This window comes from Pseudomonas sp. LS-2 (assembly GCF_003605735.1).
GTDB lineage: Bacteria > Pseudomonadota > Gammaproteobacteria > Pseudomonadales > Pseudomonadaceae > Aquipseudomonas.
The window spans coordinates 1-57671 of the sequence record NZ_QXTJ01000026.1 but is presented as its reverse complement, the minus strand read 5'-3'; the positions used below and the strand labels follow the sequence as shown (position 1 = coordinate 57671).

Sequence of the window (57671 nt, the reverse complement as noted above, 5' to 3'; positions counted from 1 at the left end):
AACACCCCACCCAACCAGAACAAGAGAGCACTGCCATGAGCAATCAATGGGTAGCGGTTTGTCACGTCGACGAAATCGATGAAGAGGACGTCATTCGCTTCGATCATCAACAGAAAACCTATGCGGTCTATCGCTCGCAGAACAGCGAATACTTCGCCACCGACGGGCTCTGCACCCACGAAAAGATCCACCTGGCGGACGGACTGGTGATGGATTTCGTCATCGAGTGCCCCAAGCACAACGGGCGTTTCGATTACCGAAATGGCAAGGCACTGAACGCACCGGCGTGCATCAATCTCAAGACCTATCCAGTCAAGGTCGAAGGCGGCATGGTCCTGCTGGACACCCAGGGAAGCGGCGTATGAGCCAGCACGAGGCAATGGTGATCGTTGGCGCCGGACACGCCGGAGGGCGTGCCGCGTTGACCTTGCGCGAGTCGGGTTTCACGGGGCCCATCGTGCTGGTCGGCGAGGAGTCGCATCTGCCCTACGAACGCCCGCCGCTGTCCAAGGCGTTGCTCAAGGGCGAGTCGTCCCTGGAGGAGTGCAGCCTGTTCAGCGAGGCGAGTTTCATGGCCTCAGGGATCGAACATCGCAGCGGCGTTCGCGTGATCGGCATTGATGCCGAGCGCCATCAAGTGGCTCTGGACAGCGGCGTGACGCTGGGTTACCGCCGGTTGCTGCTGGCCATGGGCGGCACGTCCCGCAGTCTGGATTTTAGCGGACGGCGCTTCAGCAATGTGCATCATCTGCGCACGTTCGATGAGGCGATCGCACTGCAGCAACGCCTCAAGCCCGGCACCCGTTTGCTGGTGGTGGGCGGCGGGTTCATCGGCCTGGAAGTCGCGTCCACTGCGCGGGATCGCGGCTGCGAAGTGACGGTGCTGGAAGCCGGCCCGCGGCTGGCGGCAAGAGCGTTGCCCGAGCGCCTGTCCGACGCACTGCTGACCCTGCATCGACGCAAGGGCGTGGCGATTCACCTTGGCGCGCAGATCGACGGGATCCAGGGCGAGGGGCGGGTGGACTCGGTGCGCCTGCTCAGCGGTGAGCGCGTGATGTGCGATGAGCTGCTGGTCGGCATCGGCATGCAGCCCAATCTCGAACTGGCGCAAGAGGCGGGTCTGGCAACCGGCAGCGGGATCAGGGTCGACCGCTTTCTGCAAACCAGCGCGCCGGATATCTACGCCGCTGGGGATGTGTGCGAATTCCAGCGCGCCGACGGTGAATTTCATCGGCAGGAAACCTGGCGCAACGCCGAGGCGCAGGGGCGTCTGGCGGCGCTGAACATGCTCGGTCAGCAGCAGGCGTTCAGCGCGGTGCCGGGCTTCTGGTCCGATCACTACGAGTTCGGTTTGCAGACGGTCGGGACCCTGGCGCCCAACGCGTACGTGATCGAACGGGAACTGGCCGACGCAGGCTTTCTGCTGTTGTACCTCGATTCGGCCGCACGTCTGCAAGGCGCCAGTGGCTGGGGTATCGGCAACAGCATCGCCAAGGACATCAAGTTGTGTGAGCGGTTGATCGAGAGTCAGGTGGTCTTGCCGTGGGACTCGCTGGCGGACGTCAGCGTGTCACTCAAGAGCCTGCTGCGAGGTGCTCATGCCTGAGGCCCAGACTTCCCTTGGCACGCCTTGTGCTGTCCTGAATAAAAGCGGGTTGTTGAACCGTGTGCGGAGTACTCTGCCTCGACGATTCCGAACACCAGGCGCTGGAATTGCTGATCCACACCCGCCCGAACTCGCCTCTGTAGCAGCATGGCTTGCCAGCGGCGGCGTTTGCGAAATCGCCACCGCCGGCAAGCCGTTCAATTACGGGATTATCAAGACGTCAGGAGATTGCCATGTACAAAGATTATCCGGCCGCTTACCAGGTCAGCAAAGGCGCTGCCCTGCAGGTCGATACCGCGTTCTATGAGCGCATTCGCGAGGGCCAGGATCGCCGCACACTGGTCGAGCAATTCGAAGTGCCGATTCGCACCGGGCGCGCATGGAAGGTCAAGGCCGGGCAGGTGTTCCGTGTCACCACACCGGTCGGCCCGCAGGTCGGTGACTTCAACGTATGGAACGCCAACGACCCGCGCGAACGCATGTGGGCGGCGCGGACCCGTCAACTACAGGGCGCTCACGTCACCACCCACGATCGCCTGTGGTCCAACCTGCCGTTCCTGCGGCCGATGGTCACCATCACCGACGACAGCCTCGCCAGCTACGGCATCGATGAGCATGGCGGCCGCCTGCACGACTTGCTCGGCACTCGCTGCGACCCTTACGTGAACAAGATGCTGACCGGCGAAGACTTCCATCATCATTGCCACTCCAACCTGACCCGCGCGGTGCTGCCCCACGGCCTGACGGAGTTCGACGTGCATGATGTGCTGAACATTTTCCAGTGCACGGGCCTGAATCACGACGACATGTACTTCATGAAAGCCTGCCCGGCGCAGAAGGGCGATTATCTGGAGTTCTTCGCGGAAATCGACCTGCTGTGTGCGTTGTCGACCTGTCCGGGCGGCGACCTGTCATTGCCGATGTGGGGACCCGAGGCGCAGGACCCGCTGAGCGTGTGCCGGCCGCTGGGTGTTGAAATCTACGACCTTGACCCAACGCTGCTGCAAGGCTGGGAACAGCCTGAACGCGCCCGCTACAACGGCTTGCATGGTTTGAAGATCGCCAAAGCGGATTGGGAGAAGTAACGACTCGGACGAGCTCGGTTCTTCGCTGTCGGACAGCAGCCGCCCGGTTTGCTGTTCGATGGAATCGAACACTCCATCGGGCACCGCATACCCATACTGTTTGCGACGATTCTTCGAGACCACGCCCTGGTTCTCCAGGCACATCATCGCCAGGTTCGAGGTCAACCGGCGCTGATTTTTTTCAAATCGACAGGTCGGGAAAGAAAATCTCACACACGGCAGGCAGCGCTGAGCAGGCCGGCGATTCACGCATCGCGCAACAAGTCGTGGGCGTTGAGCAGGCTGTAGGCGATTTCCGGGTTTTTCTCCAGGCCCCGGCGGATCGCAGCCGGGATTGCCGAGCGGGTCTTGCGGCACATGCCGGGGAGTTCGGCGATGTCGATGGCAATGCCGCGCATGCTGCGCACTTCGTTGAAGCCGGGGGCGATTGCCAGTCGAATGCCCAGTTGATCGAACATGCGCCGCTGCAGGTGCTCCAGATCGGCCAGGCTGGCGATATTTTCCAGTCGTTCGAGCAGGCGTTTTTCTTCCTGACGGGTCAGGCAGAGGATGCGCGTGTCCGTGCCGGGCGTTTCCAGCAGGCGGTCTCGGTCGCAGATGCAGGCGCCGGGCGGGCAGGGTGAGCGAATCGGCAGTGTGGGCGTCATGGGGTCCGATCATAGCGATGCCCATCGAGGATTTACAGCCGGCTGTCGGCAGGTGACCTGCATTTGTCGGCGAGTGATTCGGTAAGGCCAATCCCTAAAACTGTTTAATTGGTCTTGCCAATTACGCAATCGCTGTGTAGCTTTTTTCCAGCGGCGCCGCACCTGATCAGGTCGGCTCTTCCAGCCTCACAACAACAATGGATCACGCCCGGTACGCAATGACCGGGGCATCTGGTCTGGAGAGAAAGCATGCTTACAGTCGTCTGTGAAAAGCCAGGTTCCTTGCGGGTTCAGGATCGTCGCAAGCCCGAACGCGCGCCGGGGGAGACACTGGTGCGGATCAAGCGCGTCGGTGTGTGTGGCACCGATCTGCACATCTTCAACGGCAATCAGCCATTTCTGGAATACCCCCGGGTCATGGGCCACGAGTTCTCCGGCGTCGTCGAGCAAAGCGAGGCGGGCAGCGGGCTGGAAGCGGGCGACGTGGTGTACGTGATGCCCTATCTGTCCTGCGGCGACTGCATCGCCTGTCGTCAGGGCAAGACCAACTGCTGTGTGCGCATTCAGGTACTGGGCGTGCACCGCGACGGCGCCTTCACCGAATACCTGAGTTTGCCCCACGCCTTTGTGCTCAAGGCCAATGGCGTCTCGCTGGATCAGGCGGCGATGATCGAATTTCTGTCCATTGGCGCCCATGCCGTGCGCCGCTCCGATATTCAAAAAGGGCAACGCGCGCTGGTGGTCGGCACCGGTCCGATCGGCATGGCGGTGGCGATCTTTTCCCGACTGCGCGGGGCACAGGTCACGGTGCTGGACACCCGCGAGGATCGGCTGGCGTTTTGTCGGGCGCATTTGCAGGTGGACTCGGCGGTGCTGATCGGCGACAGCGACAAGTCGGAACTGGAGCGCATCACCCACGGCGAATTCTTCGATGTGGTATTCGACGCGACCGGTAATGCCAGGGCCATGGAGCGCGGTTTCGAGTTCATCGCCCACGGCGGCAAGTACGTGCTGGTGTCCATCGTGCGCGACACCATCAGCTTCTCCGATCCGGAATTCCACAAGCGCGAAGCGACGTTGATGGGCAGCCGCAACGCCACGGTCGACGATTTTCGGTATGTCGAGCAATGCCTGCGCGAAGGGTTGATTCCTGATGCGGCGCTCAACACGCATCGCATGAAGCTGGATGAAGTGACCGAGCGCTTTCAGACGTTGCTTGATCCGGCTCAAGGCGTGGTCAAGGCGATTATCGAGTGCTGAAACCTGCCGCGTTCGATTGTTCGAGGCGGCCTTTGTAGCAGCACTGCTTGCCGGCGGTGGCGTTCTTGGGATTGCCACCGCCGGCGAGCCGGACGGCTACAGGAAAGCGGTGGGTCTGATTCAGGTTTTGATCAGAAGGATCTTTGTGTGAGCGATGCAATGTTTACCCCTATTCTGCAATTCGGTACCAGCCGGTTCCTTCAGGCCCATGCCGATCTGTTCATCTCCCAGGCGCTGTCCAAGGGCGAGGCGCTGGGCAAGGTCACTGTGGTGCAGACCACCGGCAGCGCCGACAGCACGCAACGGGTTCAGGCGCTGGCGAGCGGGGCGGGTTATCCGGTGCGGATCCAGGGCATGGACAACGGCCATGTGATCGACCAAGAGTGCTGGTCTTCATCGATCCAGACGGCGGTTCACGCGGCGCAGGACTGGCAACGGATTCGGCAGGCCATGGTCAAGGACGTCCAGGTGGTGATCTCCAACACCGGCGACAAAGGCTATGCGCTGGACGCTTCGGACAACGCCTCGCTGCTGGCCGCGAACGCCACGGCGCCAGTGAGTTTTCCTGCCAAGTTGCTGGTGTTGCTGCATGATCGCTGGCTGTTGAATCCTCGCGCGCCCTTGTCCCTGTTCCCCTGCGAGCTGGTATCGCGCAACGGCGATGTGTTGCGCGATCTCATTATCGAGCTAGCGGCCGATTGGCATATCGAAGCGGCGTTCATCCAGTACCTTCGCAACACCTGTCGCTGGGCCAACTCGCTGGTCGATCGCATCGTCTCCCAGCCCATTCGGCCGGTGGGCGCCGTCGCCGAACCCTACGCGATCTGGGCCATCGAGCGGCAGGAAGGGCTGTTGCTGCCTTGCACCCATCCCTGCATTGTCGTGACGGACCAGCTCGAGCAGTACGAGCAGTTCAAGTTGTTCATGCTCAACCTGGGGCACACTTGGCTCGCCGAGCGCTGGCGGGTCGATGAGCGTTCGAACGATGAGACGGTGTATCAAGCGATGCAGGACCCCGTATTGCGACAGAGCCTTGAAGGGGTGTGGGAACAAGAGGTGCTGCCGGTGTTTGCGGCCAGGGGGCAGGGGGCGCAGGCACGGGATTACCTGGCCAGCGTGCGTGATCGCTTTCTCTATCCGTTTCTTGCGCATCGCATCGCTGATATCGCGCAGAACCACGAGGAGAAGAAGCGTCGGCGATTTTTGCCGGTGGTGGAGATGGGGCGTGCGGTCGCTGGATTGCAGCAGCCCAGGCTCAAGTCCGCACTGCAACGCTGACTGACACACCACCAAACTTCGTGGGAGCCGGCTTGCTGGCGAATGCAGAGTGTCAGTCGCCATAGAAAGGGCTGACCCACCGCATTCGCCAGCCAGCCGGCTTGTATGTTTAGACATGAAAAGCTCGAACCACACCGCAATCCCGCTTCTGCCGAAGGCGTGGGAGGTCGCCGGGGTGGCGCACCACCTTGTCGGCGATCTGCCGGGCACCGGCAGTAGGATCAGCCAGCTCGGTGCATCAGGCACACCGCATGCGCAGGTTTTGCTGCCGCTGCGCGCCAGATCGCCGACAAGGTGGAGCGCCACCCCGGTGGCTCCCACGCCCTCCGGGCAGAAGCCGTTCGGCGTCTCCTGCAATACCGCAGCTTTGTGGCCTACCGGGCTTTTGAATTGAGCCAAAACATCGTAGGAGCGCGCTTGCCCGCGATTGCGGTTGGGGCAGTCGACGTCAATGTGACAGACCCTGCGCCTTCGCCAGCAAGCCGGTTCCCACGGCCTTCCGCCAGAATCAAAGCTCGAGCCACACCGCGATCCCGCTTCTGCCCGGAGGGCGTAGGAGCCACCGGGGTGGCGCTCCACCTTGTCGGCGATCTGCCGGGCACCGGCAGTAGGATCAGCCAGCTCGGTGCATCAGGCACACCGCATGCGCAGGTTTTGCTGCCGCTGCGCGCCAGATCGCCGACAAGTCTGGCTCCCACGCCCTCCGGGCAGAAGCCGTTCGGCGTCTCCTGCAATACCGCAGCTTTGTGGCCTACCGGGCTTTTGAATTGAGCCAAAACATCGTAGGAGCGCGCTTGCCCGCGATTGCGGTGGGTCAGTCGACGTGAATGTGACAGACCTTACGCATTCGCCCGCAATCTCCCACAGACTTCGGCCAGAATCAAAAGCTCGAACCACACCGCAATCCCGCTTCTGCCCGGAGGGCGTGGGAGCCCGACTTGTCGGCGATCTGCCGGGCACCGGCAGTAGGATCAGCCAGCTCGGTGCATCAGGCACACCGCATGCGCAGGTTTTGCTGCCGCCACAGGTCTGCGCAACGGCTGTGATATGCTCCGGCGCAGACTGACGGAACCCGATTCATGACCGCGCCAAGCCTTCCTACCGAACGCCGCCTCTACCAGATCACTGCCGACCGCCTGCGCGAACATATTCGCAAGAATGGCATCAAGCCGGGTTCCCGCTTGCCGCCTGAGCGGGACCTGGCGCAGTTGCTCGGCGTGTCCCGACCCTCCCTGCGTGAGGCGCTGATCGCGCTGGAGATCGAGGGCAGTGTCGAGATCCGAATGGGCTCGGGGATCTACGTCTGCGAACACCTGCTGGGGGTCAAAGGCAAGACCCGCACCCTGGGCGAAAGCCCGTCGGAACTGATGCAGGCCCGGGCGCTGATCGAAGGCGAGAGTGTGATGCTCGCCTGCCTGCACGGCACCAAGGCCGACTACCGTTATCTACAGACCTGCATCGACAAGATGCGCGAAGGTGCGATCAAGGGCATTCCAGCGCTGGGCGACGACCGCAAGTTTCATCAGCGGCTGGCGAAGATGAGCGGCAACTCGACCTTGGTGCGGATCATCACTTCGCTGTTCGAAGAACGCTACAGCCCGCTCACCGCCCATGTCAGCGAGCAGTCCGAGAACAGCGAAACCTGGGCGACGGCCGTGGCCGAGCACGAGGCGATCCTGCAAGCGGTGCAGGCTCGCGATCTGATCGGCGCGCAGACCGCCATGCGCGAGCACCTGCGCAAGTCCGAGTCTCGCTGGCTGGACGGGATGGATGCCGAGCAGGGGTGACTTCCTCTTGCTTCAACTGCACTCCCCTGTAGCAGCCCGGCTTGCCGGCGGTGAGGATTTCAAAGACGCCACCGTCGGCAAGCCGCGCTGCTACAGGAGGTTGATCACTGCGTCGGCATGCTTTTGCGAATCCCTTCCCACAACCCGTTCAGGTACACAGCCCCCAACGCCCGGTCATACAGGCCATACCCCGGTTTGCCGGTTTCGCCCCAGATCATCCTGCCATGGTCGGGGCGGTAGTAACCTTCGAAGCCGGTCTCCACGTAGGCCTTGACGATCTCGGCCATGTCCAGCGAGCCGTCCGCCGAGCGGTGAGCCGTCTCGTAGAAATCGCCAGCCTCATTGACCTTCACATTGCGCAGGTGAGCGAAATGGATGCGTCCCTGGCCGCCGAACTCCCTGACCAGTGACGGGATATCGTTGCCCAGGTCCGCGCCCAGCGACCCGGAGCACAGGGTCAGGCCGTTGGCCGGGTCCTCGACCATCGCCATGATCTGCGCCAGGTCCTCGCGATTTTTCACCACCCGTGGCATGCCGAACATCGAGCGCGGCGGATCGTCCGGGTGCAGGGCCATCTTGATACCGGCTTCGCGAGCGACGGGAATGATGCGCTCCAGAAAATACGCCAGTCGCTCGCGCAACGTCTGCTCGCTGACCTGCGCGTATTCAGTGATCAGCGCACGCAGGGTTTCAGGCTCATAGCTCACGTCCCAGCCCGGCAGGCTGATGCCGTCATCCAGATTGGCCTGCTCAATGACCGCCACATCGAACCCCAGGGTGGTCGAGCCATCGGGCAATTCCATCGCCAGTGTCGAACGAGTCCAGTCGAACACGGGCATGAAGTTGTAGCAGACCACTTTGATCCCGCAGGCTGCGAGGTTGCGCAGGGTCTGGCCGTAGTTGTCGATCAGGCGGTCACGACTGGGCAGTCCGCGCTTGATGTCTTCGTGCACCGGCACGCTCTCGATGACCTCCAGTTCCAGGCCATGGCTGTTCACCGTGGCCTTGAGTTCGGCGATTTTTTCCAGCGGCCAGACATCGCCGACGGGGATGTCGTAAATCGCTGACACCACACCGGTCATGCCCGGGATCTGGCGGATGTACTGCAGGGTCACGGGGTCGCTTTGCCCGTACCAACGGAAGGTCATCTTCATCGCTGAGTCCTTGTTGTTATGAGTGTCGTGGCGGTTTGGGCACCGCGAGCGGCCTCGTCCGGTGCGTTCCGGCAGGCAGCGAAACGGAGCATAGATTGGTCAGGCCAAATTATGCAAATTCCGACCGATCAGCAGAAAAGTGGCGAAAAAATCGTGCTCTTGATCTCCATAACCTGCTTTTCGGGTCTAGTATCGGCTGCATCCGGATATTTGGTCAGGCCAATTGCGATTTCGTGAAGGGGCGTAGAGTCCCCGGAACCGTCACTCGCCTATCGGGTTCCTGCCCCTGTCCGAACCGTGCACGAAGTCTTACTCATAAAAATAATCAGGAGGACTCGCTATGCAGAAAGGTCGTTGGTTGGTCATTTTTCTGTGCTTTCTCGCCGTTGCCATCAATTACATCGACAGGGCCAACCTGGCGGTGGCCGCCCCTTACATCCAGAAAGAACTCGGCCTGGGCTCAGGGCAAATGGGCCTGTTGCTCAGTGGTTTCTTCTGGACCTACGCACTGATGCAAATGCCCTTTGGCTGGTTCGTCGACAAGGTCGGCGCCAGGATCGCGCTGCCGTTGGCGGTGGCCTGGTGGTCGCTGTTCACGGCTGCGACCGCCGCTGCCGGCAGCCTGGCGGCAATGTTCGGCTGCCGCTTGATGTTGGGCGTGGGGGAGGCCGGGGCGTATCCGTCCTGCGCCAAGATCGTGAGCCAGTGGTTCGACGTGAAGGAGCGCGGCTTCGCCACCAGCATCTTCGACAGCGGCTCACGGGTCGGCTCCGCGCTGTCGATTCCGGTCGTGGCGTTGATCATCGAACTGTGGGGCTGGCGCGCTTCGTTCGTCATCACCGGTGCCGTCGGGGTGATCTGGGTGATCGGCTGGTTCCTGATCTACAGGGAGCCCCAAGCGGTCGCCGCCATCGAGCAGCATGAAGCGGGCAAGGTGGCTGCCGTCGCGGCCCGGCCCAAGGTCAAATGGGCCTCGCTGTTCCGCCACCGCACCCTGTGGGGCATGATGCTCGGCTTCTTCTGCCTGAACTTCGTGATCTACTTCTTCATTACCTGGTTCCCGACGTATCTGGTGACCGAGCGCGGTTTTTCGCTGAAGTCCCTGGGCACGCTGGGAACGATTCCGGCCATCGCCTCTATCGTCGGCGGCTGGATCGGCGGGCTGACCTCCGATGCGTTATATCGGCGCGGCTGGAGCCTGACTGCCGCGCGCAAGACCTGCATCGTCGGCGGCATGCTGATGTCGTCGAGCATCTCGCTCTCGGTGTTCACCGACAACACTTATGCGATGCTGGGGTTCTTCAGCCTGGCTTACGCGAGTCTGGCGTTTGCCGGGGCGAGCATCTGGTGCCTGCCGGCGGACGTGGCGCCGACCCCGGCACACGTGGCGTCGATTGGCGGCATCCAGAACTTCGCCTCTAACACGGCGGGGATTTTCATCACCACCTTCACCGGTTTCATGCTGGTCATGGGCAATGGGTCGTTCACCGCACCGTTGATGACCGCAGGTGCTTTCGCCCTGCTCGGCGCGTTCAGTTACCTGTTCATCGTCGGCAAGATCGAGCCGTTGTCGACCACGCCGGATCAGCCCGCAGCCACCGATGCGGCGACCGTCGCGCAGCGCATGTAATGGTTGAAGGGGGCGGCGTGCAAGCGCCGCACCCTTCAAGCGCTCTCTGCATTCACTGCCGCCCGTATCGCCTCCAGCAGCATCCTGCACGCCGGGTTGTCATTGTCCGAACGCCAGACCAGATGCAGCTCGCTCTGCACCCCGTCGCCCAGATCGATGTCGCGAAAAACAACATCCTTGAACACCACATTGGCCGCGCAACGAGGCACCAGCGCCAGGCCCAGTCCCGCATTGACCAACGCCAGAATGGTCAGCGACGAGCCCAGCCACTGTACGTATTCGGGCGTGACTTGAGCCGATCGCAGGGTGCCGGTCAGCAACTCGTTGAACGGCGGATACGCGGAATGGGAGTACATCAGGAACGGTTGCGCATCCAGGTCCTGCACGCTCACCGTCTCGGCGGTGGCCAGCGGGTGACTGCTCGGCACTGCCAGCACGAAGGGCTCGCGGACCAGGCATTCAGTCTCATACCCCGGCTGCAGCAGCGGCGCACGAACGATCCCCAGATCGATGCGTCGCGCGCGCAACGCTTCGTGCTGTGAGTAGGTGTTCATCTCGGTCAGGGAAATTTTCACGTGAGGCTGTTTGAGCCGCGCTTCGGCGATGACCTTGGGCAGAAACTCGTACACCGCGCTGCCGACGAAACTGATGGTCACCGAACCGATGTCACCTTCGGCAAAGCGCCGAGCGGCAATCGCGGCCTGATGCGCATGTTCCAGCAGGGTCTGGGCTTCGATGAAAAACGCGCGGCCAGCGGCGGTCAGCGCCACGCTCCGCGTGCTGCGGGTAAACAACGACACGCCCAGATGATGTTCCAGTAACTGTATCTGCCGACTGAGCGGCGGCTGGGTCATGTTCAGGCGCTCGGCGGCACGGCGAAAGTTGAGTTCCGTGGCCACCGTGGTGAAGCAGCGCAATTGAGCCAGTTCAAACATTGATATATTCCGGGTATCAATCAACAGTCAATCTAGATTAGACGGGAACAATACCAGCGTCCATCATCGGCTCATCCCCAAAAAAACAATGAACGGGAGTTGCCTCTTGAATACCCTGAATCCCACGGCGGATCCCTCCGTGCTGGCCCGTGCGGCCGTCAAGGTCAAGCGCCACGTGTTGCCGCTGTTCGTCATCATGTTCATCGTCAACTACATCGACCGGGTCAACATCGGCTTCGTGCGCAGCCACCTGGAGACCGATCTGGGCATCGGCGCAGCGGCCTATGGTCTGGGCGCCGGCCTGTTCTTCGTCGGTTACGCGATCTTCGAAGTCCCGTCCAACATGCTCCTGCAACGCTTCGGTGCCCGCGCCTGGCTGACGCGGATCATGTTCACCTGGGGCGCGGCGGCAATGGCCATGGCCTTCGTGAGGGGCGAGACCAGCTTTTATGTGCTGCGCTTCATCCTCGGCGCCGCAGAAGCGGGGTTCTTTCCCGGCATCATTTATTACTTCACCCAATGGTTGCCCTCGAGCGAGCGCGGCAAGGCGATGGCGATTTTTCTCAGCGGTTCTGCGGTGGCCTCGGTGATTTCCGGCCCTGTTTCCGGCGCCTTGCTCGGTATCAACGGACTGAGCCTGCACGGCTGGCAGTGGATGTTCCTGATCGAAGGATTTGCGTCGATTGCTCTTTGCGGTTTCGTCTGGTTCTGGCTGCAATCCCATCCTCGGGAGGCCAAATGGTTGACTGAAGAAGAGAAGAGCGCGCTGATCAGCGCTGTTGAGGCGGAACAGCGGGCCCGTGAAGCGGCTCAGATCGTCAAGCCGTCGATCTTCAAGCTGCTCGCCGACCGCCAGATCCTGTTGTTCTGCTTCATCTATTTCTCGGTGGCACTGACCATCTACGGCGCGACCTTCTGGCTGCCGAGCATGATCAAGAAAATGGGCAGCCTGAGCGACTTTCAGGTCGGCCTGTTCAACTCGATCCCATGGATCATTTCCATCGTCGCCATGTATGGCTTCGCAGCGCTGGCGGCGCGCTTCAAGCACCAGCAAGCGTGGGTAGCGGTGACGTTAGTGATCGCCGCCTGCGGGATGTTCATGTCGACCATTGGCGGGCCGGTATTCGCGTTCGTTGCCATCTGTTTTGCCGCGATCGGTTTCAAGGCAGCCTCGGCGCTGTTCTGGCCGATTCCTCAAGGCTATCTGGATGCGCGTATCGCGGCTGCGGTCATCGCGTTGATCAACTCGGTGGGGAACCTCGGTGGCTTCGTCGCCCCCACGGCGTTCGGCTTTCTGGAGCAGACCACCGGTTCGATTCAGGGCGGCATGTACGGCCTGGCCATCACCTCGCTGGTGGCGGCCGTGGTGATTTTCTTCGCCCGTACCACGCCTAAGGGGGAGTCACCGGGAAAGCCCCTTGATACACGCGGCCAGGAGGCGGCCAACGAGCCAGTCGCACTGCACACCGCCAAGTAAGTCAGCTTCAAGCCAAGCCTCAAACCCTGATTGACCGGGAGAAGTCTTTTGAAAATCACACGTGTCACTGTCACCCCGATTGCTTTTCGTGATCCGCCATTGCTCAACGCCAGCGGTATTCACGAGCCCTTTGCCCTGCGCTCGATCATCGAGGTCGAAAGCGACAACGGATACATCGGCCTGGGTGAAAGCTACGGCGACGCCCCGGCGCTGGCGATCCAGCAACAGTTGCAGAGCCAATTGATTGGTATGGACCCCTTCAACCTTGCGCAGCTCAAGGCGATGGTCAAGGCCACGGTCGCAGCCAACAAGCCTGCCAGTGTCGCCGGTGCCGAGCTGGCGCCGGGTTCCCATGCCAGCAAGGCGGTAAGCAATGCCTATTCGGCATTTGAAGTGGCGTTCCTGGATCTGCAGGCGCGTTCGATGAATCTGCCGCTGGTAGACCTGTTGGGTGGCGCGGCGCGTGATCAGGTGCCGTTCAGTGCTTACCTGTTCTTCAAATACGCACAGCATGTCGACTCGCCTTACGCCCCGGACAGTTGGGGCGAGGCGTTGAGCGAAGTGCAGATCGTCGCTCAGGCCAGACGCATGATCGAGGCCTACGGTTTCAAGAGCATCAAGCTCAAGGCCGGCGCTCTGGAGCCGGAGCACGAAGTGTCTTGCATCAAGGCGCTAAAAAAAGCATTTCCCGGCTATCCGCTGCGCATCGACCCAAACGGCAACTGGTCGCTTGAAACCTCGATCCGCATGGCCGAGCTGCTCGGCGACGACCTTCAATATTACGAAGACCCGACGCCGGGTCTGGAAGGCATGGCCGAGCTGCATAAACGCACGGGGCTGCCGTTGGCAACCAACATGGTGGTGACCGATTTTGACGAGTTCCGTCGCAGCGTGGCGCAGAACAGCGTACAGATCGTCCTCGCCGACCACCATTACTGGGGCGGCCTGCGCGACACTCAGGCGCTGGCGAAGATGTGCGAGACGTTCGGGCTTGGCGTATCCATGCACTCCAACTCGCATCTGGGCATCAGCCTCATGGCGATGGCGCATGTCGCCGCTGCGGTGCCGAATCTGGACTTTGCCTGCGACACCCACTACCCGTGGCAGGAGCCCGACGAGGAAGTGATCAAGGGCGGCAAATTGCCTATCGTTGACGGTTGCGTGAAGATCACCCGCGAACCGGGCCTGGGTCTTGAGCTCGACTACGATCAACTTGGCAAGCTCAACGACCAGTTCCTGACCTGCGGCATCCGTTCCCGTGATGACGTGAAGCAGATGCAGAAGTACAAGCCGGAGTGGAAGGCCGTCAAGCCGCGGTATTGAAAGCAGTGACCTGCGGAATGGCGTAGGCAGTCGGGCTGATCGCTCGAGGTGCCACCGCCGGCAAGCCGGACTGCTACGGGGTCGTGTTGCATCCACTGATCGTTCCCGTGCGCCGCGAATGCAGTGATCGACGCTCTGCGTCGGCTGGCGCTGTGACGCGGAGCGTCACGGGATGCATTCCCACGCAGTGCGGGGGAACAATCCGTATCGACTTCGCAGGCAGCCCACAATCGCCAGCACGCCGGATCCCGCAAGCACTGCCCTCGGCAATGCAGAACCCGCCCGTCTGGAAATAATTCGTATTACTTGCTGCACGCACAAACCGGCCATTCGAAGCACGTCTGTTCAATACCTCGATAACCCACCGCGACACTATGGCTTCATCGTTCTTCACCGATGCTGCACGTCCGTGACGAGCCCTCATGAACCCGTTGGTGTGCGATGCGCTATTCGACTTTCAATGACTGTCTGCCCGATCTGGGGCTGCTGTTCCTGCGGGGCAGCGGGGCGCTGTTCCTGTTGTTCGTACACGGATTGCCCAAGCTGCTGGACTTCAAGGCGCAGCTGTCGCTGATCGAAGACCCCTTTCATATGGGCGCAGGCCTGACCCTGAGCATGGCGATCTTCGCCGAGGTGCTGTGTCCGCTGCTGATTCTGACCGGCGTACTGGCGCGATTGGCGTGCCTGCCTATTCTCTTTTTGCTGCTGGTTGCGCTGGTCGTGGTGCATGGGGACTGGAGCGTGGAGCAGGGGCAGTTCGGCTGGTTGCTGATCATCATTTTTACCAGTGTGCTGATCGCCGGGCCTGGCCGCCTGGCGCTCAATATTCGTTTGCCCGGAGCGTTACGCTATGCCTGATTCCGCCCTGTCCGTCGAGACTTTCCCGACCGCGAAACTGTCCCCTGACGAGATCGTCACCCTGGTGGTCAAGCACCGCGCCAAACTCGGGATGGAGGCTCAATACGAAGCCTGGCTGCGCCGCGTCGTGGCGATTGCCGGGACCTATCCGGGGCATCTGGGCGTCGACGTGATCCGCGGCAAGTCCGACGGCCTGCACATGTTCACCTGCGTGCTGCGATTCTGCTCCACCGACGCCATGCAAAGTTGGCTGAACTCGGCCGAGCGCCGCGAACTGGTTGCCGAAGCGTCGCCGATGCTGGCCGATGGTGACTTCACCGAGGTCAACCCGCACAACGAATTCTGGTTCGTGCCCGCCAGCGAAAACCCGCCGCCGCCGCGCTGGAAACAGGCCTGCGTGACGTTTCTGGTGATCTGCCCGCTGACCTTGATGATTCCGTTGGTCTGGGGGCCGGTGTTCCGGATGTTCCCCCTGCTGGCCAACTACGTGATCAGTACTGCGCTGGTCACCGTGACCATCGTCCTGCTGGTGGTCTATCTGCTGATGCCGCTGGCCACTCGACTGTTTGCGCCATGGCTCAACGCTCGTGCGCAACCCGTTTCCCAGGACCTTACGGATGAAGGATGACCCCAACGATCCGGATCGCCGCAGCTTCGTGGCCAAAGGGTCACTGCTCAGCGCGGCCGCCGCGATCCTGACTTCACTACCTGTCACCGGCTTTGCCGTCGGTGCTTCGAAAACTTCTGCCCTCGGAGGCGCGATGAACGTCGATCTGATTCTCTACAACGGTAACTTTCACACGGTTGACAAGGAAAACCCCACCGCCAGCGCCGTGGCGATCGGCGGTGGCAAATTCGTCGCGGTCGGCACCGATGCTCAGATCATGTCCCTGCGCGGCAGCGCGACCCAAGTCATCGACATGCACAAGCGCACGGTGATTCCGGGGCTTAACGACTCGCACCTGCACCTGATCCGTGGCGGTCTGAACTACAACCTGGAACTGCGCTGGGAAGGCGTGCCTTCACTGGCTGACGCGCTGCGCATGCTTAAAGCCCAGGCCGATCGCACGCCGACGCCGCAGTGGGTGAGGGTGGTGGGTGGCTGGAACGAATTCCAGTTCGCCGAGAAGCGCATGCCGACCCTGGAAGAACTCAACCAGGCCGCTCCCGATACCCCGGTGTTCGTGCTGCACTTGTATGACCGTGCACTGCTCAACCGTGCGGCACTGCGCGTTGCCGGCTACACCCGTGATACGCCGAACCCGCCGGGTGGCGAGATCGTGCGTGACAGCAATGGCGACCCGACCGGCATGCTGGTGGCCAAGCCCAACGCGATGATTCTGTATTCGACCCTGGCCAAGGGACCGAAGCTGCCGCTGGAGTACCAGGTCAACTCGACCCGTCAGTTCATGCGCGAGCTGAACCGTCTGGGCCTGACCAGCGCCATCGACGCTGGCGGCGGTTTCCAGAACTACCCGGACGACTACGAAGTGATCACTCAGCTGGCAGAAGCCAAACAGCTGACCGTGCGCATCGCCTACAACCTGTTCACCCAGAAGCCCAAAGAAGAACTCAACGACTTCAAGCACTGGACCAGCACCGTCAAGCTGCACCAGGGCGACGATTTCCTGCGCCACAACGGCGCGGGGGAGATGCTGACCTTCTCGGCGGCCGACTTCGAAGACTTCCTGGAACCACGTCCGGACCTGCCGCCAGGCATGGAGCAGGACCTTGAACCGGTGGTGCGCCATCTGGTCGAGCATCGCTGGCCGTTCCGCTTGCACGCCACCTACGACGAGTCGATTTCCCGCATGCTGGACGTGTTCGAGAAAGTCAATCGCGAGATCCCGTTCAATGGCATTCCGTGGTTCTTCGACCACTGCGAAACCATCACGCCGAAGAACATCGAGCGGGTGAAGGCGCTGGGCGGCGGTATCGCGATTCAGGACCGCATGGCGTTCCAGGGCGAGTATTTCGTCGAGCGTTACGGCGCCAAGGCCGGCGAGCACACGCCACCGATCAAACGCATGCTGGCCGAGGGCGTGCCCGTCGGCGCCGGCACCGACGCCACCCGCGTTTCCAGCTACAACCCGTGGACCTCGCTGTACTGGATGGTCAGCGGTCGCACCGTGGGCGGTCTGGAACTGTATCCCGAAGGCCTGTCTCGCGAGACCGCGCTGGAGCTGTTCACCCGTGGCAGCGCCTGGTTCTCCTCCGAGCAGGGCAAGAAGGGCCAGATCAAGGTCGGCCAACTGGCGGACGTGGTGGCCCTGTCCCAGGACTTCTTCAGCGTGCCGGAAGAGTCGATCAAGTGGATCGAGTCGGTCTTGACCATCGTCGACGGCAAGGTCGTCTACGGCGCTGGTGAGTTTGACGATCTGGCGCCGCCAAGCGTGCCGGTGCTGCCGGACTGGTCGCCGGTGGCGAAGGTGCCGGGTCACTGGCGTCAGGGTGCGCCGATGGCGGCAGCCGTCCACCAGTGCAGCGGCCCGTGTGGCGTCCATGCCCACAGCCATGACAAGGCGCGGATGTCGAAAGTGCCGGTCAGTGACTTCCAGGGTTTCTGGGGCGCGTTCGGCTGTTCCTGCTTCGCGTTCTGACAGCTGCGGCCCAAAGAGCATGAAACGCCTCGCCGGCCATGGTCGGCGAGGCACGCCGTCAGCCCCGTTGGCTGACACACGCACACACCTGTCACACACTCAATGGAGTCAATCATGACCGTTCCCTACAAGCGTTTGGACATCAACGATGCCGTGGTTCTGCTGGTCGATCACCAGACCGGTCTGATCTCGCTGGTGCAGGACTTCTCGCCGAACGAGTTCAAGAACAACGTGCTGGCCCTGGCCGACTGTGCCAAGTTCTTCAAGCTGCCGACCATCCTGACCACCAGCTTCGAATCCGGCCCGAACGGCCCGCTGGTACCCGAGCTCAAAGAGATGTTCCCGGACGCGCCGTACATCGCGCGCCCTGGTCAGATCAACGCCTGGGACAACGAAGACTTCGTCAAGGCGATCAAGGCCACCGGCCGCAAGCAACTGATCATCGCCGGTGTCGTGACAGACGTCTGCGTGGCGTTCCCGACCCTGTGCGCGCTGGAAGAAGGCTTTGACGTGTTCGTGGTAACCGATGCGTCCGGCACCTTCAACGACGTCGTTCAGAAAGCCGCCTGGGCACGCATGACCGCTGCCGGTGCGCAGTTGATGAACTGGTTCTCGGTCGCTTGCGAGCTGCAGCGCGACTGGCGCAACGACATGGAAGGCCTGGCCAACCTGCTGTCCCAGCGCATCCCGAACTACCGCAACCTGATGAACAGCTACTCGGCGTTCAACAAGTAAGCCGGCCCGACGCCAGGGACGGCGTCACCGTATTGCTTTGCAGCCGTGCGGCTTGTCGGCGGTGACCTGTTCGCAACCGCCATCACCGAGTCCCGTCCCGGTGCTCAAGAAGAAGCCGATCACATCGTCCGTCGTGCCCGGCCTTGGTCTATCATCCAGCGCGCACCGGAGGTCCATGCGGTAGCCAATCGGATCGCCTGTCTCGCCTCTCCATTGTCTTGCCCGACCACCGGTGCCGCCTTGCGCCCGATCGCGGCGTGGCCGACAGCATGGCTGTCTGAACCATTCTCTGGAGAAACATCATGGCTAAAGCCTCTGCAACCGTTCGCATCCCGGTCTCGGCGGACAAAATCTGGCAACTGGCGGGCGGTTTTCTTTCGCTGCCGGACTGGTTGCCGTTCATTGCCAAAAGCGTCCCGGACGAAGGCGGGCGCATTCGCCACCTGACGACTCAGGACGGCGCGCAAATCAGCGAACGCCTGGAGACCTACGACAACCAGGCGCGTACCTACAGCTATTCGATCACCCAGGGGCCGTTCCCGGTGACGGGCTATCTGGCCACACTCAAAGTGAACGCAGATGGCGATGACGCGTCAGTGGTGCAGTGGTCGGGTGTTTTCACTCCGAACGGCATCACCGATACAGAAGCCGAAACGCTGTTTCAGGGTATTTATGACGGTGGCCTCGAGGCATTGAAAGGCAATTTCTGATTAGCGTGCTGATTTTTGTAGAACGGCCGGGCGGCGGTGGCGTGGTTGAATCGCCACCGCCGGCAAGGAGAAGCCGCCCGGCCGCGCTGCTACAGATTTCTGTGTGCCCACCACCGGGCCAGATTAATTGTCACTTAATCCGCAACGCTGAAACTCCGATCCTGAGGTTTATCCGGAATGCCCCGGACGTCAGACTTGCCCCATCGTTTATCGCAGGAGAGGATGATGCTCGTTTCGGCCATCAACACCGTGGAAATACACGCCAGTCAAGGTCGTTCCAATGAGGTGGGCATGCGGGTACCGCGCATGCTCGAGGTGTTGAACAGTACGACCCCGTGTGTCGCCTACACGCTGACCCCCGGAAAAAACGACGATGCCTCATGGATCGTCAGCGGCTACTGGCAGTCAGAGAGCCAGATGCAAGCCCATTTCTCCCACCCTGAACTGACCGGCTTCATGGAACTGCTCCACAGCGGCGCCATCTGCCATTTGCAGTTCAACAGTTTTGTCGTCGATTCGAACACGGTGACCTGATATGTCTCTGAATGAAGATATCCTGCTGAGCATGGACCTGAACCTGCTCCTGACCTTCCTCGTGGTGTTCCGCGAGCGCAGTGTGAGTGAAGCGGCGCGCCACCTGCGGGTGACTCAGCCCGCGGTCAGTGGTTCGCTGGTACGCCTGCGCCAGTGCTTCGACGACCCGCTGTTCCTGCGCCGCAACCGCAAAATGCAGCCGACCCCCAAGGCCGAGGAAATCGCCGAAGCGTTGCTGCCGGCGATGCTGCGGATCGAGTCGGTGATTCGTCATCCCTGATCGGGCACTCGGTCATTGAGCTCTTCCCTGAACGTACACGGCTCGAACGCCCTTCCTCTTTTTCACTCCGATTGCACGAAGTCGCGCCCGGCGTTCGCGGCTTTTTCTGACGGTATGGAACCGTGCGCCACGAGGCGCCACACAGGGTAATCCCGCCTTCAGGACCTACCCGCCATGCCGCCCGTCATTACCGCATCGCTTGGCTTGTCGACCTTAACGCGTCCGCTGCGCATCGGTTCGCTTGGCATTGCTCTGGTGTGTGCCGGTTGCCAGTCGTTTGAACATCCGCCCGCTGTGAGTGCAGAGCGCACGCCCAGGCTCGTGGCGGGCCTCAGGCCTGCGGCCGCTGCGCAGCCCGCTGGCGTGGAAATGCCCTATGACGGCAGCGATATCTGGGGACGATTGGGCCAGGGCTTCAACCTGGTCGATGCCAACGGGGTCAATCAACGGATCGTGCGCCAGCGCGACTGGCTACTGAGCCATCCCGGTTTTCTGCGCAACGCCAGCCAGCGCGCGGGTCCTTACCTGCACTTCATCGCCGAGTCGCTGGATAAGCGCAATCTCCCTTCCGAGCTGGCCCTGTTGCCGATTGTCGAAAGCGCCTACAACCCTAAAGCCAGCTCTGTCCGTGATGCTGCCGGGTTGTGGCAGTTCATGGCCGCCACGGGACGAGATTTCAATTTGCGCCAGACCGCCTGGTACGACGGTCGGCGGGATGTGGTCGCGTCCAGCAAGGCGGCGATGGACTACCTGACGCGGCTGCAAGATCAATTCAACGGTGACTGGTTGCTGGCGATGGCGGCTTATAACGCCGGCGAGGGGACAGTGGCCCACGCGATCGAGGCCAATCAACGCAGCGGGCTGCCGACCGATTACTGGCACCTGAAGCTGCCACGGGAAACCCAGGATTACGTCCCCCGGTTGCTGGCGTTGTCGCAGTTGGTGCGCGAGCCCGACAGGTACGGCGTGCAATTGAGTCCGGTGGCCAATGCGCCTTACTTCACGGCCGTCGAGCTGGCAAGCCCCGTCGACCTCGCTCAACTGGCAGCCTGTGCGGGTATCGATGAAGCCGTCCTGGTGAGCCTCAACCCTGCATTTCTGCGCAAGAAAACCATTGATGGCCCGAATCACCTGCTGGTGCCCCGTGAACAGCTTCGTCAGGTGTCGGCCAGCCTGGCGAACTTGCAGGGCGAATCCATTGACCCACCCACCGAGACGCTGGCCAGCAGCGCAGCGCCGGTTGCACCGTCCGTCGGGTTACGGCCCTGATCGGCTCCCGACCACTCGATCCCGCCACGACGCGATGCCCCAGTTGAGGGCGTAATATTCTCGGAATTCTCTGTAACGTAAGCGGTACAGATCGGCGTGGACGCATGTCCATGAGGGCGCGCATGGCTAGTTGGCATTTGCCAGTCGGGCTGCCGGGCCTGAAGGCGTAACTCAGTTGAACTTATCCCGACGCCTGTAACCCCTCTGATACACAGGCGGTGATTATGACTGCTGACATATCTTGAAACATCGAGTGGATATTCGTCAGGCGAATGCACACTCATTAGCGAGAGAAGGCAGATGCTGGCGCCCGGTCGCGCTTAGTTGGATCCCTTTTTCCTGCAATCGGCAAAATTGCGCAAACCTTTGCGCGTTGTTCCTGTCGGGCCGACCCGGACGACATCGCCGCAAGCCCCGGAAAACACAGGCTTGCGCCAATCGCTGCTGAAAGGATAAAGCCTTGTTCGGAAACCCGAATGTAATTAGTTGGGATTCCGAACGCGCTAATGCCCAGTTTTATTTAAAGATTCGCTGCATGATTAGTGGGTGCGTAAGAGCAGTTGTTAATAACGCGCTGTTAAGGGTATTTAGGGTGGATGAATGAAAGTAAGTTGTGCGGAATATTGAGTGATGATCGCCGGGTGGAGGGCATTGCAAAGCAGAGAAGATAAATAAAGAAAACGGTAATTAAGTGAGATAACAGAGCATCCTTATAAAAGCGTGCGCGTAGAGTGATGGGTTTCTGGCGCTGTCGAAACGCTCTGGAACAGGCGCTCAAACACCGAGCATAACCCCATGATTGTTAACGTATTGTGACCTTGTGTGCGGTGATTGCGGCATCGCTTGCGGCCATTAAGACATTGCCGCAGCACAAGCAAGAGTTAATTTTAAATAATCGTTTGAAAGCCGCGGTGCAAATATTAGTTGCGACGAGAAGTGGGATCATATTGATATCACTGCGGGAACTCTGTGACCCTGTTCTCATCAGGCTCGGGAACTAAAATTAAAGATTGCTGCCTGTGTATTGCGTGGTACTAATAAATCGCTTGCACCCACTTTGAGAGGTATCGATGAAGGAAGAAATCGATGTAAGCGGCTGGGCGTCTTCAGGGGAAAATCCAACGCTGGATATTCATCAGATTGCAGCGAATACCGCGAGTTTGAACATGGATTTGCTGCTGTGCGGGGAGACAGGCACCGGTAAGGATACATTGGCCAAACGCATTCATGAGTTGTCCGGTCGGACAGGTTCATTCGTCGGCATGAATTGCGCCGCCATTCCCGAGTCTTTAGCGGAAAGTCAGCTGTTCGGCGTGGTCAATGGGGCGTACACCGGTGTCAGTCGGTCCCGTCAGGGGTACATCGAGGCCGCAGGGGGCGGAACGTTGTACCTGGACGAAATCGACAGCATGCCGCTGAGCCTTCAGGCCAAACTCCTGCGGATTCTGGAAACCCGAGGCATCGAACGACTGGGTTCGACAGCTTTCATTCCGGTCGACCTTCGGGTCATCGCTTCGGCGCAACGGCCGCTGGATGAACTCGTGGAACAAGGGCTGTTTCGTCGCGACCTGTTTTTTCGCCTCAATGTGCTGACGATCCAGATGCCAGCCTTGCGTGAGCGTCGCGAGCAGATCCTGCCGTTGTTCGACCAGTTCACCCAGAGCGTCGCCCGCGACTTCGACCGCGCCGTTCCTGCGCTGAGCAACGGGCTGGTGCAAGTGCTGCTCAGCCACGCGTGGCCTGGCAATATCCGCGAATTGAAATCCGCCGCCAAGCGCTTTGTGCTGGGGTTTGGGTTGCTCGGCGCCGATCCTGTGCCGGACCGCGATCCTGAGACGGGGCTGAAAACCCAGCTGCGGGTCATCGAGAAAATGCTCATCGAAGACGCGCTCAAGCGCCACAAACACAGCCTCGACGCAGTGGTGCAGGAGCTGGAAATTCCCAGACGCACGCTTTATCACCGCATGAAAGAGCTGGGCCTGACGTGTCTGGGGGCATCCGACGCGCTGTTGTCGTAACGCCTGATGGCCTGTCATCCGGTGCATTGCTTGACGGGCAGATGCACCGGGCTGCCGCGGGCGCGTGAAGTATCAGAGGTCGTGGATGAGCCTGTACGATTATTTTGATGAGCAACTGGAAGACAATCACCAGGTGCCGAACCTGACGGTCGTCGCCCAGAGCATTTCGCAGTTGGGCATCGACCTTTTGCTGTCGGGTGAAACCGGCACCGGCAAGGACACGGTGGCGCAACGGATTCATGGGTTGTCCGGGCGCAAGGGGCGTCTGGTGGCGATGAATTGCGCGGCGATTCCCGAATCGCTGGCCGAAAGCGAGTTGTTCGGTGTGGTCAGCGGCGCCTACACCGGCGCCGACAGGTCGCGGGTGGGCTATATCGAGGCCGCGCAGGGCGGGACGTTGTATCTGGATGAAATCGACAGCATGCCGCTGAGTCTTCAGGCCAAGTTGTTGCGTGTGCTCGAAACCCGCTCGCTGGAGCGGTTGGGTTCGACCACGCCCATTGCGCTGGATGTCTGCGTGATTGCCTCGGCGCAGCATGCGCTGGACGAGTGGGTGGAGCAGGGCCGCTTTCGCCGCGACCTGTATTTCCGGCTCAACGTGCTGACCCTCAAGTTGCCACCGTTACGGGCTCAACGAGAACGGATCCTGCCGCTGTTTCGGCGCTTTGCCCTGGCATCGGCGCGGGAGTCCGGGCGGGTGATGCCGGAGATCAGCGCAGTGTTGCGGCATGTGCTGTTGAATCATGACTGGCCGGGAAACATTCGTGAGCTGAAATCGGCAGCCAAGCGATTCGTGCTCGGATTTCCATTGCTCGGCGGCGAGCAGGCCGAGGAACGGGGGGCGTCTACGGGGTTGAAAACGCAGTTGCGGGTGATTGAGAAGGTATTGATTCAGGCGGCGTTGAAACGGCACAACAACAGCATCGATGCGGTCAGCCAGGAGCTGAATATTCCCCGGCGTACGCTTTATCACCGCATGAAAGAGCTGGATGTCTAAGGGGGTTGGTCGTGGTTCGGCCTTGTCACCAACACCGCCATTGCTGCAGCGGTCAGGGCTGGCGGGCGTTAGCAATTGTGCTTAGGCCGCCAGCAAACCCCTCGGTGCCAGGTCCTGGCGCTTAGCGCTTCTGCAACCACCCCAGAAAGTTGTTTTTCTTGATTGCCACAGGTTTGCGCAGCAGCACGTGCTGGCTGCTTTGCTGACGAATCGCCTGGAGCTTGTTCAGCGCGGTGGTGATGTCGACGCGTTGCTCCATGCACTTGCGCGTAGCGGCTTTGTCGATGCGATAAATGACACAGGAGGTCAGGGCGGTGAAGCGCGCTTCGGACGGGGTGTCGGCAAGGATGCTCTGTTCGCCCATCACTTCTCCCGGGCCCATGCGTCCGGCTTCGACCATGGTGTTGCCGTCCGGAACGTTCGCCGAGACCACGCCCGTCGCAATCACCAACAAACCGTCGGTGACATCCCCCAGCTCGATAATGGTCTGCCCGGCGGCGTATTCGCGGGACACCATGCTCTGGGCCAGTTCGCTCTTTTCTTCGGGCGTGGTGGTGCGGAAGATTTTCACCTCGTCCAGCAGCGCCCTGGGTCGGGAAACGGTCTCGGCGGCGGTTTCCGATTGCCAGGTGATCCCCGCCGCTTCCAGATGCCGGTAGGCCAGATCGAACAGCAGATTGCGCACGTCGCTCTTGTTCGCCAGGTCGCTGATGAATCCGGTCACGGAGTATTCGATGGTCGTCGGGCTGGTGTCCTTGACCACTGCGCGTGGACGGGGTGTCGGCAACAGCGCGCTGCACCCCTGCAGCGTGCGCTCCAGTGCATCCAGTACGCGCCGAGGCCGGATGTGCGGCGACATCATGATGTTGATCGACACCCCATGAATGTTGACCGGTCGGCTCAGGTTGACGATCTTCGCCTTGGCCGCGACCGAATTGGGAATCACCACCATGGTGCCGACCCCGGTCAGCAGGTGCGTGGCCCGCCAGTCAATGTCCATGACCTTGCCTTCCATGCCGTCGATGGAGATCGAATCGTCCACCTGATAAGGCTTGGTGGTGTTGAGAATGATCCCGGAAAACACGTCGCTCAATGTGCTCTGCAGGGCCAGACCGACGATGATCGCCATCGCGCCGGACGTCGCCAGCAAGCCCTTGACCGGTAACTGCAAGACGTAACCGGCGGCGGCAACGATGGCGATCAGAAAGATCACGGCACCGATCACTTCCTGCAGCAGTCGACCGCTGTGTCCGACGCGGCCCGTCAGCAGCAGACCCAGTAGCACGGTCAGGGTCCGCGCGGCGTACATCCACCAGACGATGGCCAGCGCGGTCGCGCCGAATTGCAATGCGCTGTTGTCCGGCCAGGCGGGCGCTTCCAGCGGGCTGATGCCGGCGTTGATGATCACCAGGCTGTAGGCGACGAATCCACCGAGGCGAATGGCGATCCGCGTCAATCGGTTGCGGTCGGCCAGCAGGTGCCAGGCGATGACATCGGCCAATAACAGAAGCAGGCTCCAGGCCAGCGAGTAGTGGGGGACGGCTGTCGACATTGAGGGATATCCGCTAGAAAGACACAGGTCGCTGTGGCACGCGCGGATGTTAGGGACACAGATGTCGGGATGTCTATAACCGATGGTGCGTGATGTGGGCGCCGCCCCTGTGTTGGGCAACACTCATCCGCCGAAATGCTGGAATCAGCACGACTGTACAAGTTCTTCCCATCCCGGTCTGGGTAGATTTCATGCTCGATGAACCGTGATTCCAACGAGGCCCGACCATGAAGCGAAAATCGCTCTGGGCGTTACTGCTGGTCGTACTGATCGGCCTGGCAGTGTGCGCGACCCTGATGTGGCGCCCTGCCATTCCCCTGCTCGACAAACCGCTGATCGCCGATGCAGCGAGTGTCGAACGGGGGGCGAAAGTCGTCGAGCAGGGCGACTGTGCGGTCTGCCACACCCGGCCCGGGGGTGCCTACATGGCTGGGGGGCTGCCACTGGTGACACCTTTCGGCACGCTCTACACCACCAATATCACGCCTGATCGTGAAACCGGAATCGGCGGATGGTCCCAGGAAGCATTCGTGCGAGCCATGCGCAAAGGGGTTGCCCGGGATGGGCATTTCCTCTATCCGGCCTTTCCCTACGTGCATTACAGCCGGATGACTGACACTGACATCGTCGATGCCTATCACTACCTGACGAGCGTCGATCCGGTGCAGGCGCGAGCACCGGACAACCACATGATGTTCCCCATGAACTTCCGTGCGCTGGTGTCGTTCTGGAACCTGCTGTTCCTGCGCAACGATCCGTTGACGGATGTGCCGGGCCAATCGGCGAAATGGAATCGCGGCCGTTATCTGGTCGAAGGGGCGGGACATTGCTCGTCCTGCCATACGCCTCTGAACTTCATTGGCGGCGAGAAGGGTAGCGAGCACCTGGGCGGCGGCCTGGTAGACGGCTGGCATGCGCCGGCACTCACCGGGTTGGCGCAGGCTGCCAATCCGTGGTCGACAGAACAACTGGTCGCATACCTTCGTGCGCAGGTGGCAACAGACCATGGTGGCGCCGCCGGCCCGATGCTGCCGGTCAGCCTGAGTATCGCGCAGCTTCCTGTCGAAGATGCGCAAGCCATCGCCGAATATATCCTGAGCCTCCCCGCGACCACGTCGAAAGCCGGGCCTGCCTGCGCCGCCACGCCCCCTCCAGCTGCCGACAATGCAGAAGGCGCAGCGCTTTTCGCTGGCGCCTGCGCCGGTTGCCACGGCGCGGGAGCGCCGATGCGCACCGTTGACGGGCGCCCTGCGCTGAGCGTCGTTTCGGCCGCGACGTCCGACAGCCCGCGCAACCTGATCAAGACCATTCTCGAAGGCATTCCGATGTCCACCCGCCAGCCGAGTCACTACATGCCGGCCTTTGCCGACGCGCTGGACGACTCGCACATCGCCGCGCTAGCCGGCTATCTGCGCAATCAGGCCTGTGCCGCGCAACCCTGGACCGACCTGGAAAAAACCGTCACCACTCTCCGTCACGAAGGGGCGTCGAAATGATCACCTTGAACGTCAATGGCAAGGATCATCAACTGGACATCGATCCCGACATGCCGCTGCTGTATGCCTTGCGCAATCATCTGCAACTCAACGGCGCCAAATACGGCTGCGGCCTTGGACAATGTGGCGCCTGTACCGTCATGGTCGCCGACAAGCCTGTGTTCTCCTGCCTGTTGCCAGCAGAAGCCGCCGCCGGAAAATCCGTCCGAACGGTTGAGGGACTGGGCACGACGGAGCAACCTGGCGCCTTGCAGCGGGCGTTCATCGATGCACAGGCCGCGCAATGCGGGTATTGCATCGCCGGCATGATCATGCGCGCCCAGGCACTGATCGAAGCGGTGCCCCAGCCCAGCGATGAGCAGATTCGCGAGCACATGGCCCCCAACCTGTGCCGATGCGGCACCCATCTGCGTATTTTTTCAGCGATCAAGGCTGTCATCGGCAGCGGGGTGAAAGCATGAGGCGCCGCGACCAGGATGTGGACCAGGGGCGGCGTGCGTTTCTCGTCAATGGCGCGCTGGTGATTGGCTTTGCCTTGGTGCCTGGCGCCGGTCGTGCCTTTGCCGACACGGAAGTCGATACGCTCGGCACCCAGGTGCTGGCGCCCGATCTGGCCGGCAGTCTGCGCACCAACCCGTTTCTCGATGCCTGGATACGCATCGACGAAAAAGACGGCATCACGGTGTACACCGGCAAGGTGGAGCTGGGAACCGGCGTCAAAACCGCGTTGTTGCAAGTGGCGGCCGAACGGCTGGAAGTCGCGCCGCAGGCGATTCGATTCATCACCGCCGACACCGCGCTCACGCCCAACGAAGGCTACACCGCAGGCAGTCACACCATGTTCGACAGCGGCACCGCGCTGTTCAATGCTGCCGCTCAGGTGAGGCAACTGCTGCTTGAGTCCGCTGCCCGGCAGTGGGCTCAGCCGGTTGAAGGCCTGACCACCCGTGACGCAGTCGTTCATGGCCGCGATGGGCGAAGCATGACCTACGCGCAGGCGGTGGCGGGGGTTCAGCTACACCGCTACGCGAGCAAGGATTCACCGCTCAAACCCGCCGAACGCTTCACCCTGATCGGCCATTCACTGCCAAGGCTGGACATCCCCGCCAAAGTCACTGGCGGCGCCAGCTACGTGCAAGACATGCGTCTGCCGGGGATGCTGCATGCGCGAGTCATTCGCCCACCCAGACGCGGGAGTCGGTTGCTGGACATAGACCAGCCCGCCATCGAACGCATGAGCGGCGTCATCAAGCTGGTTCGCGATGGCAGCTATCTGGCCGTGATCGCAAAGGATGAATGGCAGGCGATCAAAGCGATGCGCAAGGGTTACGAGCTGGCGCGCTGGACAGAGGGCGACCCATTGCCCGAGTCGCAGAACATTCATCGGTTGCTCACCGAGTTGCCTGCTCGGCGCTATCCCATCACCCATAAGGGCACACCGGATGCGCCTGCTGCGCGGCGCTGGAAATCCACTGTGACCAAGCAGTACCTGATGCACGGCTCCATCGGACCGTCGTGTTCGGTGGCCTGGTTCAAGGACGGGTTGTTGACGGTCTGGACCCACACCCAGGGCGTTTATCCTTTGCGGGCCGGGATTGCGGAAATGCTCAGGCTGACGCCAGAGCAGGTGCGCTGCATTCATGTGGAGGGCTCGGGTTGCTACGGCCATAACGGCGCCGATGACGCGGCCGCCGACGCCGCGTTGATCGCCATGGCAGTGCCCGGCCAGCCAGTGCGCCTGCAATGGATGCGCGAGCAAGAGAATATTTGGGAACCCTACAGTTCGGCCATGCGTGTCGAACTGGATGCCGGGCTGGACGACAGCGGGCGTCTGCAGCACTGGAACACTGAGCTGTGGACCACGCCGCACAACGAGCGCATCGTCAACGCCGGGCGTCTGATGCCTTCCTGGTTGCTGGCCAGGCCGTTCATTCCGGCGCCATCCGTGCCCATCGCTCAGCCTGAAGGTGACGGTGATCGAAATGTCGTTCCGCTGTATGACGTTGACAGCAGCCGGATTAACATGACCTTCGTGACGCAAATGCCGTTTCGGACTTCGGCGATGCGTTCGCTGGGGGCGCACATCAATGTCTTCGGTATCGAAAGCGCGATGGATGAGTTGGCGATCCAGACCAATGTCGATCCGGTGCAGTTCCGGCTGCAGCATCTGAGCGATCCCCGGGCGCGTGCGGTGATCGAGCAGGCGGCCAAGGCGTTCGGCTGGCCGCACGCGGCTGCGGGACCGGGCAGCGGCATCGGATTCGCTTTTGCCCGGTACAAGAACATCATGGGTTATTGCGCGATAGCGGTGCAGGTTCATGTGCAGCGTCAGACCGGGGAGGTGGTCATTGATCGGGTGGTCACGGCGGTGGACGTAGGCCAGGTGGTGTCGCCAGACGGGCTGCGCAATCAGGTGGAGGGCGGGATCGTTCAGTCGGCGAGCTGGACGCTCTATGAACAGGTGGAATATGGGCCTGAAGGCGTGCGCAGTTATGACTGGAGCGGCTATCCGATCATCCGGTTTCCAGCGTTGCCTCGGCAAGTGGAAGTGCATTTGATTGATCAGCCGGGTGAGGCGTTTCTCGGCGCGGCGGAAATCGTACAGGGCCCGATGGCGGCGGCCTTGGGCAATGCGATGAGTCAGGCGATGGGCAGACGATTGGTGTCCCTGCCTTTGGCCAGGAAGGGCTGGCAGCAAAGCGCAGGCGTTTGACCCGATGGCTCAGGGCAGGCTGGCGAGCATGGACTGATGCGTTCGCCAACCAGCCCGCTCCTGCAGGGGGATGATAAACGCATGAACCTGTGGCCGGCTTGCTGGCGAAGGCAATCGACCAGACGCTGCGTCAGGTGAGTCGCCCCCGACTAGACTGACCTCTCCACTCCCGACTCCGGAGAACCGAAATGGTCAGCAAGAACACAATCTGCCTCTGGTACGAAGGCACCGCTGAGGACGCTGCGAGCTTTTATGCCAGGACTTTCCCGGACAGTGCGGTGACCGCTGTGCACCTGGCCCCTGACGATTATCCCTCGGGCAAGGCGGGCGATGTGATCACGGTGGAGTTCACCGTCATGGGCATCCCCTGTATCGGCCTGAACGGCGGCCCGGTGTTCAAACACAACGAGTCGTTCTCCTTCCAGGTCGCCACCGACGATCAGGTCGAAACCGACCAGCTGTGGGACGCGATCATCGGCAACGGTGGTGAAGCCAGTGTCTGCGGTTGGTGCAAGGACAAGTGGGGTGTTTCATGGCAGATCACCCCGCGAGTGCTTACGGCGGCGATCGCCAACCCGGATCGAGCCGCAGCCAGGCGCGCCTTCAATGCCATGATGGGCATGACCAAAATCGACATCGCACAGATCGAGGCGGCAGTGAGGGGTTAGGCACGCTTCCTGTCACGCGCCATCACTTTGCGATAATCTCGGCGCGTACGCTCCGGGAAGGGCTGTGCGCGGCTCGTTCCTTTACCTTCTGGAAGGATCTGGAACGGAATTCACTAAATGCCGTCGCTCAAAGCGCTGAAGTCATTGGCTCCATCCCGGTTTTTTGAATTTGATTGGCAGAGGCGCGCGTGAAAGTGTTCAGCAGTTTGGTCGTTGAAACAACAGGGCGAGGCGCGCGTTGAGCGAAAGACGAGAGTTCAGCGGTGGGATGAAGGGCAAGAATCTCCGCTACCTGGAAGAGAACAGAAAAATACCCTGCTCACACACGCGGACAGGCTTTCTGTTACTGGAAAACTTCTCCTTGCCAGCCTTCACCCAGGCGCTGGACACGATTGTTACGGCGAATCTATTGCGGCCAAAGCTGTTCACCTCCAAGACCTTCGGCTTGCAGGACGGGGAGGTCATCAGCGATCTGGGGCTGGTGATTCGGCCCGACGCGCGCCTTGAGGTGCCTTCTCTCAAAGACCTTGATCTGCTGGTGATCTGCGGCGGGTATCGGACTGAACTCAAGGCCGACGAGGATTTGATCAATCTGCTGGTCACCGCCTCCGAGCTGGGGATCACGCTGGCCGGATTGTGGAACGGCGCATGGTTCCTCGGCGCCGCCGGACTGCTCGAAGGCTACCGTTGCGCAATCCATCCCGAACACCGCCCGGCGCTGGCCGAGATCTGCAAAGTCACTCACGTCACCAGCGAGCCGTTCGTGGTGGACCGCGACCGGCTCACGGCGTCCAGTCCTTCCGGTGCGTTTCATATGGCGCTGGAATGGATCAAGGAGCTGCACGACAAGGCGTTGGTGGAAGGCATCGAAGACATTCTGTCGTTCGAGGAATCGCGCTATCGCCGGATCAAGCCCAGCCGCCACATCAGCGTCAGCGCGCCACTCAAGGAAGTCGTCAAACTGATGGACGCCAACCTTGAAGAACCGCTGGAGATGGAGCAATTGGCGGTCTACGCCGGGCGTTCACGTCGGCAAATCGAACGCCTGTTCAAGGAACAGCTCGGCACCACGCCCCAGCGGTATTACCTGGAGCTGCGCATCACCGAAGCCCGGCGATTGTTGCAGCACACCGAGCTGTCTCAGGTCGAAGTGCTGGTCGCTTGCGGTTTCGTTTCTCCCAGCCACTTCAGCAAGTGCTACAGCTCGTACTTCGGCTACCGGCCTTCGAAGGAAAAGCGGTTGGTGAAGTAGGGATTCACCGCGTCAGTCCAGACGCTGCAATGCGCCAGACCCACCGGCATCGCGAGCAAGCTCACTCCTACAGGTCCCGCGTTGGTCACGAAGCGTCGGCGTCCTATTGTTTTGCATGTACCAGAGACCTTCCGGCCACCGCGATCCCCTGCAGGAGCAATCGGAGGTAACGACGGTCGCGAAGCGGAGGGTCAGTCAACACTTGCGCCATTGGTTCGCAACGCTCTTGTAGCAGTCCGGCTTGCCGGCGGTGGCGCCCGCGTGTTCGCCACCGCCGGCAAGCCGTGCTGCTACACAGGCTGCATCCCCGCTGCATCACGAGGTGTAGATGACCGCACCGCCGCGCTGTGGCTACCTTAGCCGCGAGTGCGCGACACGATGCTCAGAAAACGCGCTGGCTGGGTCACGCCATAGTAAGCATGAGGCATGGAAGCATCGAAGTAGACGCTGTCGCCTTTGCTCATCTGCAGCGGCGCGTAGTCCTGCATGAAAAACACGATGCTTCCCTCCAGCACCAACAGAAACTCTTCCCCTTCATGGCCTTCCAGCTTGCGCAGGCCGGTATCAGGGATCGCCTCGACGATGGTGGGCTCCATGCTCTTGGTTGCCAGGTCTGCGCCCAGCCATTCATAGACGCCACGGGCAGTGTTGTGCATGACGCCGCTGCCTGCGCGGTTGACCACCCGACAGCCTTTGGCGAAACGCTGCTCTTCAGTGCCGAGCATGTCCGCCCAGCGGATCTCCAGCGCCTCGCAGAGGCGGGCGAGCACCGCGTAGGTCGGAGAGATCAGGCCGTTCTCGATCCGGGAGATGGTCGAAATCGATACGTTCGACTTCTCCGCCAGCTTGGTCAGCGACCACTTCAGCCGTTTGCGCTGCATGGCGATCATCGGGCCAGGCTCGTGCATCGGCTCAGGCGGTTCTTCCGTGCTCTCAAGCGGTGCCTCGGCGCGTGGCAGGGCTCGCTTGGGGGTCGTCGCTTTGGCGGGAGGTTTGTCGCTCATGGGGAAGTGTCCGGATTCAACGGGCTGCAGGGCATCTGCGGGTCAGGCAGGGATTTTGCATTTTCTCGCAAAAGTTCTCAACAAAGAAAAATATTTGCATTTATGCAAAATCACTTATAGATTCGATTTCGCCAACACAAAAACAGATCAGCTCCACAGCGTCACCATTCAGTCTGCCCAACCTGTTGTTCGAAGTTTGCCGCCGTCACGGACGGGGCAAGCCAGTCCATCAATTTTCCGCGGTAGGTGACTCATGACTACAGATTCAAAACGCTTCCAGCGTGGTCTTTCCCGTCGTGCCTTGCTCAAGGCTTCCGGCTACGGCGCTGTTGCATGCATGGCCGGTGGAATGTTGGGGCGCATGCCGTCGGCGTTTGCTGCAGGTGCCCCGATCAAGACCATCCGCCCCGGTTACCTCACCGCCGCCTGCATGGGCGACATGCCATTGGGTGCCGTGCGCGACGGGCAACCGGTGGGGACTGACCTGGAGATGCTCAAGCTGATCGCCGACCGTCTCGAACTGAAGCTGGATATCCTGCCGATGGGTTTCCCGGCCGTGATCGAGGCGGTACGTTCCGGCCGCGCGGACTGGTTCGGCGGCAACTTCGCCTGGAACCCGATGCGTTCCAAGATCCTGCTGCTGACAGACCCTGTGTTCTACACCGGTGCGTACATCATCATGCGCGACAGCGAGCCCTTCGGCACCAGCATCACCGCCGATGACCTGAAAGGCCGCACGCTGGGCAGCAACACCGGCTATTCCGTGGTGCCGGACATGAAGAAAATCCCCGGCGTCAAAGAGGTGAAGCTCTACGACAACTCCGACGCATGCATTCGTGACGTGGTGGCCGGACGACTGGATTTCGCGGTCCTGGATGCGCCGACCATCGACTACATGATCCTGCAAAACCCGAACATGAAGCTCAAACAGATCCCTATCGGATTCGACGAACGCTACCCGAACCTGACCGGCAAGTTCCAGGCGATCTGGGGCGTCTACCCACAGAATCAGGACCTGTTCGATGCCATCAATCAGGGCGTTCGCTGGCTCAAGTCCACCGGGCAGATTGCGCCCATCCTCGCCAAGTACGGCATCAAGAACCCTGACTACCTCGTGCCGATGCCCGTTGATCCGCGCCTGGGCGTCGACCGTGACGCGCAGGGCGATGTGCTGGGCCCGTTCAAACACCCGGCGCGGGATTTCAGCCAGTCATTCGCCTGATCGTTCGGGCCTGACGGTCGCTTTCTGATTTTCGCAAAAGGGTTTTCCTATGTCGTACACACCACCTACCGCGTCGGCGGGGCAGCCGCTCGTGCGCATCGAGGCCCTGCACAAGTCGTTCGGCGGGATCGAGGTGCTCAAGGGCATCGATCTGAGCGTCATGCCGGGGCAAAAAGTCTCGCTGATCGGCCCCAGCGGTTCCGGCAAGACGACCTTGCTGCGCTGCATCAACTATCTGGAGGAGCCCACGGCGGGAGACATCTATGTCGATAACCAATTAATGGGCCAGCGCCAGGTTGGAGGCCGCAGGGTTCCTTTGCGTGATGCGGAACTGGCGCGGATGCGCGGCAGCATCGGCATGGTGTTCCAGCGATTCAATCTGTTCGCTCACCTCACCGTGTTGCAGAACATTATGTTGGGGCCGCTCAAAGTCCAGGGCCGTCAGGCGGCCGGGGTGGCCGAACAGGCGCGGGCGCTGCTGGCCAAGGTGGGTCTGCATGGCAAGGAGCAGGCGTATCCGGATCAGCTTTCCGGCGGGCAGCAACAGCGCGTGGCTATCGCCCGTGCGCTGGCGATGAAACCCAAATTGATGCTGTTCGATGAGGCCACTTCCGCGCTCGACCCGGAACTGGTGGGGGAGGTGCTCGGGGTCATGCATCAGTTGGCCGAGGAGGGCATGACGATGATCATCGTCACCCACGAAATGCGCTTTGCCGAGCAGGTTTCCGATCAGGTGGTGTTCATGGCAGACGGTCGCATCGTCGAGCAGGGATCCCCGTCGCAAGTGTTTCGCGACAGCCAGGTGGAGCGCACCCGTGCGTTTCTGCGCGCTGTTCAGGAGCGCTGATCAATGGCGTTCATCAGTGAACTGGAACATGCCGCTCAGCTGTTTCCGTATTTTCTCAAGGTGTTGGGGTTCGGTGCGCTCAGTACCGTCGGCCTGACCGTCGCCTCGTTCGTGGTGGCGGTCGCGCTGGGATTCGTGCTCGCCTTGATGCGCCTTTCGCGACGCTTCTGGTTGCGCTCTCTGGCCAGCCTGTACCTGGAGTTGTTCAGAAACGTACCGATCCTGACGCAGCTGTTCATCCTGTATTTCGGGTTGACGCATCTGGGGTTGACGCTACCGGCCACGGTGGCCGCGATCATCGGATTCGGCCTCAATGGCGCGGCGATTCTCTGTGAAGTGTTTCGCTCGGCCATCAACAACGTGGATCGCGGACAGGGTGAGGCGGCGTCTGCCATCGGCATGACCCGGCGCATGGCGCTGCGCATCATCGTCCTGCCTCAGGCGATCAAGGTGGCGTTGCCGGGCATGGCCAACTTCGCCATCGGCTTGCTCAAGGACACCTCGCTGGCGTCCGCTGCGGCGGTGCCGGAGCTTGCCTTCAAGGCGCGAATGCTGGTCAGCGAAACCTATCAGACCAACCAGATCTACCTGATGGTCGCAGTCATCTACCTGGTCTTGAGTCTGGTGCTGGCGCGGCTGGGACATCGCGCCGAATCACGACTGCGCAGAGGGCATTGAGATGACCTATTACGAACTCTGGCAAGCCTGCCGCGAAGAGCTGCTCGCGGCCGCAGGTTCGACCCTGCAACTGGCCTTCGGTGCGCTGGCCATCGGATTGGTGGTGGGGCTGGTGGTGGCGTTGCTGCGCATGAGCCGCGCGCAGCGTGTGCGGCGTCTGGCAACCGCTTACGTCGAGTTGTTCCGTGGCACGCCAGCGCTGGTTCAACTGTTCATTCTGTACTTCGGCCTGACCGCCGTGGGCATCGAGTTCAGCTCGTTTCAGGCAGCGATGATCGGCTTGGGCCTGAACGCTTCGGCGTACCTGAGCGAGGTGTATCGCGCCGGGATCGAAGCGGTGCCCAAGGGCCAATACGAAGCCGCGCAGACCATCGGCATGACGCGCTACAAAACCATGCGCTGGGTGGTGCTGCCGCAAGCGATGCGAGTGGTGCTGGCCCCGATCGGCAACGTCGCGATCTCGCTGCTCAAGGACACCTCCGTCGCTTCGCTGATCGCCACGCCGGACCTGATGCTGCGCGCACAGGACCTGAGCTCCGTGTACTTCATGCCGCTGGAAACCTATCTGATCGTGGGCGCCATGTACTTCGTACTGTGCTTCCCGCTGTCCCTCGCTGTTCGAATGCTGGAGCGCAAGACCTCCAGATGATTCATCCAGGCAATGCCTCAACCTCAACAGGAGTCAACATGCGTAAAGTCATCAAAACCGGTCTGCCAGACGGATCCGCCCCCGTGGAATGGGCAACCGTGGGCGGTAAGACCCTCTACACCGCCAGCATCCCGATCCACGCCGATGGCAGCATCGAAACCGGCGACATCGCCACTCAGACCGAGCTGACGTTGCAGAACCTCAAACAGACCATCGAAGCCGCTGGCGGCAGCATGGACGACTACACCCAGCTGCAGGTGATCCTCACCGACAAGCAGTATTTCGAGGGGATGAACGCGGTCTATCGCCAGTTTTTCAATGCGCCTTTTCCTAACCGCGCGACGATCATTGCCGACCTTATGGTGCCTGGCGCCAAGATCGAGATCATCGCCAACGCCTACCTGGAACAGTAAAGCCATGACCGCCACGATCATCATCGGTGCTGGCGTCATTGGCGCCACGACTGCGTACTTCCTCGCTCGCGAAGGTTTGTCGGTCACCGTTCTGGACAGCCAGCCTGAGCCGGGGATGGAAACCAGTTTTGCCAATGGTGGTCTGCTGGCGGCCAATAGCGCGCTGCCCTGGTCATCCCCGGGCACGCCGCTGCAAATGCTCAAGTGGCTGGGGCGCGAAGACGCACCTCTGCTGCTGCGCCCCTCGGCGATCCCTGCATTGGGCAGCTGGGGGCTGAAGTTTCTCGCCAATTGTCGTGACAGCAAATACCGCGACACGGCCAATACACTCACCCGTTTCGCACAACACAGCCTGGGTCTGATGAATACGCTGCTCGAACGCGAGTCGTTGAAATTCGACCTGGGGCGGGGCGGGTTTCTGGAAATTTTCAAGGGGCCCGGCGCACGGGCGAGCGCCGAAGCCTTCGCCACCCTGCTCGAACGCATGGGCGCCCGTGTCAGTCGGCTTGACCGCCTGGGCTGCGTAACGCTGGAGCCGTCTCTGAGGCCCATTGAATCGAGCATCGAAATCGGCCTCTGGCTGGAAAACGACTGCTGGGGGGACGCCCACAAGTTCACCCGTGAAATCGCCAGGGTGGCGGCCGGTGAGGGCGTGCGCTTCGAATATGGCGCCGAGGTGAAAGGGCTTGAGGTGCGCAACGCAAAGATCACCGGCGTGAAGCTCGCCAATGGCCGCCTTGAGGCCGAACGGGTCATCGTCTGCGGCGGCGCGGCGTCTGCGAAGCTGCTGGCGCCCTGGGGCGTGAAAATCCCCGTGGCACCGGTAAAGGGCTATTCCCTGACGCTCGATCGTGACGAAGTGGGCATCGCTCCGACACGGCCTATCGTCGATGATCACGAGCACATCTGCGTGACGCCGCTGGGGGACCGCTTACGCGTGGCCGGCACCGTGGAGTTCGCCGGCAACGACCGCACATTGCGCGAGTCAAGGGTGGCGAATCTCAAGCAGGCGTTGCGCAATCTGTATCCGCAGATACGCATGCCGCCCGAGGTCAACGCCTGGTGCGGCATGCGCCCCATGACCGTCGACGGTCTGCCGTACATCGACGCCACACCGGTGGAGAATCTGTTGGTCAACACCGGCCACGGCGCATTGGGCTGGACGCTGGCCTGTGCCAGTGCCGAACGCATCACCCAGTTGGTCACGGGCAGCTACGCGCCGAATGTCGGGGCGTTCAAGCTCTACCGCCGAGTGATTTGAAACCCGGATGTCGATGCCGGGCCGCGCGGTCAGGTCTGCCCCGGCAACCGCGCCAGCGGCGGCTCGTTAATCTTTCCAGGCACCGTTTCCAGGTGTGGCTATGCTTGACCGGACGAATGGGTCCGCCTCATTCGCCACCCCGGTCTCGACAAGGAAAGTTGTCATGAATCTGCATTCGCTCGCCAAAGCCGTTGCTGTCATGGCTCAAGGAGATGGCGCATGAAACATTCGAATGAGTGGAGAGGCCTGGCAGCATCCGGGTTGTTCATCACGGTCGGGTTCGTCCCTGCTGTCCATGCAGAGGATTCAGCGGAACTTGCGAAAAAGGCGCTGAACCCTGTCGCCGCGATGTACAGCTTGCCGGTGCAGTACAACTGGGACCAGGAAATCGGGCCGACGGGCAATGGCATGCACAGCGTGACCAATATCCAGCCGGTGTTGCCGTTCACTCTGAATAAGGACTGGAATCTGATTTCCCGCACCATTTTGCCGGTCATCGATCAACACGGTCTGGCACCTGACGGCGCGGCGGACAAATCCGGAATTGGCGACATCACCCAGAGCTTTTTCTTCTCACCGAAAAAACCGACCGACAACGGCTGGATACTCGGCGCAGGTCCCGCCATTCTGATCCCGACTAGCAGCGATGAGCTGTTGGGTAACGAACAGTGGGGGCTGGGGCCCACCGCTGTTGCATTGAAACAGTCGAACGGCTGGACCCGAGGCATCCTCGCCAATCACATCTGGGGCATCGACAGCCAGCCGGGCCATGACAAGGACAAGGTCAATCAGACGTTCCTGCAACCCTTTCTTTCCTACACCACCAGCACCCTGACCACCTATGGCGTGAACACCGAGTCGACGTTCAACTGGCAATCCCGTGAATGGTCGGTGCCGGTCAACCTGACGGTGACTCAACTGCTTAAGATCAGCGGGCAGCCGCTGACGATCCAGGCCGGGCCACGATACTGGTTCGACCAGGACGGGGACGGCGCTCAGGGCTGGGGATTTCGGGCGGCAGTGACGTTGCTGTTCCCGCGCTGACGGCGATTGTCAGTGCTCATGACTGGGTACCAAGGCGCGAATCCGTCGCGTTGCCTCGGGCGTCGCGGGGTTGCAGACAATCATTCCCAGATCCGGAAGGGCGTGGGCAGCCTGAAACTTCGCTGATGTCATGGGCAACCCACCACAAAAAACGGGTCAGGCAGACCGCTGAATCGCGCTTTCGATAGTGCTTCAGGATATGAAGCCAGTACCCGGACAAGCTGGTTTCGGAACATCCTGCTGAAAACGACGTCAACCCCCCAGAGTTCGAACGCATCCACTCCTGGAGACCGCGCACATGTCAGACACAACCCCCCTCACCATCGCCGTGCTCCTGGGCTCCGTGCGCGTTGATCGACAAGGCATAAAGGCGGCTCGATTGCTCGTATCGGCGCTTGAAAAACGGGGGCACGAGGCGGTGCTGGTCGACCCGATGGACATTCGCCTCCCGCTGCTCGACCGCATGTACAAGGAATACCCCAAAGGTGGTGCGCCGGTGGAGCTCGAGCGGCTGGCCAGTCTGTATCGACGCGCTGACGGCTTTCTGCTGGTCAGCGCCGAATACAACCATGGGGTGCCTCCGGCGTTGAAGAACCTGCTCGATCATTTCCTTGAAGAGTACTTCTGGCGTCCTTCGGCGATTGCCTGTTATTCGGCAGGCGGATTCGGCGGCGTGCGCGCTGCCATGCAACTGCGAATGATCCTCGGGGAACTGGGCATGCCGAGCATTCCCAGCCTGTTTTCCATTCCGCGTATCGGTGAGGCGCTGGCCGATGACGGGCAGCCCAGGGACGAACGCACCAGCCAACAAATGGCGGGTTTTCTGGACGAGTTCGAGTGGTACGCGCAAGCGTTGAGGCAGCAACGGGTGGGCGGCACGCCTTATTGAGCGCCTGGGTGCCAAATGGCGGGTCAACCCATCCGCTGCATCTGGTCGACGAACACCATGATCGTCCCGCCGACCATCAGCAGGACGATCACCGCCGTGAACAGGATGAGTCCGAGTTCATCGCGCCCGGAGCGCTTTGTGCCGATGTGCAGGAAGCAATAGAGGTGGACGACGATCTGTGCCAGCACCAGCACGAGCACCCACGTCAGGGTCGAAGACCTGGACAGGCCGGCCCACTGCACCAGGGCGGTCGGAACGGCGGTCAGGATGATCGCCAGCAGCAATCCCGACCGATAAAGCCGTAGCGTTCGCCGATAACCGTCGTGTCTTTCCATCAGACCAGCCCCTGCAAATAGACGATTCCGTAAATGGCGACCCAGATGACGTCGAGGAAGTGCCAGAACAGCGCCAGGCAGTTGAGGCGCAGCCTGACTCTGGCGTCCAGCCCGAAGACTTTCAGTTGTACCAGCATCACCACGAGCCACAGGCAGCCCGCCGTGACATGCAGGCCGTGGGTGGAAACCAGTGCGTAGAACGCCGAAAGAAAACCGCTGCGTTGCGCAGTGGCTCCGTCGCCGATCATCAGGCGGAAGTCGTTGAGCTCCATGCCGATAAAGGCCAAGCCCAGGATCAGCGTCGTGCATAGCCACGTGACGAGTACACCGAGCCTTTCAGGGCGGTAAGTGAGGTTCAACGAGGCCATGGCGAAGGTAAAACTGCTGATCAGCAACAGCAGGGTTTCGATGAGGCTCGTCTTGAGGTCGAACAACGCCTTGCCGGCCGGCCCGCCGTCGGTGGCATGAACCATCGTGGCGTAAACGGCAAACAGCAGCGCGAAGATCAGCGCGTCGCTCATCAGGAATACCCAGAAGCCGAGCAGCCTGGGTTGCGCTTCCCGTTCATGGTCGTGCGCACGGCTGGGCCTCATCGGCAGGGGAACCACGGGATGGCTGCTGTTCATGTCCTCACCTGCGCCAGACCGGCATTACGCTGGCTGTGTTCTTGCTCGCGGGGCACGGCAGTGGCGCATCGTATCCGTTGGGCGCGCTGCTCTTGAGCCTCGCGTAACGCCTGGGCGGTAATCACCCGTTCGGTCTCTGGCACGAAACTGCGAGCTATTACCGCGCCCCAGGCGATCAGCAAACCTCCTGCCGCCGCCCAGCCGATGTGCCACACCAGACCAAATGCGCAGACGAACGATGCTGCGCCAATTATCACGGGCGTCGCGCTGTTCTTCGGCAGACGGATGTCTTCGAACAGTAGAACCGGTGCCTGTGCCAGGCCATGCTCCTTGAGCCAGGTGAACGGGTCGCGATCGTGGATCGTGGGCACCACGGCGAAGTTGTACTCGGGCGGCGGGGCAGAGGTGGTCCACTCAAGCGTGCGCCCATCCCATGGGTCGCCCAGCGGCACGGCGTTTCGCTGGCGATCCCGAATGCTGACCCACAGCTGCACGTACAGCCCGACCAGCGCCAGGCTCAACAGTACCGCGCCCAGTTCGGCGGCCCACAATAGCGGTGCGAACTCAGGGTTGAAGATCGCCTGGGATCGTCTCGGCATGCCCGAAACCCCGAGCACGTAAAGCGGCATGAATGCCAACAGAAAACCCGCCCCGAAACATAGCGCAGTAAAGCGTCCCCAGCGTTCATCGAGCCGGAAACCGAAGGCCTTGGGAAACCAGTAACTGTACCCGGCGAGCATGCCGAACAGCGTGCCGGGTATCAGCATGTTGTGAAAATGGGCGACCAGATACACCGTGTTGTGCACCTGATAATCCACCGGTGGCGTCGCAAGCGTGATGCCGGTCAGGCCGCCGATCACGAACATCATCAGGAACATCGCCGAATAGATGATCGGCACCGAAAAGCGTACCCGGCCGCGGTACAGGGTGAGCATCCAGTCGTAGATCTTGACCCCCGTCGGAATGCCGATGAGCATGGTGGCGATGCCGAAAGCAGCGTTGACCGCTGCGCTCTGGCCCATGGTGAAAAAGTGGTGCAGCCAGACCGTGAACGACAGCACCGTGATGCCGATGGAGGCCCAGACCAGTGACCGGTAGCCATAAAGTCGCTTGCCGCTGAAGGTGGCGAAGACCTCCGAAAAAACCCCGAACGCCGGGAGAATCAGGATGTACACCTCCGGATGGCCGAACAACCAGAACAGGTTGACGAAGTTCATCAGGTTGCCGCCGTGGGTATTGGTGAAGAAGTGAAAATCCAGGTAGCGGTCCAGTGCCAGCAACAGCGTTGCCACGGTCAGGGGCGGCATTGCGAAGATCATCAATACGCTGGTACACAAGGCGGTCCAGGTGAACAAGGGCATTCTGAAAAGGGTCATTCCCGGGCAGCGATCCTTGTAAATCGTCACTGCGAAATTCAGCCCCGTCAGCGTGCTGCCGATGGAACTGAGGGTCAGCGCCCAGATCCAGTAATCGGGACCGACGCCCGGCTGATAATCCACCCCGGTGAATGGGGGGTAACCGCTCCAGCCCCCAGTCGAGAACTTGCCGAGCATCAGCGAAGCCATCACCAGCGCCGCACCGGCAGCCGTCAACCACAACGAGATCGCATTGAGCAGCGGAAAGCGTACATCCCGCGCGCCGATCTGCTGGGGCATGACGAAATTGATCAGGCCGGTCAGAAACGGCATCGCCATGAAGAAGATCATGATGCTGCCGTGGGTACTGAACATCTGGCTGAAGTGTTCGGGGGTCAAATAGCCTTCGGCGTTGATGGCCAGCGCCTGCTGGGTGCGCATCATCACCGCTTCGATCAGGCCGCGCATCAGCATGATCAGCGCCAGCGCCACGTACATGATGCCGATTCGCTTATGGTCCAGGCTGGTAAACCATTCGCGCCACAGATAAAGCCATTTGCGTTTGAGCGTGATCGCCAGCAACACACTGACAATCACCAACAAGACCAGTGACGCGGCCGCGGTGGCCACTTTGCTGTACAGCGGCAGCGCGTTGTAGTCGAGCCTGCCCAGCAGCGAGTACCAGACCGCGCTCGACTCATTCATTGGACTTCCCCGGAGTGGGGCTGTCGCAGGCTGTCGGGCTGCTGCCATGGAACGCGTGCATGACCCATTCGAACAGGCCCGGCTGTACGCTGCGGTAAACCGACGGCGGAACCTGCGACGGGCTCTGGCTCAGGTGCAGGTAGCTCGCGCAATCCAGCGTTGCGTTCGCCTGGTGTGTCGTATCCAGCCATTGCTCGAACGCTTCTGGGCCCAGGGATCGGGTGATGAAGCTTTGCTGCTGAAAACCGATGCCATTGAACTGCGTGTTGCGGCCGGTGAATTCTCCGGCCACATCAGCTTGCAGGTACTGCTGTGTACGCATGCCTGCCATGGCATAGATCTGACCTGCCAGACGCGGGATCATCATCGATTGCATGACAGTGCCGCTGGTCAGACTCAAGTGGACGCTGCGCCCGCTGGGTATGACCAGTTCGTTGACCGTGGCGACGCCTTGTTCGGGGTAGATGAACAGCCATTTCCAGTCCAGTGCAATGACCTGAACCTCCAGGGAAGACCTGGAATCGGCAAGCGGTCGATACGGGTCCAATTGGTGAGTGCGCGTCCAGGTCAATGCGCCCAGTCCGATCACCACCAGCACCGGTACACCCCAGCTCAGGATTTCAAAGGGCAGCGAGAGCTCCCAGTGCGGCCGATACGTGGCCTCTTGCTGGCCGTAACGATAGCGCCAGAGCAGCCAGGGAGTCAGGATCAGTACCGGCAGCACCACCACCATGGACACGCCGACGATCCAGAAAAACAGGTCCCGTTGCGCACTGGCGACGGGACCTGCTGGGTGAAGAAAGCCGGAACTCAACGGCGTGCAGCCGCAGAGACAGGTCGCGAGCGTTGTCGCAAAGGTCGCTCGCCTCACTGTGCCTGCTAGAGCTCGAGTCGGCATGACTCACATCCGGCGTTCGCCCGCCGTTACTCTTTGGCGGCATCACCACCGTGGGCGGCGGCGAGTTTCTTCGCTTCGTTCAGGTGATGCTTCAGCTTGGGAAGGGTGTCGGACGCGAATTTCTTGAGGTCAGCGTCTTTGCCGTTGGCCGCTTCCTCTTCGAACAGGGCGATGGTCGCCTCATGCGCCTTGACCTGATTGTTGGCGTACGCCTGGTCGAACGATTTGGCGCTGCGCAACTCCAGAATCATCGCCTTGGCCTTGTCCATCAACTGCGGATAACTGGAGACTTCCAGCTTTTTCTCCTGCGCGATGGCTTTGAGCTTGTCGTTGGCTGCCGTGTGATCGGACACCATCATCTGCGCAAACGACTTCACATCGGCGGCAACGCCTTTCTCCTGAGCCAGCTTGCCCGCTTCGACCTCAGCGACCCCTTTGGCGGAAGCGTCTTCCACGAAGTCATCCGAATCCTGAGCGGCAAATGCGCTGCTGCATCCCATAGAAAGCACCACTGCCAGTGCGCTGATCTGCAAATAATTGGCCATTTTGAACATTCCTTATAATTGGACGGATATTGCCGGGCAACGTCCTCGCGGACGGCTTGCAAATGTCGACTTGCCGAGTTTGCAAATGTTCCACGTTTCGGCTGCGCGGTGTGGGAGGGGCAATTCGCGCATGCTCCGATCGGTGCGGCGACAGAGCGCGCAGGTAAGCAACCGTTGTTCATCCGGTTCGCTTTTTCCCTCGGTCATTGCGCCTGCGCAGGCCGTTTGTCGTCCCGGCAACGCGCTGCTGTGAACGAGCCTGATCAGGGCGCAGTCATGAGCTTGAGCCCCGTTGAATACCGGACCGTCAGACAAAGGAATCGCCATGTCGCTTATCCATCCCGCAGCGCATTACCGGCCTTATACCTCCGCATCCGGCGGGTGGGGTTCGGCTCATGCCGTGATGAATATCCTTTGGCGCGAGCAGGCGCTGTTCAGCACACCTGCCGCGCTGCTGAAGCAGAACAAACCCAAAGGCTTCGCATGCGTCAGCTGTGCCTGGGCCAAACCGGGTAACCCCCACGCGCTTGAGTTCTGCGAAAACGGCGCAAAAGCCACGGCCTGGGAGCTGACCTCGTCGAAGACCTCGCCGGCGTTCTTCGAAGAGCACACGCTGACTGAGCTTCGGGACTGGACTGACTATGCGCTCGAGCAGCACGGACGGCTGACGCACCCTCTGCGTTACGACGCCGAGACTGACCGTTATCGCCCGACCACCTGGGAGCAGGCGTTCGCGGGAATCGGTGAACAGCTGAAGGCGCTGAGCCCCGATGAGGTGGTGTTCTATGCGTCCGGCCGCGCCTCCCTCGAAACCTCGTTCATGTACCAACTGTTTGCCCGCGCGTACGGCACCAACAACCTGCCGGACAGCTCGAACATGTGCCACGAAAGCACCTCGGTGGGGCTTCAGGAGAGCATTGGTGTGCCGGTCGGGACCGTGACGCTGGCGGACTTCGAGCACACCGACTGCATTTTTTTCTTCGGTCAGAACGTTGGCAGCAACAGTCCGCGCATGCTTCATCCGTTGCAGGAAGCGCGCAAACGCCATGTCCCGATCATCACCTTTAACCCGATCCGCGAGCGAGGGCTTGAACGTTTCGTCAACCCGCAATCGCCCGTGGAAATGGTCGGGCCCGAATCGACGGTGATCAGCACCCAGTACCATCAGGTCGCGATCGGAGGCGATATGGCGGCCGTTATGGGCATGGTCAAAGCGTTGCTGGCAATGGACCGTTCGGCCATTGAGCGTCAGACCGAACCGGTGCTCGACCACGGATTCATCGCCGAACACACCGATGGTTTCGAGGAGTTTGTCGCGGAGGTCGAGCGTCACTCATGGGAAGCGCTGGAACGCCGCGCCGGACTCAGTCGTGGGGCGATGGAAGCCGCCGCGACGGTGTATGCGCGCAGCGAGCGGGTGATGGTGATTTATGGCATGGGCATGACCCAGCACCGCCACGGTGTCGAGAACGTGCAGATGCTGGTTAACCTGTTGTTGCTGCGCGGCAATATCGGCAAGACCGGCGCTGGCATCTGTCCGGTGCGCGGGCATTCCAACGTGCAAGGGCAGCGTACGGTGGGCATCACCGAAGATCCGGCAAAAGTGCCGGTGGACAAGATCGAGTCGTTGTTCGGGTTCAAGGTCCCGCAGCGCAAGGGCCTTGCCACTGTCGACAGTTGCGAGGCCATGCTGGACGGCAGCGTCAAAGGTTTCATCGGTCTGGGGGGCAACTTTCTGCGCGCCATTCCCGACACCCACCGGATGGAGCCGGCCTGGGCAGGGTTGACGCTGAACGTGCAGGTCGCCACCAAGCTCAACCGCAGCCACTTGCTGCCCGGAAAACAGGCCTGGCTGTTGCCGTGTCTGGGGCGTATCGAGCTGGATTGCCAGGAGGGCGTCGAACAGGTCTACAGCACCGAGGACAGCACCGGATGCATTCATGGCTGGCAGGGAAGGGCAGCGCCGGCCAGCGATCAACTGCGCTCGGAAACCGCCATCATTGCAGGCATCGCGCAAGCGACCCTGGATGGCAGCGAACGCGTCCCGTGGGATGCCTGGCGCCGCGACTATGCGCAGATTCGTGCGGCCATTGCGCAGGTGTACCCCGAGATTTTCCATGACATGGAAACGCGCATGTGGGCGCCAGGTGGTTTTCACCGCCCGCTTGCGGCGGCGCAGCGTCAGTGGAAGACCGAGACTGGCAAGGCGCGATTCATTACAGCTCGCCATCTCGACGAGGACGACGATGTTTCCTCAGGCGACGGGGCGCGCGATGTCATCCAGCTGATGACGCTGCGCAGCAACGATCAGTTCAACACCACGGTCTATGGCTACAACGACCGCTTTCGTGGCGTGCACGGCACTCGCAGCGTGGTGTTCATGAACCGCAACGACGTGGTGCGCCTGGGCTTTGCGGCCGGTGACTGGGTCAGGTTGCGCACGGCGGTGGAGCCTGAGGTGCGGCGCGAGGTCGGGCCCATGCAGATCATCGTCTACGACATACCCGAAGGGTGCGCCGCGGCCTACTACCCGGAATGCAATCCACTGGTCCCGCTCTGGCATTACGCCGAACGCAGCAAGGTGCCGGCGGCGAAATCAGTGCCCGTGACGCTTCACGCAACGCTGCCGGACACGCAGGCGCAGGCACGAGCTGTACCTCTTCAGGATCAAGTGATCTAGGTCGGGTAGACCAGGTGAAGTAGTTCGGGCCGAAAACGGGTGGCTGGGGCTTAATCGCCGAACATCCCCAGCAGCAACACCATGTTCAAACCGATGATCAGCAAGGCGATCGCCCAGGCCAGGGTCGTCAGGACCGGGCCGGTGACGAAGCTGCCCATGAGTTTGCGATCCGAGACGAAGCGCACCAGTGGCACGATGGCGAATGGCAGTTGCATGGAGAGGATCACCTGACTGAGCACCAGCAGCTTCGCCGTCCCCTCGGCCCCATACAGGCTCGTTACCACGATCACCGGAATGATCGCCAGCCCCCGCGTCAGCAGGCGCCGCACCCAACCGGGCAACCTCAGGCGCAGAAAGCCTTCCATGACGATCTGTCCCGCTAGCGTCGCCGTGACGGTGGAATTGATGCCAGATGCCAGCAGCGCCACGGCGAACAGCATTGATGCGATGCCTACCCCGAGCATCGGCGAGAGCAGATGATAGGCCTGTTCGATTTCCACCACATCGGTCTTGCCGGCTTTGTGAAAGACCGTGGCCGCAGTGATAAGGATGGCCGCATTGACGAAGAGCGCCAGGGTCAGGGCGATGCTGCTGTCGGTGACCGCCCAGCGCAGGCCGATCTTGCGGCCCTCGTCGGTTCGCGGGTAGGCACGGGTCTGGACGATGGAGGAGTGCAGGTACAGGTTATGCGGCATCACCGTCGCGCCGATGATACCGATCGCCAGGTACAGCGCGGCCGGATTGGTCACGATCTCGGCTTTGGGAATGAAGCCGGCGAACAGCTCGGCCATGTCCGGCCGGGCCAGTACCATCTGGATCGCGAAGCAGCCGAAGATGATCAGCAGCAAGGCGATGACGAATGCCTCCAGCGCCCTGAAACCTTTGCCCATCAGCAGGAATATCAGAAAAACGTCGATGGCGGAGATCACTGCTCCCCAGACCAGCGGAATGCCGAACAGCAGGTTCAAGGCAATTGCGGTGCCGATGACCTCGGCGAGGTCGCAGGCGATGATCGCGATCTCGCAGGCGATCCACAGCGCGATACAGACCGGCCGGCTGTAGCGCTCGCGACAAGCCCGGGCCAGATCCCAGCCGGTGACGATGCCAAGGCGCGCTGACAGTGCCTGCAGCACGATGGCCATGAGGTTGGACAGCAGAATCACCGAGAGCAGCATGTAGCCGAACTGCGAGCCACCGGCCAGGTCGGTTGCCCAGTTGCCGGGGTCCATGTAACCCACGGCCACCATGTAACCGGGGCCGGTAAATGCCAGCAAGCGCTTGAACCAGTTGCCGGTTTTAGGCAGAGCGACGCTGGCGCTGGGCATGCCGCCACCCAATGTGTCGTCGCCGGGATTGGCCCGGTGCTTTATCGGTTGCATCAGTCGCTGTCCCGCTCTGGTGAAGGTCGTCTTTGCTCTCAGTCCCATCCGCGGAGCGATCCGCGTGGCGATGTGCCGAACGCGGCGATCCGGGCTGTGCGCGTAGTCAGGGTTAGCCTAATAACGTTTGACTCGCCAGTGAGTTTAGATAATCCCCAAAACCTTCCTTGCAGCGACAGTGTTTACGGGCACTGGTGGTGACGCTGTTGCGGGCGGTCCAGACAATGCGGGCGTCGGTGCGTTGCAGGTCCTGGACCAGGTGCACGTCCTCGTGTGCCGACAGCGGCCTGAACCCACCGACTCGCTGGTAGGCAATCGAGGAGACCCCAAGATTGGCACCGTGTATGTGACGATGATCATCCACCGGCCGGTAATGTGCGTCGTAACGGATGCGCACCTGTTCGGAATGTTCGGACCAGTCATCGACCTGCACGATGCCGCAGACCGCGTCGGCGCCAAATGCGACCTGATCCGCAAGCCATGCGTAGGGTACGACGGTGTCCGCGTCGGTAAAGGCCAGCCAGCGAGCGCCGCGTTCGATCATCAATTGTGCGCCCGCGGCCCGTGTCATGCCCACGTTGCGATGGCAGCACGGGTGAGTCAGTACGCCATGGGCCTGGGCGATGCGCGCAGAGTCATCGGTGCAATCGTCAAGCACGATCATGATCTCCACCGCTTCTCCCTTCAGTTGCTCGTGACTGGAGGCGGCAATCAGTGACTTGATGCAGTCATCCAGAAAATCCTGTTCGTTGTGCGCGGGGACAATGATTCCGATCATGAGCGAGTCTCGTCTGGGCGCCTGCGGTTATCGCGTCAGCCTGTGGATGTCGACAGAGCGGATAAAAAATTGGTTTCAAGTATTTTCGTTTTTGAGGACAGAGTGCGTATTGGCCTCGTTTTAAGTGCCCGGCCGCTACAAAGATTGAATTAGTTGCATCCGCGCCACTCATAGAGGATGAGTGCGAGAGCTCCCCCGGTGCTCTGAACGTCGCTGTCTTGCGCCGGGGTTAATTTTCAACGCATCGACGCCGCTATATTGCGGCGTCGATGCGTTTTACGTTGAGGTGCAGGGCGGGTCGGTTCAGGCCGCTTGCAGGGACTTGCCGATGGCCGCGTTGAACGCTGGGAGATCGTCCGGGTTGCGCGAGGTGATCAGCGTCCAGCCATTGGCCGGGCACTCCTTGACTTGAGCATCGACCCAGTCTGCCGCCTTGGCGTTCAGCAGGTCAGTTCGCACGCTCGGGTAGGAGGTGAGGGTCTTGCCAGCCACCACGCCGGCATCGATCAACAACCACGGGCCGTGACAGATCGCAGCGACGGTTTTGCCGGCGCTGGTGAATTCAGTTACCAGCCGCTGGGCATCGGTGTCTTGTCTGAGGGTATCGGCATTGACCGTGCCACCAGGGATCACCAGGGCATCGAACTGATCGGCGCTAAGGCCGGCCAGTCGGGTGTCGGACGTGACGCTGGTGTCTTTCTCGGTGTCATGAACGAAGGTTTGGGCGGCGCCACCTTCGATGGTCGCGTGGGTCACTGCTGCGCCCATGCCTTTGAGTGCCTCCAGCGGCTTGAGCAGTTCATCGCGCTCGATGCCAGTGTTGGCGGTGATGATCAGGACCTTCTTGCCGTTCAGCTCAGTGCTCATGGTTCGATTCCTCTGTGGTGAGAACTGCACCCGCCAGAAAACGGATGCTGTTGGCTCTGAGAGGGAATCGAAAAAGCGAAGTTCAGCGAGATTGCGTCATCGGCGATGAGTGTCGGTGGACCCTTACAGACATTCGCGCGCGGCGTTCTCCAATGCGCTGCGACCGAAGGCCGAGGCAAGCGGAGCACGTTGGTAAAGGAACACACGAGTATTGGGATTGCCCTTGAAGACTTCAAGGATATCGTCCTGTGCCACTTTGCCGGAAACCATCACTTTGTAGTGGCCCTTGGTCTCGGCCAGGGTGGCATCGGGCTTGATGGCTTGCCATTTGGCGAATACGCACTGTGCGTAATCGGCGGCAGGCTTGGGGGTTTCGAGATTGACAGACGGATTGTTCGGAGTAGAGCCGCAGCCGGTCAATGCAACGGCCAGCACGCTGGGAAGTAGAAAAAGACGCATCTATTTCATCCTGAAAACAGAAGTGGAAACACTTTATAAAGAGACGGACAGCAACGCCATATCAAACGCAGCGCTACCCGACGTGTTTAACGTGAAGGGCGAGCTCATTGTTTTGTCTCGATTAAATAACGTACGAAGTTAAGAAACAAAATCATTTGCGTCGATGATGGGCGCGCCCACTATTGGTGGGCGCGTATGTTGACCAGCAAATTCACAAATGAAAAGACCGCTGATCAAAAAACTTCATCGACCTTTCGTGCCGTGAAATGAGTTACGCGATTCAAACGATGGCCCACGCAGGACATGCCGGCCATGAGGGGCATCACATGCAGTAAAAGCCTGGTCAGCGCACCGGGAAGGCGAACATGAATATGCCTGACCTCATCACTGAAGCCAGGCATTTTTTTCAAGGTTGTGCGTGCGCAGCAATTACTTCGGCGACAACGCCTCACGCACCTCTTTCACGCTGGCGCTGGACACTGCGGGCGCCGCGTTGCCCCAGGTGTTGCGCACGTAGGTCAACACATCGGCAACGTTCTCGTCCGACAGGTTCCAGCCGAACGCCGGCATTGCCGGAGCAGTGGGTGCCGCATCGGTGGCGCCTGCCCGACTGCCTGCCAGCACCACGCGGATCAGCGACGACGGGTCGTTGCTGTTGATCAGCGGCGCCATGGCCAGTTTCGGGAACAGGTTCGCCACGCCGTCACCGTTTGGCGTGTGGCATGCCGAGCAGCGGTCGGCATAGATCGCTTTGCCCGAGACCATTGAAGCGTCGGTCGCCGCAATCGGCTTGGCGGCTTCAGCCGGTTTGGCACCGTCCTTCAAGTACACCGCAACGGCCATCAGGTCCTGATCGGTCCAGTGCTGCGACGAGTGCTCGACTTCCTCGGCCATGGGCCCGGAAGCGATATCGAAGCGGTTGGTGCCGGTTTTCAGGTAGTTGACGATGTCGTCCTCGTTCCACGCGCCCAGCCCGTCGTGGCCTGTGGAGGTGATGTTCGGCGCGACCCAGTTCTGCAGGTTGGCGCCGGTCAGGAACTGGTCGTTCTTGTCACCGCCGATCAGGTTTTTCGGGGTGTGGCAGGTGCCGCAGTGACCCAGGCCTTCGACCAGATACGCACCCCGGTTCCACTGCTCGGACTTCTGCGGGTTGGCCTTGAATTCGCCTTCCTTGAAGTTGATCAGGTTCCAGCCGATCAGGCTGGTGCGCACGTTGAAGGGGAAGGGCAACTGGTTGGTCTCGACCTTGTTGTCCGACGCATCGACGGTCTTGAGGTAGGCCCAGATCGCCTGGTTGTCTTCACGTGTCACCTTGGTGTACGCGGTGAACGGCATGGCGCCGTACAGGCGTTTGCCGTCCAGACCGTGGCCCTTGGACATGGCGTTCTGGAAGTCGTCGAAACTCCAGCGGCCGATGCCGTTGACCGGGTCCGGGGTGATGTTGGCGCCCGCCAGCTTGCCGAACGGCGTATCAAGAATCACGCCCCCGGAAAACAGCGGTTTGCCGGGAACGGTGTGGCACGCAGTGCAGTCCCCAAGCGTGGTCAGGTAACGACCTTTTTCCACCATGTTGTAGGAGTCGGCGCCCGTGGCAGCAGCGGCCACGTTCAGGGACAGTCCGATAACGCCCGCGCAAACAGTCAGAAGAGTCTTCATACGCTGATCATCTCCCCTGGACGCTTGAGGTATCGGGTGCGAATGGCATCCGCCGCTTTGAAGGCCAGCGCCGCGACGGTGCCGGTCGGGTTGTAGCCGGGGTTCTGCGGGAAGGCCGACGAACCGACCACGAACAGGTTCGGCACACCCCAGACTTGCAGGTATTTGTTGACCGAGCTGTTCTTCGGNGCGGCGAGCTGTTCCAGTGCCCGGTCTGGGCGTTTGGCACCATCTGCCGCGGGTTCATGCTCTTGGCGATCTCGCTGACCTTGCCGGTGACATAGGCCGCCATCTTGCGGTCGTTCTCCGGGAAGTCGAAGGTGATGCGCAGCAGTGGACGACCCAGTGGATCCTTGTAGGTCGGGTCCAGCGACAGGTAGTTGGTGCGTGTCGCGTAGCTGCTCGCTTCACAGCCGATGGACATGGTCGCGGCGTAGTTCTTGACCGTGGCTTTCTTCCACTCCGAACCCCATGCCGGGGTGCCCGGTGGCAGAGGGCGCGAGTCGATGGGCGCGGCGCCGATGGGCGTCACGCGGGTGCTACCGCCGCCGACGAAACCCAGACCCGAGTGGTCGAAGTTGTCGTTGTTGAATTCATCGATACCCATGCCGATGGCACCGCCGCCGATGAAGGGGTTGAAATTCTTGTCGTCGAAGAACATGCGCACGCTGTTGGCGGTCTGGTAGGCGTAGTTACGGCCGGTGGTGCCGGTGTTGGTGACCGGGTCATAGGGCTGGCCGACGCCGGAGAGCAGCATCAGGCGCACGTTTTCGAAGATGAACGCGCTGACGACCACCAGTTCGGCAGGCTGTTCCCACTCCTGGCCGTTGGCGTCCATGTAGACGATGCCGGTGGCGCGTTTGCCGCTGCCGTCCATGGTCACGCGCAGGACTTCGCAATTGGTCATGGCGGTGAAGTTCGGCTTGCGGATCAGCACCGGCAGAACGGTGGTGATGGCGCTGGCCTTGGAGTAGTTGGCGCAGCCGTAGTTGGTGCAGAAGCCGCAATAGGTGCACGGACCCATCGCCACGCCCAGGGAGTTGACGTAAGGCTGCGAGACCAGCGCCGACGGTACCGGAAATGGCTTGTAGCCCAGGTTCTTCGCGGCTTCGGCGAACAGCGTTGGTGCGTAGGTCTGTTTTGTCGGCGGGTTGGGGTATTCCTCCGAACGCGCGCCTTCGAAGGTGTTGCCGCCTTCCTGAATCACGCCCTTGATGTTGCCGGCCTTGCCCGAGACGCCCGCCAGGCGGTCGAACTTGGTGTAGAACGGCTCCATTTCTTCCCAGTCGGTGCCCCAGTCCTGCAGGGTCAGCTCTGGCGACAGTTCCTTGCCATAGCGCTCTTTGAGGTGGGTCGCCAGATGAAATTCGTGTGGCTGAAAGCGGAAAGTGATCCCGGCCCAGTGGTTGCCTGCGCCGCCGGTGCCGTTGCCGGGGTGGAACGAACCCCAACTGCGCATGGGCAGCGCTGTCTCGTTGACGTTGTTGCGAATCGTCGTGGTGTTCTGCCGCGTTCTCAGCATCAGCTCCTGACGACGGCTGTAGCGCAATTCATCGGCGGCGGAGGCCAGGTTGAAGTCAGCGGCGGTGTCGCGCCACGGGCCACGTTCGAAGCCGATAATGTTCAGGCCTTCTTCAGCCAGCTCGTTGGCGATGATGGATCCGGCCCAGCCGAGTCCGACAACCACGACATCCGTGGAAGGTAGTTTTTTGGCCATGTCGAATTAACCCTTCTTGGTCCAGGCAGAGCTGCCGATGATGGAAAGCGGCACCAGGTTCAGCTTCTGGTTGTGCAGACCGATGTACTCGCGGTAGTCGTAGCGGGCGCCGGGGAAACCGATCATTTTCCACGACACCATGTCGCGGTTGCCGCCGTAGACCGGGTCGGCGAAGAAGCCTTCCATGGTATTGCCCAGAATCTGCTGGAAGAACAATTTGGCATCGATGCCGTCCAGCACGATTTCGCCTTTCTCGAGGCCGGTCAGCACCTTGTCCTGATCCTCAGGGGAAAGGGCGGCGAAGCTCTTCTGGAACTGCTTCTGGCAGTAAGCCTCAAGCCCGGCCAGGCCCAGACGGTAGCGGTCGCGGGGGACGAGCTCCGACTGGTCGCCCTGCATCGGCGTGCCTTTCTGGAAAGGGCCCTGCATGTACAGACGGCTGAAGGTGCCGTACTCACCGGCCAACTGGCGGTCGATGAACACCGCGCAACCGGCGTCCTTGCCGCTGACGCTCAGATCATCTGCCGGAATCAGCCGCGCCACGATGGCTTCAACGGCGCTAGCCTCGGCGGCATTGAAGAACTGCCAGCCGGGAGTGTCGTAGTGCATCGGACCGTTGTGATCGAACGGTAGCCATTGCGGAACACCGACGACGGTGGCCGCCTTGGCCGTAGCGGCAGCGCCCACGGCCAGCGTCGTGGCTGAGGACTTCAGCAACTGCCGGCGAGTGAGGCCTTTGGATTTCTCTGTCATTCAGGGCTCCTGCGAACGCGCCTGCCCAGGGGCCATGCCGGGCATGGTCCACAAACAGGCGGCGTAAGTGTGTTTCACGGTTTCGCTCGAGCTGAAAGGTGTTCGAGCAAGGCTTGCTTGTCGCGGGTGTGACGTTAGGTCTCTGGCAAGCCAGCGAGCAAAGAGCGCACGCTAGGCGGGGGAGTGCCATTGCCGACAGCCATCTTTTCCACGCTAGGCGCAATGATAGATGTGTTACCGACTGTTGCCTCCAGTGAAATCGGTAAATGACTGTTACGGATTGGGTAACAGTCTGTTGGTTAAACGTGATGTAGGGCGAATACGGTACAGGTCTGATAGATCCCTGCAAGGCTCGTGGCAGGGCACTTGTCTGTACTGATTCGCGTGGCGCTGCATGGCCGATCAATCTGATGCGGATTTAACGAAAGCATCTGCACCGGTTTTCAGGCAGCCATTGAACAGGATTGGCGCAATAATTCTGCAAAATCAGATCCGTGCAGCCGTCCGGAGGACCGGCAGCGACAGCCTTGAAATCGCTTCCGCCGGACAGCCGGACGGCTACAGGGTGTACGTTGCACAGCGGGAGAAACCCTTCAGCGTTTCATCAACCTGACAGGATTTTCATGAAGTTCGGCCAATGAAGCAGGGCGCTTCTTGGTATCGTGCACGGCATTTGCGTCCCGAGAACGTTCAGCGGACGCTGCCTTTGCCGTTCACATTTTCACCGAGTAGCTGTAGAAATGCCTGATCCGATACCCCTCAAGGACCATGAAAAGGAGACCCGGCTGGTCAACAAACGGTTGATCGCCTGCGCCCTGTTCGTCGTCCTGCTCAGCATCGCCCTGGTCTGCCGGATGTACTTTTTGCAGGTCATCGAGTTCGCCTATCATTCGACGATTTCCGAAAACAACCGCGTCCACGTGCTGCCGATTCCGCCCGAGCGCGGGATGATCTATGACCGCAACGGCGTGGTTCTGGCCGACAACCGCCCCAGCTTCAACCTGACCATGACCCGTGAGCGGGCGGGGGACTGGCATGCGGTGATCGACACCCTGATGCAGATCCTCAGTCTGCCGGACGAAGACCGCATCATCTTCGACAAGGCGATGAAGAACTCGCCGCACCGCTTCGTGCCGGTGACCCTGCTTTACGAGTTGACCGAGGAGCAGATCGCGCTGCTGGCCGTGAACCAGTTCCGCCTGCCGGGGCTGGACGTCGAGGCGCAGTTCGTTCGTCATTACCCGCTGGGCGCGCATTTCGCCCATTCCATCGGCTATGTCGGGCGCATCAACGAGAAGGAAGCGACCCAGCTGGATCAGGTCGAATACCGCGGCACGCAGTCCATCGGCAAAACCGGTATCGAGCGTTTCTACGAGAACGAGCTGCACGGTCACGTGGGCTATGAAGAAGTGGAAACCAACGCCCAGGGCCGGGTGTTGCGCGTACTCAAGCACACCGACCCTGTGGCCGGGAAAAGCATCACCCTGAGCCTGGACGTCAAGTTGCAGGAAGCGGCCGAAGACGCGCTGGGCGATCGTCGTGGTTCGGTGGTGGCGATCGATCCGGCGACGGGCGAAGTGTTGGCGATGGTCAGCAAACCCAGTTTCGACCCGAACCTGTTCGTCACCGGGATCAGCTTCAAGGAATACTCGGCGCTGCGCGATTCGGTCGACCGGCCGCTGTTCAACCGGGTCTTGCGCGGCCTGTATGCGCCGGGCTCGACCATCAAACCGGAAGTGGCGATTGCCGGCCTGGACAGCGGCGTCATCACGCCGTCGACGCGGGTGTTCGATCCGGGTTATTTCCAGCTGCCGGACTTCGACCACAAATACCGCAACTGGAACCACAGCGGCGATGGCTGGGTGGACCTGAACGCGGCGATCATGCGTTCCAACGACACCTATTTCTATGATCTTGCGCACAAGCTGGGCATCGACCGGCTGCACGATTACCTGACTATGTTCGGCATTGGCCAGAAGGTCTCGCTGGACATGTTCGAGGAATCCGCAGGCCTGATGCCGTCCAAGGAATGGAAGCGCATCACCCGGCGTCAGGCCTGGTTCCCCGGCGAGACGGTGATCCTCGGCATCGGTCAGGGCTACATGCAGGTCACGCCGCTGCAACTGGCCCAGGCGACCACGCTGATCGCCAACAAGGGCGTCTGGAACCGTCCGCATCTGGCCAAGGAGATCGGCGGCGTGGCGCCGGTGGACGAGCACCCGATGCCGAATATCGTATTGCGCGATCCCCACGAATGGGACCAGGTCAACAACGGCATGCAGTCGGTGATGCACGACCCGCGAGGCATCGCCCGTGCCGCCGCCCAGGGTGCGCAATACCGCATCGCCGGCAAGAGCGGCACCGCGCAAGTGGTGGCCATCAAGCAGGGTGAGCGTTACAACCGTGAGAAGACCCTGGAGCGTCACCGTGACAACGCCTTGTTCGTCGGCTTCGCCCCGGCCGCCAATCCGAAGATCGCCGTTGCGGTGATGATCGAGAACGGTGAGGCAGGCGGTCGCGTGGCCGGTCCCGTCGTGCGGCAGATCCTCGATGCCTGGCTGCTGGATCAGGACGGCCACCTGAAGCAGCAATATGCAACGCCCAACACCGCCCCGGTGAACCCGAAAGTGCAGGTCGCCGCCCCGAGCAAGACCGTGGCGCAGCCGCCGGTGTGATGGGCTACGCAGGTGTCTCTGTAGGGAGGGCGGGGCCGGCTGCGGTGGGTCAGTCACAGTGCTGTCGACTGACCTACCGCCATCGCGGGCAAGCGCGCTCCTACACTGTTTTGGGTTCAGCTCAGAATCCCGGTCGGCCATAAAACTGCGGTATTGCAGGAGACACCGAACGGCTTCGGGCCGAAGGCCGTGGGAGCCCGACTTGTCGGCGATCTGGCGCGTAGCGGCAGCAAAACCTGCGCGCGCGGTGTGCCTGATGGACCGAGGTGGCTGATCTTACTGCCGGTGCCCGGCAGATCGCCGACAAGCTGGAGCGCCACCCCGGCTGCCTCCCACGCCCTTCGGGCAGAATCAAAAACGATGCAGCCAGCA

Annotated in this window: 51 protein-coding genes and 2 pseudogenes; 35 read left to right on the top strand and 18 right to left on the bottom strand. The window is 61.2% G+C overall.

Annotated features, from left to right (window positions below; translation table 11 throughout):
* Positions 1-35 precede the first annotated feature (35 nt).
* From D3M70_RS15145 to D3M70_RS15135, 3 genes are all read left to right on the top strand, one after another.
* Positions 36-365: a MocE family 2Fe-2S type ferredoxin gene (locus D3M70_RS15145; RefSeq protein WP_120126545.1), complete on the top strand. Its 330-nt coding sequence runs from the start codon at positions 36-38 to the stop codon at positions 363-365.
* On the top strand, positions 362-1606 hold the full coding sequence (locus D3M70_RS15140; protein WP_120126544.1) for an NAD(P)/FAD-dependent oxidoreductase: 1245 nt from the start codon (positions 362-364) through the stop codon (positions 1604-1606). Before D3M70_RS15145 ends, D3M70_RS15140 begins: the two co-directional genes overlap by 4 nt.
* A gap of 233 nt (positions 1607-1839) precedes the next feature.
* Entirely contained in the window at positions 1840-2691 is an 852-nt protein-coding gene (locus D3M70_RS15135; RefSeq protein WP_120126543.1) for a DUF1989 domain-containing protein, read from the top strand.
* Positions 2692-2936: 245 nt separating this feature from the next.
* Here D3M70_RS15135 and D3M70_RS15130 read toward each other — a convergent pair whose 3' ends face one another.
* Positions 2937-3338 (bottom strand): hypothetical protein, encoded by a 402-nt coding sequence (locus D3M70_RS15130; RefSeq protein WP_120126542.1) that lies wholly within the window; start codon positions 3336-3338, stop codon positions 2937-2939.
* Positions 3339-3587: 249 nt separating this feature from the next.
* On the opposite strand from D3M70_RS15130, the gene D3M70_RS15125 reads away from it, so the two are divergent.
* The 3 genes from D3M70_RS15125 to D3M70_RS15115 all read left to right on the top strand — a co-directional run bounded on the left by D3M70_RS15125 (position 3588) and on the right by D3M70_RS15115 (position 7663).
* Positions 3588-4598, top strand: a complete 1011-nt coding sequence (locus D3M70_RS15125) for a zinc-binding alcohol dehydrogenase family protein (protein ID WP_120126541.1) — start codon at positions 3588-3590, stop codon at positions 4596-4598.
* A gap of 147 nt (positions 4599-4745) precedes the next feature.
* Positions 4746-5876 carry a mannitol dehydrogenase family protein gene (locus D3M70_RS15120; protein WP_120126540.1) on the top strand — a complete coding sequence of 377 codons (1131 nt, stop codon included), beginning with the start codon at positions 4746-4748 and terminating at the stop codon, positions 5874-5876.
* A gap of 1079 nt (positions 5877-6955) precedes the next feature.
* On the top strand, positions 6956-7663 hold the full coding sequence (locus D3M70_RS15115) for a FadR/GntR family transcriptional regulator (protein ID WP_120126539.1): 708 nt from the start codon (positions 6956-6958) through the stop codon (positions 7661-7663).
* 104 nt (positions 7664-7767) lie between these two features.
* On the opposite strand, the gene uxuA is transcribed toward D3M70_RS15115, so the two are convergent.
* Positions 7768-8817 carry a mannonate dehydratase gene (gene uxuA, locus D3M70_RS15110; RefSeq protein WP_120126538.1) on the bottom strand — a complete coding sequence of 350 codons (1050 nt, stop codon included), beginning with the start codon at positions 8815-8817 and terminating at the stop codon, positions 7768-7770.
* 340 nt (positions 8818-9157) lie between these two features.
* On the opposite strand from uxuA, the gene D3M70_RS15105 reads away from it, so the two are divergent.
* A complete protein-coding gene (locus tag D3M70_RS15105) occupies positions 9158-10447 on the top strand; it encodes an MFS transporter (protein WP_120126537.1) in 1290 nt (429 codons plus the stop codon).
* Positions 10448-10482: 35 nt separating this feature from the next.
* Here D3M70_RS15105 and D3M70_RS15100 read toward each other — a convergent pair whose 3' ends face one another.
* Positions 10483-11382, bottom strand: coding sequence for a LysR substrate-binding domain-containing protein (locus tag D3M70_RS15100; protein ID WP_120126536.1), 900 nt, complete (start codon positions 11380-11382; stop codon positions 10483-10485).
* A gap of 88 nt (positions 11383-11470) precedes the next feature.
* On the opposite strand from D3M70_RS15100, the gene D3M70_RS15095 reads away from it, so the two are divergent.
* The 13 genes and pseudogenes from D3M70_RS15095 (at position 11471) to D3M70_RS15040 (ending at position 24183) form a co-directional block, all read left to right on the top strand.
* Positions 11471-12859 (top strand): MFS transporter, encoded by a 1389-nt coding sequence (locus tag D3M70_RS15095; protein WP_120126535.1) that lies wholly within the window; start codon positions 11471-11473, stop codon positions 12857-12859.
* Between the two features lie 48 nt (positions 12860-12907).
* A complete protein-coding gene (locus D3M70_RS15090) occupies positions 12908-14182 on the top strand; it encodes a glucarate dehydratase family protein (protein WP_120126534.1) in 1275 nt (424 codons plus the stop codon).
* A 441-nt stretch (positions 14183-14623) separates the two neighbouring features.
* Entirely contained in the window at positions 14624-15040 is a 417-nt protein-coding gene (locus D3M70_RS15085; RefSeq protein WP_120126533.1) for a DoxX family protein, read from the top strand.
* Positions 15033-15668 (top strand): antibiotic biosynthesis monooxygenase, encoded by a 636-nt coding sequence (locus D3M70_RS15080; protein ID WP_120126532.1) that lies wholly within the window; start codon positions 15033-15035, stop codon positions 15666-15668. Before D3M70_RS15085 ends, D3M70_RS15080 begins: the two co-directional genes overlap by 8 nt.
* A 133-nt stretch (positions 15669-15801) precedes the next feature.
* Positions 15802-17640, top strand: coding sequence for an amidohydrolase (locus D3M70_RS15075; protein WP_120126826.1), 1839 nt, complete (start codon positions 15802-15804; stop codon positions 17638-17640).
* A 114-nt stretch (positions 17641-17754) separates the two neighbouring features.
* Entirely contained in the window at positions 17755-18375 is a 621-nt protein-coding gene (gene ycaC, locus D3M70_RS15070) for an isochorismate family cysteine hydrolase YcaC (protein ID WP_081564464.1), read from the top strand.
* Between the two features lie 78 nt (positions 18376-18453).
* Positions 18454-18656: pseudogene (locus tag D3M70_RS33230) on the top strand (oxidoreductase); the annotation flags it as partial.
* A 21-nt stretch (positions 18657-18677) separates the two neighbouring features.
* Positions 18678-19085, top strand: a complete 408-nt coding sequence (locus tag D3M70_RS15065) for an SRPBCC family protein (RefSeq protein ID WP_120126531.1) — start codon at positions 18678-18680, stop codon at positions 19083-19085.
* A 225-nt stretch (positions 19086-19310) separates the two neighbouring features.
* The gene (locus tag D3M70_RS15060; RefSeq protein ID WP_120126530.1) at positions 19311-19619 is read left to right on the top strand and encodes an antibiotic biosynthesis monooxygenase; all 309 of its coding nucleotides are present in this window, start codon (positions 19311-19313) and stop codon (positions 19617-19619) included.
* 1 nt (position 19620) lies between these two features.
* A complete protein-coding gene (locus D3M70_RS15055; protein ID WP_120126529.1) occupies positions 19621-19899 on the top strand; it encodes a LysR family transcriptional regulator in 279 nt (92 codons plus the stop codon).
* A 174-nt stretch (positions 19900-20073) separates the two neighbouring features.
* Positions 20074-21120, top strand: a pseudogene (locus tag D3M70_RS15050) (transglycosylase SLT domain-containing protein); the annotation flags it as partial.
* 1118 nt (positions 21121-22238) lie between these two features.
* A complete protein-coding gene (locus D3M70_RS15045; RefSeq protein ID WP_120126527.1) occupies positions 22239-23186 on the top strand; it encodes a sigma 54-interacting transcriptional regulator in 948 nt (315 codons plus the stop codon).
* An 85-nt stretch (positions 23187-23271) separates the two neighbouring features.
* Positions 23272-24183, top strand: a complete 912-nt coding sequence (locus D3M70_RS15040; RefSeq protein WP_120126526.1) for a sigma 54-interacting transcriptional regulator — start codon at positions 23272-23274, stop codon at positions 24181-24183.
* Positions 24184-24304: 121 nt separating this feature from the next.
* On the opposite strand, the gene D3M70_RS15035 is transcribed toward D3M70_RS15040, so the two are convergent.
* On the bottom strand, positions 24305-25735 hold the full coding sequence (locus tag D3M70_RS15035; RefSeq protein WP_120126525.1) for a mechanosensitive ion channel family protein: 1431 nt from the start codon (positions 25733-25735) through the stop codon (positions 24305-24307).
* A 227-nt stretch (positions 25736-25962) separates the two neighbouring features.
* On the opposite strand from D3M70_RS15035, the gene D3M70_RS15030 reads away from it, so the two are divergent.
* From D3M70_RS15030 to D3M70_RS15010, 5 genes are all read left to right on the top strand, one after another.
* A complete protein-coding gene (locus D3M70_RS15030) occupies positions 25963-27231 on the top strand; it encodes a cytochrome c (protein ID WP_120126524.1) in 1269 nt (422 codons plus the stop codon).
* Positions 27228-27692 (top strand): (2Fe-2S)-binding protein, encoded by a 465-nt coding sequence (locus tag D3M70_RS15025; RefSeq protein WP_120126523.1) that lies wholly within the window; start codon positions 27228-27230, stop codon positions 27690-27692. The genes D3M70_RS15030 and D3M70_RS15025 overlap by 4 nt, the downstream gene beginning before the upstream one ends.
* Positions 27689-29944 (top strand): molybdopterin cofactor-binding domain-containing protein, encoded by a 2256-nt coding sequence (locus D3M70_RS15020; protein ID WP_120126522.1) that lies wholly within the window; start codon positions 27689-27691, stop codon positions 29942-29944. Before D3M70_RS15025 ends, D3M70_RS15020 begins: the two co-directional genes overlap by 4 nt.
* Before the next feature lie 188 nt (positions 29945-30132).
* The gene (locus D3M70_RS15015) at positions 30133-30612 is read left to right on the top strand and encodes a VOC family protein (protein ID WP_120126521.1); all 480 of its coding nucleotides are present in this window, start codon (positions 30133-30135) and stop codon (positions 30610-30612) included.
* 238 nt (positions 30613-30850) lie between these two features.
* Positions 30851-31864 carry a GlxA family transcriptional regulator gene (locus D3M70_RS15010; protein ID WP_256659857.1) on the top strand — a complete coding sequence of 338 codons (1014 nt, stop codon included), beginning with the start codon at positions 30851-30853 and terminating at the stop codon, positions 31862-31864.
* Between the two features lie 356 nt (positions 31865-32220).
* Here D3M70_RS15010 and D3M70_RS15005 read toward each other — a convergent pair whose 3' ends face one another.
* The gene (locus D3M70_RS15005; protein WP_120126519.1) at positions 32221-32868 is read right to left on the bottom strand and encodes a helix-turn-helix domain-containing protein; all 648 of its coding nucleotides are present in this window, start codon (positions 32866-32868) and stop codon (positions 32221-32223) included.
* Between the two features lie 253 nt (positions 32869-33121).
* On the opposite strand from D3M70_RS15005, the gene D3M70_RS15000 reads away from it, so the two are divergent.
* From D3M70_RS15000 to D3M70_RS14965, 8 genes are all read left to right on the top strand, one after another.
* Positions 33122-34090, top strand: a complete 969-nt coding sequence (locus tag D3M70_RS15000) for a transporter substrate-binding domain-containing protein (RefSeq protein WP_120126518.1) — start codon at positions 33122-33124, stop codon at positions 34088-34090.
* Between the two features lie 49 nt (positions 34091-34139).
* Positions 34140-34937 carry an amino acid ABC transporter ATP-binding protein gene (locus D3M70_RS14995; RefSeq protein WP_120126517.1) on the top strand — a complete coding sequence of 266 codons (798 nt, stop codon included), beginning with the start codon at positions 34140-34142 and terminating at the stop codon, positions 34935-34937.
* Positions 34938-34940: 3 nt separating this feature from the next.
* Complete coding sequence (locus D3M70_RS14990; protein ID WP_120126516.1) at positions 34941-35615, top strand: amino acid ABC transporter permease; 675 nt, start codon at positions 34941-34943, stop codon at positions 35613-35615.
* Between the two features lies 1 nt (position 35616).
* A complete protein-coding gene (locus tag D3M70_RS14985) occupies positions 35617-36264 on the top strand; it encodes an amino acid ABC transporter permease (RefSeq protein ID WP_120126515.1) in 648 nt (215 codons plus the stop codon).
* A 38-nt stretch (positions 36265-36302) separates the two neighbouring features.
* The gene (locus tag D3M70_RS14980; protein WP_165869808.1) at positions 36303-36677 is read left to right on the top strand and encodes a RidA family protein; all 375 of its coding nucleotides are present in this window, start codon (positions 36303-36305) and stop codon (positions 36675-36677) included.
* Positions 36678-36681: 4 nt separating this feature from the next.
* Entirely contained in the window at positions 36682-37938 is a 1257-nt protein-coding gene (locus D3M70_RS14975; protein WP_165869807.1) for a D-amino acid dehydrogenase, read from the top strand.
* A gap of 219 nt (positions 37939-38157) precedes the next feature.
* A complete protein-coding gene (locus D3M70_RS14970) occupies positions 38158-38982 on the top strand; it encodes a transporter (protein WP_120126512.1) in 825 nt (274 codons plus the stop codon).
* A gap of 298 nt (positions 38983-39280) precedes the next feature.
* Entirely contained in the window at positions 39281-39871 is a 591-nt protein-coding gene (locus D3M70_RS14965; protein WP_120126511.1) for an NADPH-dependent FMN reductase, read from the top strand.
* 23 nt (positions 39872-39894) lie between these two features.
* Here D3M70_RS14965 and D3M70_RS14960 read toward each other — a convergent pair whose 3' ends face one another.
* From D3M70_RS14960 to D3M70_RS14940, 5 genes are read right to left on the bottom strand one after another with little or no spacing between them, the layout of a single operon-like run.
* Complete coding sequence (locus D3M70_RS14960) at positions 39895-40206, bottom strand: cytochrome o ubiquinol/quinol oxidase subunit IV (RefSeq protein WP_120126510.1); 312 nt, start codon at positions 40204-40206, stop codon at positions 39895-39897.
* On the bottom strand, positions 40206-40832 hold the full coding sequence (locus tag D3M70_RS14955) for a cytochrome c oxidase subunit 3 (protein ID WP_120126509.1): 627 nt from the start codon (positions 40830-40832) through the stop codon (positions 40206-40208). Before D3M70_RS14955 ends, D3M70_RS14960 begins: the two co-directional genes overlap by 1 nt.
* Entirely contained in the window at positions 40829-42862 is a 2034-nt protein-coding gene (locus tag D3M70_RS14950; RefSeq protein WP_375232980.1) for a cbb3-type cytochrome c oxidase subunit I, read from the bottom strand. The genes D3M70_RS14955 and D3M70_RS14950 overlap by 4 nt, the downstream gene beginning before the upstream one ends.
* Before the next feature lie 22 nt (positions 42863-42884).
* The gene (locus tag D3M70_RS14945) at positions 42885-43790 is read right to left on the bottom strand and encodes a COX aromatic rich motif-containing protein (RefSeq protein ID WP_120126507.1); all 906 of its coding nucleotides are present in this window, start codon (positions 43788-43790) and stop codon (positions 42885-42887) included.
* Between the two features lie 26 nt (positions 43791-43816).
* Complete coding sequence (locus D3M70_RS14940) at positions 43817-44335, bottom strand: DUF4142 domain-containing protein (protein ID WP_120126506.1); 519 nt, start codon at positions 44333-44335, stop codon at positions 43817-43819.
* Positions 44336-44660: 325 nt separating this feature from the next.
* Between D3M70_RS14940 and D3M70_RS14935 the strand changes: the two genes are divergently transcribed.
* Positions 44661-47015, top strand: coding sequence for an FdhF/YdeP family oxidoreductase (locus tag D3M70_RS14935; protein WP_120126505.1), 2355 nt, complete (start codon positions 44661-44663; stop codon positions 47013-47015).
* A gap of 50 nt (positions 47016-47065) precedes the next feature.
* On the opposite strand, the gene D3M70_RS14930 is transcribed toward D3M70_RS14935, so the two are convergent.
* From D3M70_RS14930 to D3M70_RS14900, 8 genes are all read right to left on the bottom strand, one after another.
* Positions 47066-48340, bottom strand: a complete 1275-nt coding sequence (locus tag D3M70_RS14930) for an Nramp family divalent metal transporter (protein WP_218568429.1) — start codon at positions 48338-48340, stop codon at positions 47066-47068.
* Positions 48341-48506: 166 nt separating this feature from the next.
* Positions 48507-49172, bottom strand: coding sequence for a glycosyltransferase family 2 protein (locus tag D3M70_RS14925; RefSeq protein WP_120126503.1), 666 nt, complete (start codon positions 49170-49172; stop codon positions 48507-48509).
* A 303-nt stretch (positions 49173-49475) separates the two neighbouring features.
* Positions 49476-50039, bottom strand: a complete 564-nt coding sequence (locus tag D3M70_RS14920; RefSeq protein ID WP_120126502.1) for a type 1 glutamine amidotransferase domain-containing protein — start codon at positions 50037-50039, stop codon at positions 49476-49478.
* Between the two features lie 123 nt (positions 50040-50162).
* A complete protein-coding gene (locus D3M70_RS14915) occupies positions 50163-50498 on the bottom strand; it encodes a hypothetical protein (protein ID WP_120126501.1) in 336 nt (111 codons plus the stop codon).
* A 429-nt stretch (positions 50499-50927) separates the two neighbouring features.
* Positions 50928-52154: a cytochrome c gene (locus tag D3M70_RS14910; RefSeq protein WP_120126500.1), complete on the bottom strand. Its 1227-nt coding sequence runs from the start codon at positions 52152-52154 to the stop codon at positions 50928-50930.
* Positions 52151-52285, bottom strand: a complete 135-nt coding sequence (locus D3M70_RS33225) for a hypothetical protein (protein WP_256659878.1) — start codon at positions 52283-52285, stop codon at positions 52151-52153. The genes D3M70_RS14910 and D3M70_RS33225 overlap by 4 nt, the downstream gene beginning before the upstream one ends.
* Positions 52286-52343: 58 nt before the next feature.
* Positions 52344-53178 (bottom strand): GMC family oxidoreductase N-terminal domain-containing protein (locus tag D3M70_RS33220; RefSeq protein ID WP_256659877.1); only part of this gene is annotated, 835 nt, incomplete at its 3' end.
* A 699-nt stretch (positions 53179-53877) separates the two neighbouring features.
* Positions 53878-54624, bottom strand: a complete 747-nt coding sequence (locus D3M70_RS14900) for a gluconate 2-dehydrogenase subunit 3 family protein (protein ID WP_120126499.1) — start codon at positions 54622-54624, stop codon at positions 53878-53880.
* A gap of 740 nt (positions 54625-55364) precedes the next feature.
* On the opposite strand from D3M70_RS14900, the gene mrdA reads away from it, so the two are divergent.
* On the top strand, positions 55365-57299 hold the full coding sequence (mrdA, locus tag D3M70_RS14895) for a penicillin-binding protein 2 (protein WP_120126498.1): 1935 nt from the start codon (positions 55365-55367) through the stop codon (positions 57297-57299).
* Positions 57300-57671 lie beyond the last annotated feature (372 nt).

What these genes read in the sequence shown, in the direction of transcription:
- D3M70_RS15145 (WP_120126545.1), top strand. Translation starts at nt 36, where the DNA reads ATGAGCAATCAATGGGTAGCGGTTTGTCACGTCGACGAAATCGATGAA.
- D3M70_RS15140 (WP_120126544.1), top strand. Translation starts at nt 362, where the DNA reads ATGAGCCAGCACGAGGCAATGGTGATCGTTGGCGCCGGACACGCCGGA.
- D3M70_RS15135 (WP_120126543.1), top strand. Translation starts at nt 1,840, where the DNA reads ATGTACAAAGATTATCCGGCCGCTTACCAGGTCAGCAAAGGCGCTGCC.
- D3M70_RS15130 (WP_120126542.1), bottom strand. Translation starts at nt 3,338, where the DNA reads ATGACGCCCACACTGCCGATTCGCTCACCCTGCCCGCCCGGCGCCTGC.
- D3M70_RS15125 (WP_120126541.1), top strand. Translation starts at nt 3,588, where the DNA reads ATGCTTACAGTCGTCTGTGAAAAGCCAGGTTCCTTGCGGGTTCAGGAT.
- D3M70_RS15115 (WP_120126539.1), top strand. Translation starts at nt 6,956, where the DNA reads ATGACCGCGCCAAGCCTTCCTACCGAACGCCGCCTCTACCAGATCACT.
- uxuA (WP_120126538.1), bottom strand. Translation starts at nt 8,817, where the DNA reads ATGAAGATGACCTTCCGTTGGTACGGGCAAAGCGACCCCGTGACCCTG.
- D3M70_RS15105 (WP_120126537.1), top strand. Translation starts at nt 9,158, where the DNA reads ATGCAGAAAGGTCGTTGGTTGGTCATTTTTCTGTGCTTTCTCGCCGTT.
- D3M70_RS15100 (WP_120126536.1), bottom strand. Translation starts at nt 11,382, where the DNA reads ATGTTTGAACTGGCTCAATTGCGCTGCTTCACCACGGTGGCCACGGAA.
- D3M70_RS15095 (WP_120126535.1), top strand. Translation starts at nt 11,471, where the DNA reads ATGAACGGGAGTTGCCTCTTGAATACCCTGAATCCCACGGCGGATCCC.
- D3M70_RS15085 (WP_120126533.1), top strand. Translation starts at nt 14,624, where the DNA reads ATGCGCTATTCGACTTTCAATGACTGTCTGCCCGATCTGGGGCTGCTG.
- D3M70_RS15080 (WP_120126532.1), top strand. Translation starts at nt 15,033, where the DNA reads ATGCCTGATTCCGCCCTGTCCGTCGAGACTTTCCCGACCGCGAAACTG.
- D3M70_RS15075 (WP_120126826.1), top strand. Translation starts at nt 15,802, where the DNA reads ATGAACGTCGATCTGATTCTCTACAACGGTAACTTTCACACGGTTGAC.
- ycaC (WP_081564464.1), top strand. Translation starts at nt 17,755, where the DNA reads ATGACCGTTCCCTACAAGCGTTTGGACATCAACGATGCCGTGGTTCTG.
- D3M70_RS15065 (WP_120126531.1), top strand. Translation starts at nt 18,678, where the DNA reads ATGGCTAAAGCCTCTGCAACCGTTCGCATCCCGGTCTCGGCGGACAAA.
- D3M70_RS15060 (WP_120126530.1), top strand. Translation starts at nt 19,311, where the DNA reads ATGCTCGTTTCGGCCATCAACACCGTGGAAATACACGCCAGTCAAGGT.
- D3M70_RS15055 (WP_120126529.1), top strand. Translation starts at nt 19,621, where the DNA reads ATGTCTCTGAATGAAGATATCCTGCTGAGCATGGACCTGAACCTGCTC.
- D3M70_RS15045 (WP_120126527.1), top strand. Translation starts at nt 22,239, where the DNA reads ATGAAGGAAGAAATCGATGTAAGCGGCTGGGCGTCTTCAGGGGAAAAT.
- D3M70_RS15040 (WP_120126526.1), top strand. Translation starts at nt 23,272, where the DNA reads ATGAGCCTGTACGATTATTTTGATGAGCAACTGGAAGACAATCACCAG.
- D3M70_RS15035 (WP_120126525.1), bottom strand. Translation starts at nt 25,735, where the DNA reads ATGTCGACAGCCGTCCCCCACTACTCGCTGGCCTGGAGCCTGCTTCTG.
- D3M70_RS15030 (WP_120126524.1), top strand. Translation starts at nt 25,963, where the DNA reads ATGAAGCGAAAATCGCTCTGGGCGTTACTGCTGGTCGTACTGATCGGC.
- D3M70_RS15025 (WP_120126523.1), top strand. Translation starts at nt 27,228, where the DNA reads ATGATCACCTTGAACGTCAATGGCAAGGATCATCAACTGGACATCGAT.
- D3M70_RS15020 (WP_120126522.1), top strand. Translation starts at nt 27,689, where the DNA reads ATGAGGCGCCGCGACCAGGATGTGGACCAGGGGCGGCGTGCGTTTCTC.
- D3M70_RS15015 (WP_120126521.1), top strand. Translation starts at nt 30,133, where the DNA reads ATGGTCAGCAAGAACACAATCTGCCTCTGGTACGAAGGCACCGCTGAG.
- D3M70_RS15005 (WP_120126519.1), bottom strand. Translation starts at nt 32,868, where the DNA reads ATGAGCGACAAACCTCCCGCCAAAGCGACGACCCCCAAGCGAGCCCTG.
- D3M70_RS15000 (WP_120126518.1), top strand. Translation starts at nt 33,122, where the DNA reads ATGACTACAGATTCAAAACGCTTCCAGCGTGGTCTTTCCCGTCGTGCC.
- D3M70_RS14995 (WP_120126517.1), top strand. Translation starts at nt 34,140, where the DNA reads ATGTCGTACACACCACCTACCGCGTCGGCGGGGCAGCCGCTCGTGCGC.
- D3M70_RS14990 (WP_120126516.1), top strand. Translation starts at nt 34,941, where the DNA reads ATGGCGTTCATCAGTGAACTGGAACATGCCGCTCAGCTGTTTCCGTAT.
- D3M70_RS14985 (WP_120126515.1), top strand. Translation starts at nt 35,617, where the DNA reads ATGACCTATTACGAACTCTGGCAAGCCTGCCGCGAAGAGCTGCTCGCG.
- D3M70_RS14980 (WP_165869808.1), top strand. Translation starts at nt 36,303, where the DNA reads ATGCGTAAAGTCATCAAAACCGGTCTGCCAGACGGATCCGCCCCCGTG.
- D3M70_RS14975 (WP_165869807.1), top strand. Translation starts at nt 36,682, where the DNA reads ATGACCGCCACGATCATCATCGGTGCTGGCGTCATTGGCGCCACGACT.
- D3M70_RS14970 (WP_120126512.1), top strand. Translation starts at nt 38,158, where the DNA reads ATGAAACATTCGAATGAGTGGAGAGGCCTGGCAGCATCCGGGTTGTTC.
- D3M70_RS14965 (WP_120126511.1), top strand. Translation starts at nt 39,281, where the DNA reads ATGTCAGACACAACCCCCCTCACCATCGCCGTGCTCCTGGGCTCCGTG.
- D3M70_RS14960 (WP_120126510.1), bottom strand. Translation starts at nt 40,206, where the DNA reads ATGGAAAGACACGACGGTTATCGGCGAACGCTACGGCTTTATCGGTCG.
- D3M70_RS14955 (WP_120126509.1), bottom strand. Translation starts at nt 40,832, where the DNA reads ATGAACAGCAGCCATCCCGTGGTTCCCCTGCCGATGAGGCCCAGCCGT.
- D3M70_RS14945 (WP_120126507.1), bottom strand. Translation starts at nt 43,790, where the DNA reads ATGCCGACTCGAGCTCTAGCAGGCACAGTGAGGCGAGCGACCTTTGCG.
- D3M70_RS14940 (WP_120126506.1), bottom strand. Translation starts at nt 44,335, where the DNA reads ATGGCCAATTATTTGCAGATCAGCGCACTGGCAGTGGTGCTTTCTATG.
- D3M70_RS14935 (WP_120126505.1), top strand. Translation starts at nt 44,661, where the DNA reads ATGTCGCTTATCCATCCCGCAGCGCATTACCGGCCTTATACCTCCGCA.
- D3M70_RS14930 (WP_218568429.1), bottom strand. Translation starts at nt 48,340, where the DNA reads ATGCCCAGCGCCAGCGTCGCTCTGCCTAAAACCGGCAACTGGTTCAAG.
- D3M70_RS14925 (WP_120126503.1), bottom strand. Translation starts at nt 49,172, where the DNA reads ATGATCGGAATCATTGTCCCCGCGCACAACGAACAGGATTTTCTGGAT.
- D3M70_RS14920 (WP_120126502.1), bottom strand. Translation starts at nt 50,039, where the DNA reads ATGAGCACTGAGCTGAACGGCAAGAAGGTCCTGATCATCACCGCCAAC.
- D3M70_RS14915 (WP_120126501.1), bottom strand. Translation starts at nt 50,498, where the DNA reads ATGCGTCTTTTTCTACTTCCCAGCGTGCTGGCCGTTGCATTGACCGGC.
- D3M70_RS14910 (WP_120126500.1), bottom strand. Translation starts at nt 52,154, where the DNA reads ATGAAGACTCTTCTGACTGTTTGCGCGGGCGTTATCGGACTGTCCCTG.
- D3M70_RS14900 (WP_120126499.1), bottom strand. Translation starts at nt 54,624, where the DNA reads ATGACAGAGAAATCCAAAGGCCTCACTCGCCGGCAGTTGCTGAAGTCC.
- mrdA (WP_120126498.1), top strand. Translation starts at nt 55,365, where the DNA reads ATGCCTGATCCGATACCCCTCAAGGACCATGAAAAGGAGACCCGGCTG.